The organism is Micromonospora sp. LOL_014 (assembly GCF_048060245.1).
In the GTDB taxonomy this organism is placed as follows: Bacteria; Actinomycetota; Actinomycetes; order Mycobacteriales; family Micromonosporaceae; genus Micromonospora_E.
Genome location: NZ_JBHMIP010000002.1, coordinates 112,970 through 170,640 on the forward strand (window position 1 = coordinate 112,970; position 57,671 = coordinate 170,640).

48 protein-coding genes, 1 tRNA gene and 4 pseudogenes (2 of these 53 running past the window's edge) are annotated in these 57,671 nt (G+C 69.9%); 22 read left to right on the forward strand and 31 right to left on the reverse strand.

Annotated features, from left to right (window positions below):
• Positions 1–269, forward strand: the 3' portion of a protein-coding gene (cutA, locus tag ACFHW1_RS02270) for a divalent-cation tolerance protein CutA (protein ID WP_416552265.1). 61 nt of this gene lie to the left of the window's left edge; 269 of the gene's 330 nt are visible here — the last part of the coding sequence; its start codon lies beyond the left edge, outside the window; it ends in the stop codon at positions 267–269.
• 95 nt (positions 270–364) lie between these two features.
• Here the strand turns inward: cutA and ACFHW1_RS02275 are convergent, their stop codons facing one another.
• Together ACFHW1_RS02275 and ACFHW1_RS02280 are read right to left on the reverse strand one after the other, a co-directional pair.
• Complete coding sequence (locus tag ACFHW1_RS02275; RefSeq protein ID WP_416552264.1) at positions 365–988, reverse strand: GNAT family N-acetyltransferase; 624 nt, start codon at positions 986–988, stop codon at positions 365–367.
• A complete protein-coding gene (locus ACFHW1_RS02280; protein ID WP_416552263.1) occupies positions 982–1,347 on the reverse strand; it encodes a hypothetical protein in 366 nt (121 codons plus the stop codon). Before ACFHW1_RS02280 ends, ACFHW1_RS02275 begins: the two co-directional genes overlap by 7 nt.
• Positions 1,348–1,707: 360 nt before the next feature.
• On the opposite strand from ACFHW1_RS02280, the gene ACFHW1_RS02285 reads away from it, so the two are divergent.
• The 5 genes and pseudogenes from ACFHW1_RS02285 to ACFHW1_RS02305 all read left to right on the forward strand — a co-directional run bounded on the left by ACFHW1_RS02285 (position 1,708) and on the right by ACFHW1_RS02305 (position 3,910).
• Entirely contained in the window at positions 1,708–2,493 is a 786-nt protein-coding gene (locus ACFHW1_RS02285; protein WP_416552262.1) for a helix-turn-helix domain-containing protein, read from the forward strand.
• On the forward strand, positions 2,480–2,671 hold the full coding sequence (locus tag ACFHW1_RS02290) for a DUF397 domain-containing protein (RefSeq protein WP_416552261.1): 192 nt from the start codon (positions 2,480–2,482) through the stop codon (positions 2,669–2,671). The genes ACFHW1_RS02285 and ACFHW1_RS02290 overlap by 14 nt, the downstream gene beginning before the upstream one ends.
• Before the next feature lie 98 nt (positions 2,672–2,769).
• On the forward strand, positions 2,770–3,156 hold the full coding sequence (locus ACFHW1_RS02295) for a hypothetical protein (protein WP_416552260.1): 387 nt from the start codon (positions 2,770–2,772) through the stop codon (positions 3,154–3,156).
• A gap of 114 nt (positions 3,157–3,270) precedes the next feature.
• Positions 3,271–3,420: pseudogene (locus ACFHW1_RS02300) on the forward strand (short-chain dehydrogenase); the annotation flags it as partial.
• Positions 3,421–3,511: 91 nt separating this feature from the next.
• A complete protein-coding gene (locus ACFHW1_RS02305; RefSeq protein WP_416552259.1) occupies positions 3,512–3,910 on the forward strand; it encodes an SDR family NAD(P)-dependent oxidoreductase in 399 nt (132 codons plus the stop codon).
• A 15-nt stretch (positions 3,911–3,925) separates the two neighbouring features.
• Here ACFHW1_RS02305 and ACFHW1_RS02310 read toward each other — a convergent pair whose 3' ends face one another.
• From ACFHW1_RS02310 to ACFHW1_RS02335, 6 genes and pseudogenes are all read right to left on the reverse strand, one after another.
• The gene (locus ACFHW1_RS02310) at positions 3,926–4,942 is read right to left on the reverse strand and encodes an HPP family protein (protein WP_416552258.1); all 1,017 of its coding nucleotides are present in this window, start codon (positions 4,940–4,942) and stop codon (positions 3,926–3,928) included.
• 136 nt (positions 4,943–5,078) lie between these two features.
• Entirely contained in the window at positions 5,079–5,513 is a 435-nt protein-coding gene (locus ACFHW1_RS02315; protein ID WP_416614784.1) for a hypothetical protein, read from the reverse strand.
• A 25-nt stretch (positions 5,514–5,538) separates the two neighbouring features.
• Positions 5,539–6,369: pseudogene (locus tag ACFHW1_RS02320) on the reverse strand (HsdM family class I SAM-dependent methyltransferase); the annotation flags it as partial.
• 139 nt (positions 6,370–6,508) lie between these two features.
• Positions 6,509–6,595 (reverse strand): annotated as a pseudogene (locus ACFHW1_RS02325) (hypothetical protein); the annotation flags it as partial.
• Positions 6,592–6,945 (reverse strand): DEAD/DEAH box helicase family protein, encoded by a 354-nt coding sequence (locus ACFHW1_RS02330; RefSeq protein WP_416614704.1) that lies wholly within the window; start codon positions 6,943–6,945, stop codon positions 6,592–6,594. The pseudogene ACFHW1_RS02325 and the gene ACFHW1_RS02330, both read right to left, overlap by 4 nt.
• A gap of 952 nt (positions 6,946–7,897) precedes the next feature.
• Positions 7,898–8,161 (reverse strand): annotated as a pseudogene (locus ACFHW1_RS02335) (DUF4145 domain-containing protein); the annotation flags it as partial.
• A 292-nt stretch (positions 8,162–8,453) separates the two neighbouring features.
• Here ACFHW1_RS02335 and ACFHW1_RS02340 point away from each other — a divergent pair.
• Both ACFHW1_RS02340 and ACFHW1_RS02345 read left to right on the forward strand, forming a co-directional pair.
• Positions 8,454–9,305 (forward strand): hypothetical protein, encoded by an 852-nt coding sequence (locus ACFHW1_RS02340; protein WP_416552255.1) that lies wholly within the window; start codon positions 8,454–8,456, stop codon positions 9,303–9,305.
• Positions 9,306–9,436: 131 nt separating this feature from the next.
• Positions 9,437–11,380 carry a galactose oxidase-like domain-containing protein gene (locus ACFHW1_RS02345; protein ID WP_416614706.1) on the forward strand — a complete coding sequence of 648 codons (1,944 nt, stop codon included), beginning with the start codon at positions 9,437–9,439 and terminating at the stop codon, positions 11,378–11,380.
• 13 nt (positions 11,381–11,393) lie between these two features.
• Here the strand turns inward: ACFHW1_RS02345 and ACFHW1_RS02350 are convergent, their stop codons facing one another.
• The gene (locus tag ACFHW1_RS02350; protein ID WP_416614708.1) at positions 11,394–12,365 is read right to left on the reverse strand and encodes a glycoside hydrolase family 6 protein; all 972 of its coding nucleotides are present in this window, start codon (positions 12,363–12,365) and stop codon (positions 11,394–11,396) included.
• Positions 12,366–12,605: 240 nt separating this feature from the next.
• Here ACFHW1_RS02350 and ACFHW1_RS02355 point away from each other — a divergent pair, with 240 nt between their 5' ends.
• Entirely contained in the window at positions 12,606–14,597 is a 1,992-nt protein-coding gene (locus ACFHW1_RS02355) for a glycosyltransferase family 2 protein (RefSeq protein ID WP_416552252.1), read from the forward strand.
• A 314-nt stretch (positions 14,598–14,911) separates the two neighbouring features.
• Here ACFHW1_RS02355 and ACFHW1_RS02360 read toward each other — a convergent pair whose 3' ends face one another.
• A complete protein-coding gene (locus ACFHW1_RS02360) occupies positions 14,912–16,213 on the reverse strand; it encodes an aKG-HExxH-type peptide beta-hydroxylase (protein ID WP_416552251.1) in 1,302 nt (433 codons plus the stop codon).
• Positions 16,214–16,536: 323 nt separating this feature from the next.
• On the opposite strand from ACFHW1_RS02360, the gene ACFHW1_RS02365 reads away from it, so the two are divergent.
• The 3 genes from ACFHW1_RS02365 (at position 16,537) to ACFHW1_RS02375 (ending at position 21,889) form a co-directional block, all read left to right on the forward strand.
• Positions 16,537–16,734, forward strand: a complete 198-nt coding sequence (locus ACFHW1_RS02365) for a hypothetical protein (protein ID WP_416552250.1) — start codon at positions 16,537–16,539, stop codon at positions 16,732–16,734.
• Positions 16,735–16,750: 16 nt separating this feature from the next.
• Positions 16,751–20,674 (forward strand): FxSxx-COOH system tetratricopeptide repeat protein, encoded by a 3,924-nt coding sequence (gene fxsT / locus ACFHW1_RS02370; protein ID WP_416552249.1) that lies wholly within the window; start codon positions 16,751–16,753, stop codon positions 20,672–20,674.
• Positions 20,675–20,737: 63 nt separating this feature from the next.
• The gene (locus ACFHW1_RS02375; protein WP_416552248.1) at positions 20,738–21,889 is read left to right on the forward strand and encodes a hypothetical protein; all 1,152 of its coding nucleotides are present in this window, start codon (positions 20,738–20,740) and stop codon (positions 21,887–21,889) included.
• Between the two features lie 26 nt (positions 21,890–21,915).
• Here ACFHW1_RS02375 and ACFHW1_RS02380 read toward each other — a convergent pair whose 3' ends face one another.
• The 6 genes from ACFHW1_RS02380 to ACFHW1_RS02405 form a co-directional block, all read right to left on the reverse strand.
• Positions 21,916–24,249 carry an AAA family ATPase gene (locus tag ACFHW1_RS02380; RefSeq protein WP_416552247.1) on the reverse strand — a complete coding sequence of 778 codons (2,334 nt, stop codon included), beginning with the start codon at positions 24,247–24,249 and terminating at the stop codon, positions 21,916–21,918.
• Positions 24,246–24,995 (reverse strand): hypothetical protein, encoded by a 750-nt coding sequence (locus ACFHW1_RS02385; protein WP_416552246.1) that lies wholly within the window; start codon positions 24,993–24,995, stop codon positions 24,246–24,248. The genes ACFHW1_RS02380 and ACFHW1_RS02385 overlap by 4 nt, the downstream gene beginning before the upstream one ends.
• A gap of 317 nt (positions 24,996–25,312) precedes the next feature.
• A complete protein-coding gene (locus ACFHW1_RS02390) occupies positions 25,313–26,134 on the reverse strand; it encodes a hypothetical protein (protein ID WP_416614709.1) in 822 nt (273 codons plus the stop codon).
• 177 nt (positions 26,135–26,311) lie between these two features.
• Positions 26,312–26,388 (reverse strand) — tRNA-Met (locus ACFHW1_RS02395).
• 162 nt (positions 26,389–26,550) lie between these two features.
• The gene (locus ACFHW1_RS02400) at positions 26,551–29,523 is read right to left on the reverse strand and encodes a UPF0182 family protein (protein WP_416552244.1); all 2,973 of its coding nucleotides are present in this window, start codon (positions 29,521–29,523) and stop codon (positions 26,551–26,553) included.
• Positions 29,524–29,656: 133 nt separating this feature from the next.
• Positions 29,657–30,682, reverse strand: a complete 1,026-nt coding sequence (locus ACFHW1_RS02405) for a PDZ domain-containing protein (protein WP_416567631.1) — start codon at positions 30,680–30,682, stop codon at positions 29,657–29,659.
• Positions 30,683–30,786: 104 nt separating this feature from the next.
• Here ACFHW1_RS02405 and ACFHW1_RS02410 point away from each other — a divergent pair, with 104 nt between their 5' ends.
• Complete coding sequence (locus ACFHW1_RS02410; protein ID WP_416552242.1) at positions 30,787–32,046, forward strand: zinc-dependent metalloprotease; 1,260 nt, start codon at positions 30,787–30,789, stop codon at positions 32,044–32,046.
• A gap of 15 nt (positions 32,047–32,061) precedes the next feature.
• Here ACFHW1_RS02410 and ACFHW1_RS02415 read toward each other — a convergent pair whose 3' ends face one another.
• Together ACFHW1_RS02415 and ACFHW1_RS02420 are read right to left on the reverse strand one after the other, a co-directional pair.
• A complete protein-coding gene (locus ACFHW1_RS02415) occupies positions 32,062–32,658 on the reverse strand; it encodes a hypothetical protein (protein ID WP_416552241.1) in 597 nt (198 codons plus the stop codon).
• Positions 32,659–32,803: 145 nt separating this feature from the next.
• Positions 32,804–33,334 carry a M48 family metallopeptidase gene (locus ACFHW1_RS02420; RefSeq protein ID WP_278167200.1) on the reverse strand — a complete coding sequence of 177 codons (531 nt, stop codon included), beginning with the start codon at positions 33,332–33,334 and terminating at the stop codon, positions 32,804–32,806.
• A gap of 484 nt (positions 33,335–33,818) precedes the next feature.
• On the opposite strand from ACFHW1_RS02420, the gene ACFHW1_RS02425 reads away from it, so the two are divergent.
• From ACFHW1_RS02425 to ACFHW1_RS02435, 3 genes are all read left to right on the forward strand, one after another.
• Entirely contained in the window at positions 33,819–33,986 is a 168-nt protein-coding gene (locus ACFHW1_RS02425) for a DUF5679 domain-containing protein (protein ID WP_233606684.1), read from the forward strand.
• Positions 33,987–34,255: 269 nt separating this feature from the next.
• Positions 34,256–35,362: a hypothetical protein gene (locus tag ACFHW1_RS02430; protein WP_416552240.1), complete on the forward strand. Its 1,107-nt coding sequence runs from the start codon at positions 34,256–34,258 to the stop codon at positions 35,360–35,362.
• Between the two features lie 10 nt (positions 35,363–35,372).
• A complete protein-coding gene (locus ACFHW1_RS02435) occupies positions 35,373–36,701 on the forward strand; it encodes an ABC1 kinase family protein (protein WP_416567632.1) in 1,329 nt (442 codons plus the stop codon).
• A gap of 92 nt (positions 36,702–36,793) precedes the next feature.
• Here ACFHW1_RS02435 and ACFHW1_RS02440 read toward each other — a convergent pair whose 3' ends face one another.
• The 4 genes from ACFHW1_RS02440 to ACFHW1_RS02455 all read right to left on the reverse strand — a co-directional run bounded on the left by ACFHW1_RS02440 (position 36,794) and on the right by ACFHW1_RS02455 (position 40,220).
• Positions 36,794–36,937 carry a hypothetical protein gene (locus ACFHW1_RS02440; RefSeq protein ID WP_416552238.1) on the reverse strand — a complete coding sequence of 48 codons (144 nt, stop codon included), beginning with the start codon at positions 36,935–36,937 and terminating at the stop codon, positions 36,794–36,796.
• 85 nt (positions 36,938–37,022) lie between these two features.
• Positions 37,023–37,427, reverse strand: coding sequence for a WhiB family transcriptional regulator (locus tag ACFHW1_RS02445; protein WP_278167197.1), 405 nt, complete (start codon positions 37,425–37,427; stop codon positions 37,023–37,025).
• A 138-nt stretch (positions 37,428–37,565) separates the two neighbouring features.
• Positions 37,566–37,949: a hypothetical protein gene (locus tag ACFHW1_RS02450; RefSeq protein WP_416567634.1), complete on the reverse strand. Its 384-nt coding sequence runs from the start codon at positions 37,947–37,949 to the stop codon at positions 37,566–37,568.
• Positions 37,950–38,042: 93 nt separating this feature from the next.
• Positions 38,043–40,220 (reverse strand): ATP-dependent DNA helicase UvrD2, encoded by a 2,178-nt coding sequence (locus ACFHW1_RS02455; RefSeq protein WP_416552236.1) that lies wholly within the window; start codon positions 40,218–40,220, stop codon positions 38,043–38,045.
• Between the two features lie 188 nt (positions 40,221–40,408).
• On the opposite strand from ACFHW1_RS02455, the gene ACFHW1_RS02460 reads away from it, so the two are divergent.
• From ACFHW1_RS02460 to ACFHW1_RS02475, 4 genes are all read left to right on the forward strand, one after another.
• Positions 40,409–40,654, forward strand: a complete 246-nt coding sequence (locus ACFHW1_RS02460) for a mycoredoxin (RefSeq protein WP_123605336.1) — start codon at positions 40,409–40,411, stop codon at positions 40,652–40,654.
• A gap of 161 nt (positions 40,655–40,815) precedes the next feature.
• Complete coding sequence (locus ACFHW1_RS02465; RefSeq protein WP_416552235.1) at positions 40,816–41,961, forward strand: helix-turn-helix domain-containing protein; 1,146 nt, start codon at positions 40,816–40,818, stop codon at positions 41,959–41,961.
• 45 nt (positions 41,962–42,006) lie between these two features.
• Positions 42,007–42,243, forward strand: a complete 237-nt coding sequence (locus ACFHW1_RS02470) for a DUF397 domain-containing protein (protein ID WP_416552234.1) — start codon at positions 42,007–42,009, stop codon at positions 42,241–42,243.
• 233 nt (positions 42,244–42,476) lie between these two features.
• The gene (locus ACFHW1_RS02475) at positions 42,477–42,716 is read left to right on the forward strand and encodes a hypothetical protein (protein ID WP_416552233.1); all 240 of its coding nucleotides are present in this window, start codon (positions 42,477–42,479) and stop codon (positions 42,714–42,716) included.
• A gap of 60 nt (positions 42,717–42,776) precedes the next feature.
• Here ACFHW1_RS02475 and nudC read toward each other — a convergent pair whose 3' ends face one another.
• The 5 genes from nudC to ACFHW1_RS02500 are packed head-to-tail and all read right to left on the reverse strand — an operon-like array spanning position 42,777 to position 47,718.
• Positions 42,777–43,793, reverse strand: coding sequence for an NAD(+) diphosphatase (nudC, locus tag ACFHW1_RS02480; RefSeq protein ID WP_416552232.1), 1,017 nt, complete (start codon positions 43,791–43,793; stop codon positions 42,777–42,779).
• Positions 43,780–45,162, reverse strand: coding sequence for a M16 family metallopeptidase (locus ACFHW1_RS02485; protein ID WP_416567635.1), 1,383 nt, complete (start codon positions 45,160–45,162; stop codon positions 43,780–43,782). The genes nudC and ACFHW1_RS02485 overlap by 14 nt, the downstream gene beginning before the upstream one ends.
• Complete coding sequence (locus tag ACFHW1_RS02490; protein ID WP_416552230.1) at positions 45,159–46,466, reverse strand: M16 family metallopeptidase; 1,308 nt, start codon at positions 46,464–46,466, stop codon at positions 45,159–45,161. The genes ACFHW1_RS02485 and ACFHW1_RS02490 overlap by 4 nt, the downstream gene beginning before the upstream one ends.
• Before the next feature lie 46 nt (positions 46,467–46,512).
• Positions 46,513–47,460, reverse strand: coding sequence for a hypothetical protein (locus ACFHW1_RS02495; RefSeq protein WP_416552229.1), 948 nt, complete (start codon positions 47,458–47,460; stop codon positions 46,513–46,515).
• Between the two features lie 60 nt (positions 47,461–47,520).
• Positions 47,521–47,718, reverse strand: coding sequence for a hypothetical protein (locus ACFHW1_RS02500; protein WP_416552228.1), 198 nt, complete (start codon positions 47,716–47,718; stop codon positions 47,521–47,523).
• A 365-nt stretch (positions 47,719–48,083) separates the two neighbouring features.
• On the opposite strand from ACFHW1_RS02500, the gene ACFHW1_RS02505 reads away from it, so the two are divergent.
• Together ACFHW1_RS02505 and ACFHW1_RS02510 are read left to right on the forward strand one after the other, a co-directional pair.
• The gene (locus tag ACFHW1_RS02505; RefSeq protein ID WP_416614711.1) at positions 48,084–50,006 is read left to right on the forward strand and encodes a glycoside hydrolase family 15 protein; all 1,923 of its coding nucleotides are present in this window, start codon (positions 48,084–48,086) and stop codon (positions 50,004–50,006) included.
• Positions 50,003–51,403 carry a glucose-6-phosphate dehydrogenase gene (locus ACFHW1_RS02510; protein ID WP_416552226.1) on the forward strand — a complete coding sequence of 467 codons (1,401 nt, stop codon included), beginning with the start codon at positions 50,003–50,005 and terminating at the stop codon, positions 51,401–51,403. Before ACFHW1_RS02505 ends, ACFHW1_RS02510 begins: the two co-directional genes overlap by 4 nt.
• Positions 51,404–51,485: 82 nt before the next feature.
• Here ACFHW1_RS02510 and ACFHW1_RS02515 read toward each other — a convergent pair whose 3' ends face one another.
• The 4 genes from ACFHW1_RS02515 to ACFHW1_RS02530 form a co-directional block, all read right to left on the reverse strand.
• Positions 51,486–52,823: a DEAD/DEAH box helicase gene (locus tag ACFHW1_RS02515; RefSeq protein WP_416614713.1), complete on the reverse strand. Its 1,338-nt coding sequence runs from the start codon at positions 52,821–52,823 to the stop codon at positions 51,486–51,488.
• A 162-nt stretch (positions 52,824–52,985) separates the two neighbouring features.
• The gene (locus ACFHW1_RS02520; protein ID WP_123605346.1) at positions 52,986–53,189 is read right to left on the reverse strand and encodes a cold-shock protein; all 204 of its coding nucleotides are present in this window, start codon (positions 53,187–53,189) and stop codon (positions 52,986–52,988) included.
• 242 nt (positions 53,190–53,431) lie between these two features.
• Positions 53,432–56,782 (reverse strand): UvrD-helicase domain-containing protein, encoded by a 3,351-nt coding sequence (locus ACFHW1_RS02525; protein ID WP_416614715.1) that lies wholly within the window; start codon positions 56,780–56,782, stop codon positions 53,432–53,434.
• Positions 56,779–57,671: the 3' end of an ATP-dependent helicase gene (locus ACFHW1_RS02530; RefSeq protein WP_416552223.1), read on the reverse strand. The gene runs 2,542 nt beyond the window's last position; the window shows 893 of its 3,435 coding nt (coding positions 2,543–3,435); its start codon lies off the right edge, out of view — the gene reads right to left on this strand; it ends in the stop codon at positions 56,779–56,781. The genes ACFHW1_RS02525 and ACFHW1_RS02530 overlap by 4 nt, the downstream gene beginning before the upstream one ends.

Genomic DNA, 57,671 nt, shown 5'->3' on the forward strand with positions numbered 1-57,671 from the left:
CACTGGCCGATACTGCGGTCGCAGCGCGGCTGGCTGCCTCCGCGCAGGTCGCCGGCCCGATCAGGAGCACCTACAGGTGGCAGGGCGATGTGGTGGCCGCCGAGGAGTGGCGGGTGACGCTCAGGACCACGGTCACCCGGTACGCGGAGCTGGAGGAACACATCCGTGCCCGCCACAACTACGACGTGCCCGGCATCGTGTGCATGCCGATCGTTGCCGGGTACGCGCCGTACCTCAAGTGGATGGCTGCCGAGACGCAGGAGCGTTGACCGCTCACGCCACGTATGTCAGGTGCCGGTCGTCCAGCTCGGCAGCGCCGGGGCATCGGACTTGTTCCGGGTCAGGTGATCCAAGCCGTCCCAGTTCAGCCGACGCGAAGTGCGGCGGCCATGGGTGGTTGGTCGACCGGGTCGCCGGAGCGGCGCATCGCCCACAGCGGCGGCCCGCCCGCCGGCAGGTGCGCCACCCGTACGACCCGGTAGCCGTGGCGTTCGTAGAACGCCCGCTGCCGCACGCTGCTCGCCTCCACCACCGCCGGCATCCCGATCCGATCCAGCCGGACATGATGCGCGGCGAGCAGCGCCGACCCGATGCCCTGACGTCTCAACCAGGGTGCCGCCGCCAGAAACGCCAGGTGGTGGTGCCGGCCGGTCGGTTCCAGACGGCCGGCGGTGAAGGTGTAGTGCGCGTACGGGCCGTGCCGGTCACCGCAGGCCCGCAACCGCCGCCGCTGATGCTCCGCCCCCAGCAGCCGGTCCGCGGGGTGCGGATACCAGATCGCCACCCCGTCGCAGTGCCCGACCACATCGACGATCCCGTGCCGCACACCGAACTCCAACTCGGCGGTGAAGAACCGGTGCATCGTCAGGTACCGCAGCGCGTGATCGTTGATCAGCCAGGACACCACCGGATCCAGCACACACGACTGCGCCAACAACTCCCCCAACGGCTCGACGTCGGCGGCCGTCGCGGTCCGTACGGTCAGCATGGCCGCCACGTCCACACCAGGAACCGGTCGAACAACTCGGCCGCCGTCACGTCGGGCAGGTCGAACGCCGCCTCGGTCATCCGCTCCACCGCGTACGTCGCCAACGCGACCGGCCCGAACACCCCCGCCAACTCGACCCGCGCCACCAGACACGGCCACAACTCGCCACAGCCGGCACACGACCACGACGGCCGCACCGCCACATGACCACCACCGCCGCCGCTGTCGGCCGCCGGCTCCGCACCGGTCACATCGCGGTACGCAGCACACCCGACCGGATCCACCCGAGGTTGCCCGTCATGGCGGACGACCAGCACCCCACCACCAGCGGCGGCCAGCTCCCGCAACCGCTCCCTCACCGCGACCACCGCCCCCGGTTCACCCGAGCCGCGTCCACCGCAGCCCGACCCACAGCACCGGTCCGACCAGCACCGGGCGCGCCGGCCGGCCCGGTCGGGCTGAACCGCATCGAACGCCGAGGCGCACAATCCGGACACCGCAACGTCGCCCCACACCTCGGACACCACCGCTGCTTCAACCGGAACGTGAAGAAGCCGACGCACAACCCACCCAGCGCCGCCAACACGACTCCTACCAAGGTCAACATTCGTCCCTCCCCAATTCGAATCGAGAATCTGATTCCACCCTGGACGGGAGAGGCAAACCGGCGGAAGATGTCGGGTGGGCACTCACCAACCACTAACTCTGGGAGCGTCAAGTTGCCTGACACGAACGAGTTTCGACACGCGCTTCGCCGACAACGCATGGCTCAAGGCATGTCACAAGACGCTCTCGGAGCCAAGATCCCTATTAGCGGATCACAGATCGGAAACTACGAGTCCGGCAAGTCGATCCCGCCGCTCGACATCGCCGATGGTCTTGACAAGGTTCTGGGCACCGGACGGGAGATGCGGGAGCTCGCCGAGGAGGCGCGCGGGGAGGCTGTCGCCCCTGGGCTGCGTCCTTGGACGGAGAACGAGGAGCGGGCGACCCTCCTGCGGATGCACCAGCCGCTGGTCATCCCCGGATTGCTCCAAACCGAGGAGTACGCCCGAGCGATCATCACCGCAGGTGCGCACACCGAATTGCAGATCGAGGAGATGACCCGCGAACGGATGGAACGAAAAGCTGCCACGCTCGACCGAGCCGACCCGGTGACGTTGACCGCGATCATCGGCGAGCCCGCCCTACGTTACGGCGACCCATCGATCATGAAAGACCAGCTTGCGCACCTGGTCGACATCGGCCACCGACCGAACGTCCTCGTGCGGATAATCCCCTTCTCCGTCGGCCTACACGCTGGTCAGGCCGGCGCGTTCATCGTCGCGACCCTGGTCAATGACGACCGCGTCGGCTATCTCGACGACCAACTCGCCGGGCGGATCATCTCCACCGCTCGCGAGGTGGGGAGGCTGGAGAAGTTGTGGGAGAATGTTAGCGATGTAGCCCTGTCCGGCCGGCAGTCACGAGACCTGATCCAAAGGATGATCGATGAACACAGTTGACCCGATCTGGCGTACGTCCTCCCGTAGCAGCAGCAACGGCGGCGAGTGTGTGGAAGTCGCCGACAACGTCCCTGGTCGCGTGCTCGTTCGCGACAGCAAGGACCGCGACAGCGGCACCCTGACCTTCGAGCCGGCCGCCTGGCAGTCGTTCATCGCTGAGGTCAGCTCTAAGCACTGACCTGGCATCCAGTGCGGATAGCCATCACCGGACATCGAGGGCTCAGCGACGAGGTCAGCGGCCTTGTCGTGCGAGCCCTCGATGCGCAACTCGCGCACTTGACCGGCAACATCGTTGGCGTAACCTGCCTCGCCGACGGGGCAGATCAGCTCTTCGCCGAGGCGGTGCTCCGGCACGGCGGTCAGGTTGAAGTCGTCGTCCCCGCCCAGGAGTACCGCGACGGCCTGCCCGAACACGCCCACGCCGCGTACGACAAGTTGATCAGCCAGGCCGCCGCTGTCCACCGCTGCGACTACCGCATCTCCAACTCGGATGCCCACATGGCCGCAAGCGAGTTGATGGTCGACCAGTCGGATCGGCTCTTCGCCATTTGGGACGGCATGCCCGCCCGAGCTTACGGTGGCACCGCCGACGTCGTCGCCTACGCCAAGTCTCATGGCGTCCCCGTGCCCGTCATCTGGCCTCCTGGCGCCCACCGTGACTGACCAACCCACCGGTAGCAGTCCTCAGGCCACGCAGGCAGCAGCAGATGTCGGCGCAGCCTCGGCACTCCAGCGCGTTGCGGTGGTCACCGGAGCAACCGAGGGCTCGGTCGAGCAATCGCCCAGCAGCTCGCACAGGCCGGCCACCACGTCGTGGTCACGGCGAGAAGCGAGGAAGCCGCAGATCGGACAGCCGCCGAGCTGTCGGTCTCGGGCCACCAGCTCGACATCACCGACCCGGCCAGCGTCGCCCGCGCCATGGCCGACGTCGGCTACCAGTACGGCCGGCTCGATGTCCTGGTCAACAACGCCGCCACCGCCATCGACCGAGGCCAGCCAGGCCGCCAGCGCGGCAGACATGGAGAAGGTCGCCGCAACCCTCAACGCCAACCTCGTAGGCACCTGGCGCTGCTGCACCGCCGTCACCCCCGAGATGAAGCGAAACGGATACGGCCCTATCGTCAACGTCACCAGCCACATGGGCACCTCAGTCGAGATGGGCACTGGCAGCGTCTCCTACCGAGTCTCCAAAGCCGGTGACAACGCGCTCACCCAAATCCTCGCGGCAGAGCTAAACGAGCACAACATCCTCGTCAACACCGCATCGCCGGGGAAAGTCGACACCCGCCTCGCCTATGGCGAGGCCAACCACACCCCCGACGAGGCAGCCGACACGTTCACCTGGCTCTCCACGCTTCCCGACGACGGGCCCACCTGCCAGCTCTTCTACAACCGCAACCCACTCCCCTGGCAGTAAGGGAAATCGTCAGCCTCAGCGAGGCGCGATCTTGCGCAACCACTGTGCGAAATTTCGCAATGTCGCGACGGCATCCTCGTCAAGCGGATCCGGACTAAAGTGCATCACCTCATTTCGGAGGATGCGGACCTCATGCAACGCCTCTACGAAGGTCCGCCTATCGAGGTTCCACTTTAGCTTATCCCAGTTTCCTGGATTTTCAAGAATGCGCACGTATTCACCAAAGGTAAGATGATCGGCCTTCCTGACGACCCTCTTGGAATCCGCAGAGTCACGGACGCTCGCTAGCTCATCAGCCGAGAAGGTTGCATCCAGAATCCTACGCAGTCTTTTCTCAATCTCACCTATGACAAAGAATGGATTGGCAGTCTGGGCAAATTCCTTACTAATGTCTGCCGTCGTAACGATGCCAATGATCCGCTTATCATGCGCCTGAACGAAAACGAAATTTGCCGATATGATCCTTGGAATCTGCACAAGAAGGTCATCTTCCTCGCGAACAATCTCGGGCTGCTGAGTAACAGCAGACAGAGTAAGGTCCGAGTTGCGAATTGCCGCCTGCGCGATGGATTCCCAGCTGACGGCACCGCGTAGATCTCTCTCGCCAGACAGGACGGCCAGCTGCGAGTAGTCATGCCGAAGCATCAACGACTGCGCCCGCTTCACGGTATCGTGGGGCGAAACAGACACGACGCCAGAATTGGCCGAGATTAGGCTTCCGACCCTAAGGTAGACGTCATCCTCACCAGGTTCTTCCGATACAGGAGAAGCTTCAGCAACTGACAAGTTGATACCCGGACTTTCGACCTCAATAGGTACAATCTCCACTAATGAATCGATCCAGACATCATCGAATGGCGGATTTGTAGTCAGGCCGACCCCGTTGAGGTCTTCCTGAATCTGCTCAACGATCCAATAACCGCGACGCTTTGCATTCCAGTAGCTCAGCAACTGCCGAACAGATATCTGGAGTGGTTGCGTGCGTGAATTCTGCTTTGCCCCATCTAGAAATGACTGCACCTGCGCGTTCAATCCTCTGCACACCTCTCGGTAATACGAACACTTGGCGACCATAAAATGGGTTCCGACGTCAATCAATAGAAGCCGACTGCACCGACGATTGATACACCGTCAGCTACAACGATGGGAGGCATACGACGTACGCTCACTACCCCCGGATCCTCTGTTCACCGGCTTTGGAGTCCGACCGAATGGACAGCGTGTCGGCGATGGCGGCGAACTCGCGTAGGGCGGCTTGTAGGTCTTCGACGATCTCCTGGGCGATGGCCTCGGGTGGCAGCAGCGCGTCGGCGTCCTCCAGCGAGGCGTCCTTCAGCCAGGTGATGTCCAGGTTGACCTTGTCGCGGCTCAGCAGCTCGTCGTAGTCGTACGCCCGGAACCGCTCGCTCTCCACCCGCTCGGCCCGGTCCTTGCCCGGCAGGTAGCAGTCGACGAACTCCTGCAGGTGCTCCCGGCGCAGCGGGTTCTGCTTGAGCGTGAAGTGCTGGTTGGTGCGGAAGTCGTACACCCAGAGCTTGCTGGTCCACGGCTCCTCGCGGGCGCGCTCGCGCTCGAAAGAACAGCACGTTGGCCTTGACCCCACCGGCGTAGAAGATGCCGGTTGGCAGCCGCAGCATGGTGTGCAGGTCGTACTGCTTGAGCAGCCGCCGCCGGATCGTCTCCCCTGCCCCGCCTTCGAAGAGCACGTTGTCGGGCAGCACCACCGCGGCCCGCCCATCGATCTCCAGCATCGAGGCGATGTGCTGCACGAAGTTGAGCTGCTTGTTAGACGTCGTCGCCCAGAAGTCGGCGCGCTCGATCTCCCGCTCCTCGCGGCTGGCCCGCCCGTCTTCGCCGATCATGCGGATCGACGAGCTACGCCCGAACGGCGGGTTGGCCAGCACCAGGCTGACCTTGCTCGACGGCTCCCGCCCGAGCGAGTCACGGACGTCGATCAGCGACGGGCCGCTCGGCGTACCGATGCCGTGCAGCAGCATGTTCATGGCCGCGAGCCGCGCGGTGCCGTCGACCAGCTCGGTGCCGAAGATCCCGCCGTTGGCGAGGTGCCGGGCCTGATCCCGGGTCAGGCTGTCACCGTGGTGCCGCTGGATGTAGTCGTACGCAGACAGCAGGAACCCGCCGGTGCCGCACGCTGGGTCGGTGATCGTGTCGTCCGGGGTGGGCTGCACGCAGTCGACGATCGCCTCGATCAGCGCGCGCGGCGTGAAGTACTGCCCGGCACCCGACTTGGCATCTTCCGCGCCCTTGGCCAGGAGCTCCTCGTAGGCGTCGCCCTTGACGTCGACGCCGGCCTGCGACCACTGCTCCTTGTCGATCAGGTCGACAATCAGCTTCTTGACCTTCGCCGGGTCCTGGATCTTGTTCTGCGCCTTGCGGAAGATCGTGCCGAGCGTGCCGGACTCCTGCCCGAGCCCGCTCAGGATGTTGCGGTACTGCACCTCCAGCCGGACACCGTCGCTGTCGAGCAGCGTCTGCCAGCTCAGGTCCCGCCGGCACGATCTGCTCCGGCTTGAGCGGCCGGCGCGCCCGCTCGTCGGCCATCTTCAGAAACAGCAGGTACGTCAGCTGCTCCACGTAGTCGATCGTGGAGACCCCGTCGTCGCGCAGCACGTCGCAGTAGTTCCACAGCTTCTGCACCAGCCGGCGCGAATCCACGTTGCTCACAGCAACTCTCCCTGCTGAAAATCGGCCCCAATCGCCCTGGTCGGCTGGATCGTGGAGATCACCACCGCCGACGAGTCGAGCATGCCCGACCCGGTCAGCCGGTCCACGTTGACCAGCTCGGTGAACTTGCGCCCGTCGCCCGGCGTGGCGTAGCCGGCGTACTCGCGCAGCGTCTGCCGGCCCAGGTTGTTGCGGTCGACCAGGAACAGCACGCGGGTCGCCTTGGCGTGGTGCAGCAGCCGGTAGCTGCTGGTCACCGCCATGAACGTCTTCCCGGCACCGGTCGCCATCTGGATCAGCGACCGGGGGGCGGTCGGCGGCCAGGGCCCCTTCGAGGCCGCGTACCGCATCGATCTGCGCCTGCCGCAGCCCCTGCTCCGGCAGTGGCGGCAGCTGCCGCAGCCGGGCGCGCAGCGTCGGCGCCGCCGGATCGTCGTCGGCCTCGCGCATCCACCGCGCGAGGGTCTGCGGCCGGTGAAAGGCGAACACCTCCCGGGTACGCGGCTGCGGGTCGAGCAGGTTGACGAACGCCGTCTCGGTGCCGGTGGCGACGTAGCCGAACGGCAGCGGCGCGTCCCGCCGCCACGCCGACATCCGCTGCGCGGCGGTCAACCCGTGCAGGTAGCGGTCCAGCTGCGCCTCCACCCCACGCGGCGCGGTGCCCTCCCGCTTGGCTTCGACCACCCCGACCAACCTCTGCTGTACGTAGAGCAGGTAGTCGGCCCGGCCGGTGGCCAGGGTGACCTCCCGGACGGCGACCCCGGCGACGCCGCTGTCCCCCGCGTACAGGTTGATCTGCTCCTGGTCCTGGTCCTGGACCTGCCAGCCGGCGGCGGTGAGCTGCCGGTCGATCTCGGCCCGGGTCTGCACCTCGTTGAGCGGCTCGGCCGAGGCGCGCCGGGCGCGGCTGATGAAGTCCTCGCGCTTGGCCGCCGACACCTTCGCGGGTTTGCGGGCGGCGAACTCCTGACTGGCCGCGGTCATCTGCGGCTCCAGGTCGGCCACCAGCTCGGCCGCGACCGTACGCCGGGCCGCCGACTCGGTGACCGCCCGGTCGGCCGCAGCCTCGGCTGCGGCCTGCGCCGCCGCCACCGACGGCTGCCCCGCCAACTGCAGTTTCGCCTCGGCCAGCTCGTGGCGGTAGCGGTCCAGCTCGGCCTGCAGGCCGACGACGATGTGCTGTGGCACCTGCTGCGGCGGCGGGCTGGGCGGCACGAAACCGATCGGGCGGCGGTCGTCGGTCAACGCCCGGTGGAACCATACCCCCAGCTCGAAGCAGTCGCGCAGCAGCTCCAGCGCGGTCCGTACCTGGTCGAGGTGATCGTGCACGGCCTGGTTGCCGACCTTGCGCAGCCGGGTGAACGCCTCGTTGATCTTTGGAGTGAGCACACCGGCCGCGTTGAGCGCCCGTACCTGGTCGACGAACCTGTCGCTGCCGGCCCTGGTGCCGGTGCGATTCACCAGCTCATGGGCGAGGGTCTCGCCGAACGCCCGCGCCTTGAACATTGACGACTGCGCATCAACAAAGATCAACGACTCCGCGCCGACGCCGTACCAGACCAGCATTTCATGATCCACAAGGAACCCGAAGTTGGCGGACTGGTTGGCAAGGCGACGAATTCGCTGATGATCCACAACTCTCCACAGAGTACATGATTGATGTAGAACGCCAGAGCTTATCCGTGCTCGGGCCAAGACGGCATCGGCCGGAAAGTATCTGTTCGATACCGATCGGGCAGACCCCGCCGACCCGTCACGGTGGGATTCGCCTGCAGTCGGCCCTTGACCGGCCGACCGGCATCGTCGTGGCACCTCACCCCGGGCAGGGGCCGGCAGCGGCCGGGTGAATGATGGCCAGGTGAGCGAGTACCAGTACTACGACTTCCGTGCCATCGACCGGCCACTTGACGAGCAGCAGATGGCTGAGCTCCGTACGCTGTCCACCCGGGCGGAGATCACCCGTACCAGCTTCACCAACGTGTACCACTTCGGCAACTTCGGCGGCGACCCGCTGGCCATGGTCGAGGAGTACTTCGACGCGCACCTCTACATCACCAACTGGGGCACCCGGCAACTGGTGCTGCGGCTGCCGCTGCGGCTGCTCGATCTAGAGGTAGCGCAGCAGTACTGCTGGGCCGAGCCGGCCGAGGCGTACCAGTCGGGTGACAACCTGATCCTGAATTTCTTCCGCGAGGACCCCGACGGCGTCGAGGACTTCGACCGCGACGGTGAGGGCTGGCTCGCCAGCATCGTCGGCGTCCGCGACCAGCTCGCGGCCGGCGATCACCGTGCCCTCTACCTGGCCTGGCTGTTCCTCATCCAGGACGGCGAGTTCGGCGACGAGGCGACCGAACCGCCGGTGCCGGCCGGGCTCGGTGACCTGACCGGCGCGCTGTGCGAGTTCGCCGAGTTCCTGCGGATCGACCCCAATCTGATCGCCGCAGCGGCGCAGGGCAGTGCACCGGAGGCCGCGGGCGCCGCCGCTGACCCGGCCCGGCTGGCCGACTGGATCGCTCAGCTGCCCGCCGCCGACAAGGACACCGCGCTGCTCGGCCTGCTACAGGGCGACGGGCTGGCTGTCACCGCCGAACTGCGGCAGCGGTTCCGGGCCGACACCGGTACGGCGGCGGCCGACCCTGCCGGCAGCAAGCCGCGCACCATCGGCGAGTTGCTCGACGCGGCGGAGACGATTCGGGAGCAGAGCGAGTAGTTCGACCGGGTGTAGTCCCAACGGCCGACCACGACTGGGCCGATGACCCACCTCCGCCGTGGCGGACGGTCGGGCTCACCGGCCCGGTCGGCTGCTCCACAGTGGCGGTTGCGGCAGCTAGCGTGCAGCGGGTGAAGTGGCCTAGCCCCGCAACCCTGCGCCACCGCGTCCTGCTACCCACACTCGGCGTAGCGATACTACTCAGCGCGAACGTGCCACCACTCTACGGTTTTACCAGTGACTGGCTGCACGAGCGCACGCTCAACAGCGTCGAGTACCAGCGGGAGCACGGCTACTGGCAGGTCCTCGAACTCCCCGAGGACCAGCGGGTCAACGCCATCCACGCCGCGCTGCTGCCCACCGGCAAGGTGCTGCTGATCGCCGGCTCAGGCAACGACCGGGAGCAGTTCGACGCCGGCACGTTCAAGACCCTGCTGTTCGACCCGGCGACCGAACAGACCGAACTCGTGCCGACCCCGGAGGACCTGTTCTGCTCCGGGCACTCGTTCCTGGCCGACGGCAACCTGCTCGTCGCCGGCGGCACCCAGCGGTACGAGGTCCTCGAATCCGACATCGAACGGGCCGGCGGCACCATGCTGGTCAAGAACGAATCCCCGGACGGCGGTCCGCGCAGCTTCGTCAAGGGCACCGAGTTCGTCGCCCCGGACGGGCGGCGCTACTCCGCCGGGCACGACTTCGTCGTACCGCCGGCCACCAAGACCGACGGACCGGGCGACCGGGTCGTCGTCACCGCCAGCGAAACGGAGGCCTGGGTCGATGCAGCTGGCTTCGGCGACGAGTACGTCGTCGAACGGCAGACCCAGTACCGGGTCAACGGCCTGGTCGGCGCCGAGGTGCAGGACATCTACGGCCTCGCCGAGGCGATCACCATGGACAAGCAGGACTACCAGGGACTCGACGCCGCGTTCGAGTTCAACCCGTGGACCGAACGGTACGAGCGGGTCGACGACATGCACGTCAAACGCTGGTACCCGACGCTGACCACGCTGCCCGACGGGCAGGTGCTCACCGTGGCCGGGCTCGACGGCAGCGGCCAGGTCCTCGACGGCACGCAGCACGAGATCTACGACCCGCAGACCAGGAGCTGGACGCTGCGCCCCGACCTGGAACGGTACTTCCCGACGTACCCCAGTCTGTTCCAGACCGCAACGCCCGACCTGCTGTTCTACACCGGATCGAACGCCGGCTACGGACCCGACGACCAGGGCCGCGACCCCGGCCTGTGGGATCTGAGCGACAACACGTTCACCGAGGTCGACGGGCTACGCGACACCGACCAGCTGGAAACCAGCATGAGCGCCTGGGCCGGCCCGGTGCAGGAGCAGCGGATCATGGTCGTCGGCGGCGGCGGGGTCGGCGAGTCGGCGCTGTCCAGCGACCGGATCGACCTCATCGACCTGACCACGGCCAACCCCCGGTTCACCCCCGGCCCGGACCTGCCGGACGGGACCCGCTACCCCAACCTGGTGCAGCTACCCGACGACACCGTGCTGATCACCAACGGCTCCAGCGACTACCGGGGCCGCGGCCTCAGCGACAACCACACCGCCCGGATCTTCCACCCGGACAGCAACACCCTGACGGTCGCCGCCGACCCCCATGTCGGCCGTAACTACCACTCGGCGGCGTTGCTGCTGCCCGACGGCCGGGTGCTCACCGTCGGATCCGACCCGCTTTTCCGCGACGCCAAGAACAGCATCAGCGGCGAGTTCGAGCAGCGGCTGGAGCTGTACTCCCCGCCGTACCTGTTCGGCGGTGTTCGTCCGGTCCTCGGCAGCGTGCCGGAGCGGATCGAACGTGGCGGCAGCGTCACCGTGATCAGCCCGCACGCCGACCGGATCGACCGGGTCCGGCTGATCCGGCCCGGCGCCGCCACCCACATGCTCAACAACGAGCAACGGTCCGTGGCGGTCGACTTCACCGCCACCGCCCACGGGCGGCTGGAGCTGAGCCTGCCCGAGGAGGCCACGATCCTGCCGTCCGGGCCCTACCTGCTGTTCGCCGTCGACGCCGCCGGGGTGCCGTCGGTCGGCGTACCGGTGATGGTGCGCTGAGCCCTGCGCACGCTCACTCCGCCTGGTCGACCAGTTGGAGCGCGTACTCGGGCCACCATTGCCCGGCCGGCGGCTCGCCCGGCCGGCAGTCGCCGTCGGACTCGCCCGGACGCTTGATCCAGAGCAGGGCGTCGACCCGGTCCAGCCCGGTCGTCGTGGTCGGTGATTCCCCCAGCGACCGGCCGGGCGGGTTGCACCAGGACGGACCACCGTCGACGGTGGCACCGTCGACCGGCCCGGCGCCGTTGCGGCTGGTGTCGACGACAAACCTGGTACGCCCGTCGAGTTCGTCGGACAGCCGCCGGCCGTAGCCGACGTTCTCCTGCGTACCGATGAAGTTGGAGACGTTCAGTACGAAGCCGTCGGCTTGCCCGATCCCGGCCCGGCGCAGCGCGTCGGCCAGCTTCGGCAGGTCGGCCACCCAACGGGCATGGCCGGCGTCGAGATACACCTGGGCGCTGCCGGTCTGCTTGAGCACGGCGACCGCGTCGGTTAGCAACGCCAGCCGCTCGTCGGCGGAGTCCGCGCCGCAACTGTCCAGGCTGTGCGCCACCGCGTCCGGTTCGACGATCACCGTGACCGGGCGGCCGGCGATCCCGGCCGCGAACTCGCGGACCCAGGCCCGGTAGTCGTCGCCGTCGCTCGCACCACCACCGCTGAAGCTGCCACAGTCCCGGTCCGGAATGTGGTACGCCACCAGCACCGGCATGCCGCCGGCAGCGTCGGCCCGGGTGAGCACGGCGTCGACGTCGGCGCGTACCGCGGTGGTGCTGCTGGTGACCCAGACCGCTGTCGGCTGCTCACTGATCCGTCGAAGCCGGTCGGCGTCACCGGTACGGCCGGCCGCCACCCAGCTGGTGACCTGGTCGACGGCGGCTCCGGTCGGGTCGACGAACAGCTCCGCTCCGGCGAGCGGCACCTCGACCGGCTGCCCGGGGGTGCCGGCGGTCCGGGCATCCGTAATCTGGTCGCCGAGACCGCCCACCCGCTCTGACGGTGCGGTGCCACAACCAGCCAGCAAGCCCAGGAACAAGCCGACGGGCAGGGCAAACATCGACTGGCGGGCTATCGACAGCAGCACCGTTCGTCCTCCGTCACTGGCGTAAAGCACGGCCGAGACTAGCTCAACCGGCTGATCCGGGCAGGCCTTCCCGGTGCCTAGGATCGTCGAAACCAGCGGCCGGGCGTGGGCCGGTGGGCGCGACTGCTGGGCGGCTTACTGCTTGTGGCGGAACAATTCGACATCCCGGTGTACGGCCGGTCCTGGGCACGACTCGAATCCTATAGCCGGCTCGCCGGTTCGCTGACCGATCCGCCGGAGGGCGTGCCGTACCGGGTCCGCTACCGCAGCATGCATGGAGCGCACGGTAGCCGGCAGATCGTCACCGCAGTACTGATCGCGCTGGCGAACATCTGCTTCGAGGTGTTCTTCTTCGTCTGGCTGCTGCAGCCGGGGCACTTCGCCGACACCAATCCCGGTCCGGTGGCCGAGGCTGCCCGGATCGCCAATGTCTTCGTCATCTGCTCCATCGCCGTCGTCGAGGCGTTACGGCTGGCCAACGTACTGTCGCTGTCGCTGGCCTCGGTGATCGCGCGGGATCCGGTGCCGGTGGTCCCGCCTCGAGGGCTGCGGGTCGCCTTTCTCACCACGATCGTGCCGAGCAAGGAGCCGGTCGCGGTGGTACGCGACACGTTGCGAGCGGCGAAGCGGATCCGGCACCGGGGCGTCTTCGACATCTGGCTGCTCGACGAAGGCGACGACGCCGAGGTGAAGGCGATGTGCGAGCAGCTCGGCGTACGACATTTCACCCGCAACGGCATTGAGCGGTACAACCAGCGGCGCGGACCGTTCCGGGCGAAGACCAAGCACGGCAACTACAACGCCTGGGTAGACGCGCACGGCGGCGGCTACGACGTCTTCCTTTCCGTCGACCCCGACCACGTGCCGCTGGCCAACTTCGCCGAACGGATCCTCGGCTACTTCCGCGACCCGGATGTGGCGTACGTCGTCGGCCCGCAGTGCTACAAGAACGGCGAGGCGTTCGTCACCCGGGCCGCCGAGTCGCAGCAGTTCCCGTTCCACAGCGTGATTCAGCGAGCCGCCAACGCGTACGGCACGTCGATGCTGGTCGGTACCAACAACGCGGTACGGATCAGCGCGTTGCGCAGCATCGGCGGGTTGGCCGACTCGATCACCGAGGACATGGCGACCGGGCTGGCCATGCACACCACCCGCAACCCGGCGACCGGCCGACGGTGGAAGTCGGTGTACACCCCGGACGTGCTTTCCGCCGGGGACGGCCCGGCCAGCTGGAGCGACTACTTCTCCCAGCAGCGGCGCTGGTCGCGGGGCACCTTCCAACTGCTGGTCGGCCGCTACTGGCGGCGCTTCCCCCGGCTGTCCGCCGGTGGGATGCTGCACTACACCCTGATCACCACCTTCTACCCGTCGATGGCCGTCGCCTGGCTGCTCGGCATCGTCAACGCGGTGCTGTTCCTGGCTCTCGGCGTCAGCGGTATGACGATCTCGCCGCAGATCTGGTTCGCCCTCTACACCGACGCCACCGCCTTCTCCCTGTGGCTCTACCTGCACAACCGGCGGTACAACGTCAGCCCGTACGAGGCACCCGGTTCCCGCGGGCTCAAGGGCATGCTGATGTCGATCATCTCGGCACCGATCTACGCCGGGCAGTTCGTCAGTACGCTGCTGCGTCGGCCGGCCCGGTTCGTGGTCACCCCGAAGGGGGCGCACAGCAGCAGTGACGGCCTGTACACGTTCCGGGCGCACCTGGGCTGGTTGGCGGTGCTCGCCGCAGCGATCGTGGTCGCCGTTGCCCGCGACTACGCCAGCTTGCCGTCGCTCCTGTGGCCCGGCGTCGCGCTGCTGATCTGTCTGCTACCGGTCGCGCTGTGGCTCCGTGACCTCCGCCGGCGTTCCCACCCGGTGCCCACGGGTGGCGGCGGTAGTGACGGCGGACCGCCGACGATCGCGGAGGTGCGCGGTCCGGATCGGGCCGGGGACATCACCATGGAGATCCCACGAGCGCTGCTGACGGCGCATCTGGCCAGCCGGTCGGTCGAGGACCAGCCCGACGACGTCTCCGCCACGATGATCCTGCCCCGGATCGAGGTGCCCCGGCAGGCCGGTCCGCCCGCCGTGGAACAGACCGGTCAGCCCGGCGAACCGGTTCAGGAGGGCGACAGGGGCACGCAGTGAGCCGACGGACCGGACCAGAGCAAACAGGCGGTTTTGGAGCGAGGACTGGTCGCGGGTGGGCTAACAGGGTGGACACCGGCTGCCCGGCGAGCACCTGATCACCGCCGACGCGGCCTGCCGCCTCGGTCCGAGTCGATTGGCCGGCGAGGCTGTCACTGATCAACCTGCCAGCCGGCCCGAGCAGCCAGCCTGGACAGGCCTGAGCAGCCAGACGCGAAACGGTCCCCCTGGCGGGCCGTCCACCGTGGCAGCAGGGGCCTCCGGGCCACCGCGGGTCCGCCGGGCGCGGCAGAGTCGACCGACGGTCATCCTCCTCAGCCGACGTCAACCTGACTGCGGTGGGAGGCGGCGATCTCCGCGGCTTCGCGGCGGGCAGCGGCAGGCAGCCGCTCGCGCGTGAGCCGGTCCGCCGCCGTCCACATCCCGTCGACCAGAAGCTGACCGGTCCCGGTCAGCTGGCCGCTCCGACTGATCACCCGCAACGTGTCCCGCACGGCAGCGCGCCACCGGGCGAACCGCACCTGGGCAAGGTGGATGTCGGTCGGATCGGTTTCGACCCGTTGCTGCCGTTGCCAGAACGTGGCGACCGCGAGATGGGCGTACGCGCCGTGCAGCAGCGCGGCTAGGGGCCGCAGATCCCGGCGCCACGGCGCGTAGTAGCGCTTGTCGTCATCCGTCGGAACGATCAGCGGGAGGGCGTCGCTCAGTGCGAGCAGCTTGGCGTGCTGCAGTTCGTGCGCGAGGGTGACCGCGACCGTCCGCGTGTCGTCCGGGGAGGACATCGCGACGGCACCGAAAGCGCCCGCGAAGGTAGCACTGCCGACCGAGCTGCCCAGCAGTTGCATCGGTACGACGGCGGTGACGCATTCGGCGACCTCCGCCGCGACCTCGGGATGATGTTCGGCGAGCAGCAGCCAGCCGGCGCGGACGCCGCCGGTCCAGCGGCTCAGGTCGAGGTGGCGCTCGTCGACGGTACGGGGCCACCCTGGTTCGTCGTTGCCGAGCCCTTGCCACCCCGAACCGTCGATGGTGACCTGCCGGCGGATCAGCACCTGCGGTAGACCGTCCCAGTCCCGCGAGGTCGGCCTGTCCCCAGCCGCAGATCGGTGAGCCGTCGGGGTGGGAACGATTACCTGCCGCCCGGCCCGTTCCAGCAGCACCAGGTCATCGTCCGCGCGCCGCACGCGTAGCGGGTCGCAGTTGCCTCCAGGCAGGGTCGCGATGCCCAGGGACGGCAGCACGATGCCATGGTTGGAACGACTTGCGCCGAGCGGCACCTCGGCGGTGGCCCCGCAACGTGCCGCCACTGCGGCCGCGACCAGGGCGAGTCGGCCCGGTTGAGCGGGTCGGTGGCTGGACAGCGCCGCCACGGTGCGGCCCAGCCATGCCCCAACCGCCGGATAGCAGAGTACGTCGTGCACCGCAGTGGGCGAGTCGCGCTCGAGATCAACCAGCAGCCGGTACGCGTACATGGTCTGTCTTGCTTCCGGATGGCTGGTCCGTCGCGCGAGGTCGGGCAGCATCCAGCAGAACAGTCTGCTACGGCTGTTCTGCAGTCCGGCGAGGACCCGGATGCCGGCGGGGGCACCACCACCTTGCGCGAACTCAGTCAGCATGTTCCTCGAGAATCGGTGCGGTTGGATCATGCCTGCTCCCGAAGCGCCTGGTTACCGACTTGCTACCGCAGTCTTCGCCCCACCTATTCATCGATGATCGCACATCATTGCCGCCGCGTGGAGCGCATGGTCGATCACCCGAGGAAGTGACATTGACTCGCCTGACTGTCCGACAGTCGTGGATCCGACTTTCCACAGCGTCCACAAAGACTGCGCGACCTCGGTGAGGATTTCGGCGATCTGCACTACGATTGGCGTTCCACGCCGCAGCGAGCGACGATGCTCCCGCGCATCAGGGCACCCCCGGCAGACAGGACCGGCGAATGACCCAAGATCGGCACGAGCAAGAGACACTTCTCGTCGACCTCACCGACGTCGACCTGCACACCCTGTCCGAGTTGCCACCAGATGCCCTGCAGATCTCCCTCGATCACCTACTCGACGAACGATTGAATCCGATCGCCTTCTTCCTTGGTCAACACGATGGCGATCCGGCGAGCAGCGCCGCACAACCCTCATGATCGAAAGAGATTCAAGATGACCGACACACCGACGACGACCGCGGCAAGCAAGACCGGCACGGGGCGGCAGACGGCTGAAGTGTTGGTCTTCGTCTCCCCCGGCGGCGGCGCCGGGCAGACGAGCATCGTCGCCAACATCGCCTGGATACTCGCCAGCACCGGGCACCGGGTCCTCATCCTCGACTGGGGAGGTAACGCACCCCGGGTCCAGGACTACCTGCACCCCTTCCTTGACGTGACCACGTCCGTCGACGAACCGCTCGGCGCAGCTCTGCGGATGATCGCCGACCGCACCGGGACGACGCCGGAGACCAGTGTCCAACGCTTCCAGGCAGCTGGTTGGGTTGACGCCGTGGACGTCGTCACCGCGTCTTCCGACAGCTTCTACCCGGCAGCACTGCCCGACGGTGCCGGCGACGGTAGTCAACTCCGACGCCTGCTGCAGCAGACCAGCTACCACTACGTGCTGCTCGACGCACCGCCGCAGAACCCGCAGAGCGCGTTGCACCAGCTCGCCTGCCTCTGCGACGCCGCCGCGGTCTGCTTCCGGTCGCACCAGCGGGTGCAGCAGGACGCGTTGCGCCTGGCAGGCGCGTTGGTCAACGCGGCTCCTGTCGGCCTACGCCTGGTGGCCACCCCGACCCAGGTACGGCTCGGCGAACCCCACGCGGCCGAGCGGCTGCACGCCGCCCGGCAACAGTTCGCCCAACTCGCCGGGCCGGCAAGCGCTGGTGTCACCGTGTCGTTCGTCGAGGTGCCGCGCCACTCGTACGACATCGAGCGGGAAGCTCTCGCCATCATTCTCGATCGCGGCAGCCTCCGGACGGGTCTGACTAGCGTCGTCCACGCGATGACCGACGGTGCCGTTCTTTCCGCTCCAGATGTCGGTCGACGACTACGGATGCGCTACGAACGGGCGCTCGGGTTCGATCCGCAGGCCGAGCCGGAGAAGGTCTACCTTGCGTACCGACCGGCCGACCGACGCTGGGCGGACTGGATCACCGACCGGTTGCGGCAACAGGGCCTGCCCGCCAGCCGGCTACCCGCCGATGATTCGTGGATCGAGCAGTCGACGCCGCCGAGCCTCGTCGTGATCGGCGGGCTCGCCACGGCCGACGGGCGAGTACGCCGCATCGCCGAACGGCTCCGCGACGCGGTGCTGTCGCCGACTGAAGTATCCGGTCAGGTCACCGACGTATCCGACCCGGTCGTACAGGTGGCCGTCACCGCTCAGACCCCGGCCGACTTCGATGCCACAGTGCCGTGTCTCGATCTGATCGGCCTGTCCGCCGGTGACGCCGAGGCACGGCTACGTCGGCACTTCCTGCTCATCGAGACGCCCTACGATGACCGTGCCGGGTTCCGCCCGCGCTATCCGGGCGGCCCGCCGGAACATCGCCAGCTGCCGCCGGCCGTCGATTTTCCCGTCCGCAATCCGCAGTTCACCGGCCGAGCCGACGATCTCGAAACGCTCCGCGACAAGTTGCTCGCCGACGGCCCCGGGCCTGTTCTGGTGGTTGGTGCCACCGGAGTCGGCAAGAGCGAGCTGGCCAACGAGTACGCCCACCGGTTCCAGAAGGACTACGACATCGTCTGGTGGATCCCGGCGGACAGCTGGGAATCGATCGCCCATGCGCTACGCAGACTCAACGAGCAGTTCCAGCTGCTGGCTCCGAATCCATCCGAGGTGGACACCGAGGGCGTTGAGGAGCAGCCGCGACAAGCATTCGACCACCTGTTGCAGCTCGCCGCCAGGAGACCGTGTCTCTTCATCTTCGACGGGCTCGACGATCGGGAGCTTCTCGAGTGGGTCGGGTCCGCCGCCGGACACGTGGTGGTGACCTCAAGGATCACCGATACGCCCACCCCACGGTTGCTCGTCGTGACCCACCTCGGGACGGACGACGCAACCGAGCTGCTGCGCACCTACGTGCCGGAGCTGAGCGAGGAGCACTGCGCCGCGGTGGTCGCCGAGGTGGGACAGCTCCCGCTCTCGCTGCGGCTGACCGGGGCGTGGCTGCGGGAGAGCCGACACCACCTGATGGCGTACGCGCCCGCAGATCTCGAAGCCGCTACCGAAGCGATGGTCGCCAGCCTCCGGCCCGAATCCCCGGCCGATCTGCCCGCCGATGCGGATGCATCGCCGGCGGTGTCGGTGCCCGACGACGATCCCACCTACCACGCGCTACGGCGATCCTGGCGCGCGTTGGAGGCGACGCTGCGACAGACGGAGATTGGTCGGATAGCCATCCACCTCGCTGAGATGTGCTCCTTTCTGTCGTCCGACGACATCAGTCTCACGCTGCTCCGTTCGAGTTCGATGATCGATCAGCTGGCCACGCTGTCAGACGGTGGCGAAGAGCGCGTCCGCAACGACCCCGCGATCTTCGACGAGGTCGTCTGGACCGGGGCCCGGTTCGGCATCTTCGACGTACGTTGGGGGCAGCGTCCCTCAATCCGTATCCACCGAGCAGTACAGGACGCGGTACGTGGCGCCCTGCCGCCGACGCGGGCCGCCGAGGTTCGCCGTCACCTGCGGCTCGGCCTGGCAAGTTACGCCCCAACCGGAGCTGAGGTCGACGGCGGCTGGCAACGGCACCGCCTCGCCGAGCTGCAACCCCATCTGCTGCCCAGCGGTGCCGTGGCCGAGACCGACCCGAAGGTGCGCAGGTGGGTCGTCCGACAAGTTCGGTACATGCGCCGGCAGGAGACCTGGGACAGCGCGAATGTCGCCCTGAAGGTCATCGACGAGGCTCTCGGCTACTGGTCGTCGGCGGTGCCGCCCACCGATCGCAGCAATATGCAGCTACGGGGCGAGCAGGCGAGTCTGCTGCGCTGGATGGGCCGGTACCGCGAGTCGCTCGAGATCGCGCAGCAACTGCGGCTACTGCAGTTGCGCACCATCGGGCAGGAGCATCCGAACACCGCGACCACGCTGCAGGGGATCGCCGGGGACGTACGGGCGCTCGGAGAGTTCGAGCTCGCCAAGAGTCACGAGGGCGTCGCCTACGATGTTCTTCGCAAGGCCTACGGCGAGGAGCACCAGCAGACCTTGATGGTCGCGCACAATTTGGCGCTGTCGTCGTACTTCGACGGCGACCTCTACACCGCGATGGTGGTGGAACGAGAAGTGGTCAACCGCCGATTGCGGGTGTTCGGCACGAGGGACCCCTTCCTCTGGTGGGCCGCTGCCAACCTGGCGACATATCAACGTGAGCTGGGCGACTACCACGCTGCGACCCGGACCATCGACGATGCTCGCGGTTGGCTGGGCCATCCGACCGGCAAGATCCCGACGGACAGCGCGAGTACGCTGCGGATCATCCGGGTACTCGCGGTCACCCAACGCCGCAAGAACATGGTGCCTCAGGCCAAGGAGAATCACGCCGACGCGCTGCGCGGGTACCAGCAGCTTCGCGGGACAAATCATCTCGACACCTTGGCCTGCAAGCTCGCGCTGGCCACCGACATGCATCTGCTGCGGGAGACACCAGCACGAGTGGTGGAGTTCGGGCAGTCCTGCTACCGCGGCTACCAGCGTCAACTTGGCCCGGAGCATCCGCTCACCGGTGTCTGCCTGGTCAATCTCGCGCTGTTCCTACGCGGTGTCGGCGATCTCGACGAGAGCCGGCGCCTCGGTGACCACGGTTTGCGGATCATCCGGACCGCTGTGCCGGCCGAGACCCACCCGTGGGTGCTCGCGGCAACGATCAACCAGGCCGGCAACCTGGGGCACGGTGGTGCGGTAGACGCCGCGATGCGACTCGCTGGTGAGGCCGTCGAGTTGTGTGAGGAGGACCTGCCACCAGGACATCCGTACCCCGACATCGCGCGTGCCAATCTTCGAGTATGGGAGCAGGCAGCGCGTCGATCCGACGGAACGGTTCCCACCAACCCGATATCCACCCGCGACCTCGATATCGACATCCCGCGGCGCTGAGAAGCATCTGGCGAACCCGACCCGCATCCCGGCGAACCACGACCACAGCAGAGGAAGTCTCAAGTGCCGACAGAGCAGGGACGACATGCGGACTCGGTGATCGGCTCGCCGCACCGAGAGTACTCCGACGCGATCACCGTGACGCAGGAGCCGACCGGTCGCCAGTTCAGCGACATCGACGATCGAATCGCCTACTGTCGTGGCCTCTTCCGGTCCGACGGACCGCTGCACTACCTGGCGCATTGCAGTCCCGGATCCCGCGACTTCGACTTGTACGCACCTGCTGGGCCCGGCCGGGACGACGATCGACTTGTCGAGAACTGCCGCCGTGTGGCGAGGCGGCTGAGTTTTCAGTCAGGACAGGTGATGCACGAGTGGCTACGGCCCCTCGGTCAGGGCGTGCCGCTGCGCACGGTGCTCCAGTCGGCCGGCGGAGCCTTCTACTGTGCCCGGGTAGTTCCCGGTGTGCTGCTCGTCGCCGGAACTCTGGGTCTGACCACCGACGAGGTTGCGTCGCTGGCCCGGCAGCCTGCCGTACAAGAGGCTGACAGCGCGCTCTCGCAGCTGGTCGATCAGATCAGAGCTGGCATTCGGCTGCCCCGACAGAACCTGGGGGCCTGGGACACAAAACACTTTAGGGAGTCCGCGTTCGACCGCGAGGCGGCCGACATCCCGCGCCAACAGCCGGCGAGCGCGCCCCGGCCGTTGCCGTCCATCGATTCCACGACGCGGCGGAACCTCGAAACGTCCGCCGACCCACGGCACCCCCTGGCGATCACCGGCGACCGCCGTCACTGGGCCTTCGACGCCTGCGCAGCCGCCGTCGATGGAACCGGCCTGCACCTTGTCGCGTGCTTCAACGACAAGGTACAGCTGTTCTCGGTCGACGCGCTCGGTACGCCCGAGCTACGTGGGGCTGCCTACCGCCACTCGCCCAGCTACCGACGCCAGCAGGTCAACGCGATGGGTCCCGCGACTGCCGCCTACCTCAGGGAGCTTGGCCGGACCGCCCGGCCTGCGATCGGTGGACCGGCCGTCCGCGCGGTGCTCGATACGGACATCGGCGCGATCTACTACTATCGTCTGTCCGCACGGGAGTACGTCATCGGCCTGTGCCTCGATCAGGACCAGGTGGACATAGCCGACAATAGCTTGACCGAGGTCGTCCTTGCGGTGTGCGGCCCGGCCGCAGCCGCCGTCCAGCCGCTTCATTGAGATGCCGCAGGCGTGACGCCAACCGATCACACGTCGCCGATCGTGCGTCGCGCCGCTGCCCGTACCCGTGCGCCAAGCCCTCCGAACACCTCCCGGATGTCGTCGAGATGCATTGGGTGCGGACCAGTCGCGGCGGCCGCTTCCGGCGGCAACGCCATGGATTCGGCAAGACGTTTGAGATGTTGCAACGACGCGTAGTCGAAGATCGCCTCGTAGGTGAGGCAGAGAACGTCCAGCCGTTCCAGGTCGGTGCTCGACGACGCGGCGTCGGCGCGGTCCACCGACACCCGCCGCATTCGCCATTCGACGACCGCCTGTCGAAAAGATTCGATCAGGGATTGCAGGAACACGGCCGTACCCAGCAGGCTGAAGCTGTCGGGATCGGCGGTCCACCCGTGGATGCGCTCCTGTGCGGATCTGATCGCCGTTGAGAGGCCCGGAGCTGCTCTGAATGCTTGGGTGAAGGCGTCTGGCAGTCCGTCACCGAGCCGTACGGCAGCGTCGATCGCCGACTCGAACAGTTCGTCGATCTCGCCCATCTCGTCCATCGGGCCGGGCTGGGTCGGCACAGGGACGGCTCGGTCCACTGACACTGTCCCGGTGAGCAGGCCAGCCACATCGGCGGAGATCTCGCTGAGGCGTTGGTTGGTCGACCGCCGCATGTCACGGACCTGCTGCTCAAGCCGGTCGATCATGGTGTATGCGCCGGCTTGCTGACGAACGAGCCGATCGACCCGGGTAACCATCAGCCGAACCGGGTCAGTCTCGCTCAACCGGGCACGCTGTAACACATGATCGATCCTGGCAACCACGGCGCTCGCCAAGGTTCGACGTTCGTACTCGATCGGTTCGGCCAGGACGACGTTGCGGACGTTCGATGCCACGTCGGGTGCCAGGTAACCGACGACCACCAGGATGATCTCGACGTCGACGCCTTCTGATCGAGCGGCCGCAGCCCGGCGAGCGACCCGTTCGACGTCCGATTCCCGCATGATGCCTTCGGAGAGCAGGATGACGCAACTCGGCTCACCGCCCTCGTTCAGCACGACGAGGTCGAGCAACGACCGGCCGTCGACGTCAAGCTGACGACGCCGCTCAAATCCGATGGCCTCGCGCTCGAGGGTCAGCATCACCTCACGTCGCACATCGTCAATGGTGGCGAAGTCGAAATGATCCCGAGCCACCAATTGGACAAGCTCGATTCCTATCACCGTACGTTCGAGCTCGGCTCGGCGGTACAGATGATGGCAGAGCTTGATGAGCTGCCGTGGAACGCCGTGGGTCATGTCAACGAGGTACTGCACGGCATCGTCGAGGAACGGGGCGATGTCGCTGTCACCTCGGGCCGCAAGATGGCTTTGCTCAATCAGCTCACGTGCCTCCTGCGCCGTAAGCGGAGTCATCCGGACGGCATGCCCCATCCGCTGCAGCACGTCTCCCTGCAGTTGCGGGGTGATCTCCACCAGACCGGTGATGATCAAGAATGCTCCGGACTCCTCCACCGCAGTCAGTAGATTTCGAAACTGCCCGACCACACCCGCATCTCGCTGATCCGCCGGATCAAGGACCCGGTCGAGCTCGTCCAGTACGACGACGAATCGCCGGCCACTGCGGCCGTGCAAGTTCAGGAGCGCGATGATCGCCGACATGGCAGCAGCTGAACTATCGATGTACTTCGACAGCCCGTGCTCCGTGACGAAGCCGTCCGACCGGTTGCCGATCAACCAGTCCCACGCTTGCACCGTGGTCCGCTCGTCGAGCAGCAACGTCATCGCCGTACCAAGGTCGTCATCGCCGGTTGCCTCGATCAGCCGGTCCTGCAACTGGGGCAGCAGGACGCTCTCCGGCAACCCGAGGTCGTCGACCACCGCCTGCGGCTCGATGACATGTCGCCGCAGGTCGTCAGCGATCTGCTGCGCATGTGGCACGTGGCTGAGCCCATCGGCGACCACCTCGGAGTAGTAGTCGCGCAGGAGGTCGACGATGTCCTCCCGGTCGAGACGACCGACGAAGCGCTTGTACAGGTCGACCAACGAGCCGAACTGGGGCGCCTCAACGTACAGGGTGCGCACCGCCGAGTCACCCGATCGACGAGCCCGATGCAGCAGGGCCGCCGCAAGATGAGACTTGCCGGTGCCGTATTCACCCACCACAGTCAGCAGGCGACCGGACAGCCCGACCCGCTCCGGAGGGACGGCCTGCGCCAGGAAGGCGTCAAGATAGCGGAACGCCTCCTCGACCGCACGGGTCGACACCGTCGGCAGGCCCTGGCCGACCTCCGAGACACGCGCAACAGCGGTTGGCGAGTACGGGTTGACCCCGACCGCCCGCGGCTCTCCCGATGAGGCATTCATGGTCATCCATTCTTGATGCCCCGGCCACGAGGCCGGTAGCCGTCGCGCCGATCTACATAGTATCGATCGAAGTCGTGCTTACTGACTTCCTTGGTACCTGGGCGACGCCGAGCCTCGTCCCATAAATGAAAACACATCTTCTGGAGTTGCTTCAAGGACATCGAACGATGATCCTCCATCACCGCGTGCATAGTTTCTACGGTAACTGTCGGAACCCGAGGATGATCACACATCTGCAGCCGCCCGTTAGCGAATGTCCACCCGTCCGTACCGGTCAGCATACCTACCTCGATCACAAGAACACCCTCCCTAGCTTCACCCCGGACTCGATCGCTCCAGTCCTTGATCTGCTGGGGATTATCGCTTTCCGCAAAAAGGATCATGCGCTCGCCGACAAGGTCGAGATAGTGATTGATCGGGTGCATAGCCTGCAGCGAAAGCACCGATCTCTTCCACGTCGCGTCGTTGAACTGCGGTAGCACGATGATCGCGACTGCGTCCGCATCCTCGAGATCCCGCCCGAGTCGCGTGAAAGCCACCTTCCCCTGCATCGGTTGATCCCCTGGGTCCGACAGCCCTTCCAGCTGCCGGGACAGCCTGCTCCTGATCTTGTACGCCAGCAGGGCCAGATACTGGTCGAAATCGCCTCTGCGACCGACCATCTCGAGATCGAACGCCCGCTCTCTACTGAGGTCGGCCACCGGCGCGGCCATGATCCGGCCACCGGAGGCGCCATCGAACTCCTGCTTCAAGTGGTGTACGCACCTGTGAATCAACGAGGTACGCCCGCAGCCCGTGGGCCCGGCCACCACCACCAACTGACCGAATCTGGTGAGGTGCGTCGACGGGTCCGGTAAATGGTTGACGAAGCTGCGGTATCCCTCCTCGGCTCTGTCCACTGGGAGGTAGTACGCCTCGTGTTCCCTGTCGTGCCACGGTCGCAGCGCACGGAGGGACTGACCCAGTACGGGGGGCAGTTCGAAGGGGTTCGGAATCTCCTCAGGCCTACCCGCATGAGCACTGCTGGTCTGTGTCATCACGATGCCCTCCCATCACGCCGCTGCTGTTGTCACCGTCGCAAGCCGATGACACCAGCAGCCCGCTCCGCCTCTCGAGCTGCCTGTTCGACCGCCGTTCGCAGGTGCATCAAGCCGGTCCGCGCCTCCCGTACCCGAGGACTGTCCGCCGATCGGTCCGGCCCGGACCACGAATCGCGCATCGACTCACAGAACGTCTCGACAGAATCACGGATCACCTCCATCGATGGGCCCAGGACCGCCGGCAGGGCATCGAGATGCAGCATCAGCCGGAGGCGGGGCTCGTCGAGGCTGGTCCCCTTCGGTTGTCTGGCGGAGGCATCCGCGTACCGGGTGAGAGACTCGTCGGCTGCCCGAATGAACTCGGCCACGGCCACCCGAAGCTGGGCGGCCTGCTGGCGCGCCTCAGTCCGCCGGTGGACGCCGGTCGTCAGCACACTGGTGAACAACGCGCTGATCAGAGCGGACACCAAGGTGAGTGCGCCACCGATCAGCAAGCCACGCATCTCGGAGGTCGGCCCGGCGCGTGCTGCGCCTGGATCGATGCTGAACGCCGCGACCATGGTGGCGCAGGCGGTGTCGAAGTCGGCCCGATGCGTGTCCCGCCATCGCGCGATCGCCACCCGTTGCCCGTCCACCACCACCCGGTCCCCGCTTACCGACTCGACCAGGCCGAGCAACTCAGCAGCCCGGCCGACCTGCTGATGATGCTGGGGTGACAGGCAAACCAGCGTGGACGCTTCCTGATCCAGCGGCTCGTCGGCCAGGCTCCGTGCCGGATCGGCGATCACGATCGTCATCAGTACGAGGCAGGCGAGCAGCGACTGTATCCGACCAGTGTGGATCGCTCGCATACTGTGTCACTGTAGCGCTCTGATTCCCGTGTGGCTGTCCCCCGACGGCACGAACACGGCTTCAGTCCGATAGCCGTCTCGGCGGGCACCTGAGGGCGACGAGGGCTCAACGGGGCTGGGCGGGAGTCCGGTACGCGAAACGGCCCGCCAGGGATATCCCTGGCGGGCCGTTCACCATGGTAGCGGGGACAGGATTTGAACCTGCGACCTCTGGGTTATGAGCCCAGCGAGCTACCGAACTGCTCCACCCCGCGGCGATGAGTTAACCCTAGCGCATACCGTCAGCCCGCCGCAAAACGACCCCCGTACTGACCGACTGGCCTCGGTGATCCCACCCTGGTCCACCCACAAAAGCGGACAAGTCCGGATCACCGAGGCCAGTTCGGCGTCAGTCAGTTGGCGTCAGTCAGTTGGCGTCAGCCGGTCGGTGACGGGTCGGCACTCGGTGACGGGTCGGTGGACGGCGGCTGGGCACCGCCCACCCCGGCCGCCTGCTGCGCCGCCTGGAACGCCGTCATCGCGGCGTCCAGCCGGGCCAGTGCCTCACCGTACCGCTGGAAGTCACCGGCCGCCTGCGCGGCGCGGGCCTCGTCGATCGCGGCGCTGACCTCGGCGGCGGCCGCCTGCAGCTCCGGGGTCACCAGACCCGGGTCGACCGGGGTCGACGGCGTCGGGCTCGGGGTGCCGCCGGGCTCCTCGCCCTCACCCTCGCCTTCGCCCTCTGGCGGGGTCGTCGGCGCACCACCCGCCTCCGCCTGCTCGATCAGCTGCCGGATGCCGTCCTGCACGCTGTTGGCCAGCACCACGTACGAGCCGCCGTCACCGTAGGAGAGCAGCACCCGCTGCAGCAGCGGGTACGCGTTGGTCTGGTTGCTCTTCACGTAGACCGGCTCGACGTAGAGCATGCCGTTGCCGAACGGCAGCGACAGCAGGTTGCCGTACTGCACCTGCGCCTGGTTCGACGACAGCAAGTTCAGCTGCTGCCGGATGGCCGCGTTGTTGGTCATCCGCTGGTGCACCTGCACCGGGCCGGAGATCGCCGTCTGGTCGGGCAGCTCCAGCACCTGCAGCTGTGGCTGTCCGTCGACGTACGACCCGGAGATCAGCGCGGCCAGGTTCTGCCGGCCGGCCGGGGTCACCGCCGAGGTCAGCTGGAACCGTGGCTCGTCCTGCTCCGGCAGCTGGGTCATCAGGTAGTACGGCGGCTGCTTGACCTCGCTGTCCGGCGAGTCCGGGACGTTCGGCACCTCCCAGAAGTCCTGCCCGGAGAAGAACTCGGCCGGGTTGGTGACGTGGTAGCGGGCCAGCAGGTTGCGCTGCACCTTGAACAGGTCCGCCGGGTAGCGGAAGTGGTCGACCAGCTCCTGCGGCGTTTCCGCCTTCGGGATGACCAGGTCGCCGCCGAACGCCGCGTTCCAGGCCTTGAGCACCGGGTCGTTCTCGTCGAACTCGTAGAGCCGGACGGTGCCGTCGTACGCGTCGACGGTGGCCTTGACCGAGTTGCGGATGTAGTTGACGTTCTCCCGGGCCAGCACGAAGGTGCCCTGGCCGGTGAGCTCGTCGGCGGTCTCCACCTGCAGGTTCACCCGCTCCGAGTACGGGTACGTCGCCGAGGTGGTGTAGCCGTCGACGATCCACTGGATCCGGCCGTCGACCACCGCGGGGTACGGGTCGCCGTCCATGGTCAGGAACGGGGCGACCTTCTCCACCCGGTCCCGTGGGTTGCGGATGTACAGCAGCTTGGAGTTCTCGTTGACCGCCTCGGAGAGCAGAAAGTTGGTCTCCTGCTCCTTGATCGCGTACAGCAGTTTGCGGCCGAACGAACCGACCTCGACCCCGCCGGTGCCGGTGTAGGTGTAGTACTGCTCGCCGCCGCTCGAGGTCGGCCGGTCGAACTCGACGTTGCTGTCGCCGGGCGAGCCGACGATGGCATAGTCGGTGCCGTCCATCTGCTCGCCGTAGTAGATCCGCGGCTGCTCGACCGGGATCCGCTCGGTCGCCGAGGAGCACTGCTCCTGGGCCTGGTCGCCGAGGAAGCCGGAGACGAAGTACGGCTGCCCGCCGCAGACCACCCGGTTGGCCGGCGCGCCGACCATGCCGTACCCGTGGGTGAAGACGGTGTGCCGGTTGAGCCAGTTGCTCTGCTGCTCGGTCAGCTCGCTGTAGTTGATCTCCCGCATGCCGACGACGTAGTCCTGCCTCTCGTCGTCGATGGTGTAGCGGTCGATGTCCAGCTTGGTGCCGAAGTCGTAGAAGCCACGCACCTGCTGCAGCTGGGTGTAGGTCTCGGAGACCAGCTGCGGGTCGAGCAGCCGGATGTTGGGCACCACCGCGGTGTCGGTGGCCAGGCTCTCCGGCGGCGTCAGGTTCGTCGCCGGGTACGGCGTCTGCTGGCTGATGTCCAGCCCGAACGCTTCCCGGGTGGCGACGATGCCCCGTTCGATGAACGCCGCCTCCTTGTCCCGCAGGCTCGGGTTGACCTCGAAGGTCTGCACCGCCCACGGGTAGATGCCACCGATCGCCACGGCGGAGATGCCGAGCAGCGCCAGCGAGATGCCCGGCCAGACCAGGTTGCGCATCACCGCGTTGGAGAACACGATGATCGCAATCGCCACCACGATCGAGATGTACGCCAGGATCTCCTTCGCCGGCAGCAGTGCGTTGATGTCGGCGTAGCCGGCGCCGTAGATGCGCGCCTGCTCGTTGTACTCCAGCAGCATGCCTCGCCGGTCGAGCACGTAGGCGACCGCCTTGAGCAGTACGAAGACGGCGACCAGCGTGGTCAGGTGGGCCCGCGCGGCGGTGGTCATCCGGTCGCCGATGCCCTGCAGCCGTACACCGCCGTAGAGGTAGTGCACGGCGAGCGCGCCGATCACCGACAGCACCACGGCGGTGAACGCCAGGCCGAGCAGGTAGCGCAGGAACGGGTACTCGAAGACGTAGAAGCCGATGTCGATGCCGAACTCCGGGTCGGTGACGCCGAACTCCTGGGAGTTGCGGAACAGCAGCCACTGGCTCCACCGGTTCTGCGCGGACAGCCCGGCGAAGACGCCGACCAGGGCTGCGGCCGCGGTGATCCAGATGCCGATCCGGGGGCTGAGCAGCATCCGGTAGCGCTCCAGGCTGACCTGTTCCGGCGAGTGCGGTCGCAGCGCCGGCCGCAGCCGGTACGCCAGCCACAGGTTGGCCGCGACCACCAGTGCCATGGCCAGGCCGACCGCCGCGAACAGCAGCAGTCGGGTGAACAGCACGCCGGTGAAGACCTGGGTGTAGTCGACCTCCTCGAACCACAACCAGTCGGTCCATGCGTTCACCCCCCAGCCGAGCAGGGTGAAGAGAAGGAAGATCCCGATGAGTACGCCGACGGTGACCCGGCCACGTCGGCTCATTCCGGGCATTGGGCTGCTACGCATGACCACGACTAGGTACTCCGCACGTTGGTGTGATCCGCTGGGCGATCAGGCACCAAGACTACGGGGTGTGTCCACCTCAAGGCCGGTTGAGGTGGACCTGACCGGGGTGTCAGTCGCTGCCGCAGAGCGTCGGCTTCTCGCCGGTACGCAGCCGGTCCAGCGCGTCGAGCGCCTCGTCGAGGGTGGCCACCCGCAGCAGCGGCAGGTCGGGTACGGCGTTCGCGACCGCTTCGGCGCAGTTGGCCCGCGGGACGAGGAAGGCGACCGCACCCGCTTCCTTGGCTCCTACCAGCTTCTGCGGGATACCACCGATCGCGCCGACGTTGCCCTCGTTGTCGATGGTCCCGGTCCCCGCGATGATCTTGCCTCCGGTGAGGTCCTCGGGTTCGAGCTTGTCGATGATGCCCAGGGCGAACATCAGCCCGGCGCTCGGCCCGCCGATCTCGTCGAGGTCGATGGTCAGCTGGAACGGCCTGGGCTGCTCCTCGGTGATCTCGATGCCGATCCGGGGTGGGCCGCCGTCACTGGCCCGAGTGGTGATCTCGGCGGTGGCCGACTGGCCGTCGCGGGTGTAGCCGATGGTCAGCGTGCTGCCTTCCGGCTCGGCCCGGATCAGCTCGGTCAGCTGGGTCGCCGAGCTGACCGGCGTGCCGTCGACCGAGGTGATCACGTCGTCGACGTCGAGCAGCCCGACCGACGCCCCGTCCGGGGCGACCGCCCTCACCAGCACCTGCACCGGGTAGCCGAGCTGGCGCAGCGCCGCGGTCTCGGCGCTGGTCTGCGACGCCGCGAAGTCCTCGGCGTTGCGCTCCTCGACCTCTTCCTGGGTCTGCCCCGGCGGGTAGATCACCTCGTACGGCACCACCGCCTCGGCGTCGCTCAGCCAGCCGGCGACCGCCTCCCGCAGCCCCACGTTGGGGCGTACGCCGACGGTGGTGAGCCGCAGCTGCCCGGCCGAGGTCGAGGTGTCGGTCCCGGTGATCTGGATGACGTCCGCGCCGTCGTCGGTGCCGAGTGTGTCGACCGTCGGCCCGGGGCCCAGCACCACGTACGGGACCGGTGCGGCGAGCACGGCGTAGGCGAGCAGTGCGGTGAGCAGCGCGCCGAGGATGACCGTGACACCGCGACGTCTCATGCGCCTGAGCGTACCGACTGCGGTCGGGCCTGTGACGCGGAGCTTCGCGCTGAGCGGAACGCACCGGCGGCGTTGCGGCCGGTGGCCCGCGTACCGTGGAGGGCGTGCCTGATATTCCGTTCGGCTTCCAGCTCCCCGGCGGCCAGCCTCCGGACCCCAACGACCCACGGCAGATGCAGCAGTTCATGGCGCAGCTGCAGCAGCTGCTCGCCGCTCCGGGCAGCGGTCCGGTGAACTGGGACCTGGCCCGGCAGGTGGCGGCCAGCCAACTCGCCGCCGAGGGTGACCCGTCGGTCAACCCGCACGAGTGGCACACCGTCGAGGAGTCGCTACGCGTCGCCGACCTGTGGCTCGAGTCGTCGTCGACGTTCCCGTCCGGGACCCGCACGTCGGCGGCGTGGAACCGCAACGAGTGGATTTACCGGACGCTCGACGTGTGGCGCAAGCTCTGCGACCCGGTGGCCGGTCGGATGGTCGGCGCGATGGGCGACCTCGTTCCGCCGGAGGCCCGCAGCCAGCTCGGCCCGATGCACGCCATGATGACCACTCTCGGCGGGGCCCTGTTCGGCGGTCAGCTAGGCCAGGCGCTCGGCTCGCTCGCCACCGAGGTGCTGTCGGCCAGCGACATCGGGCTGCCGCTGGGCCCGGCCGGCACCGCCGCGCTGCTGCCGGCCAACATTCGGGCGTACGGGTCCGGCCTGGAGCTGCCCGAGGAGGAGGTCCGGCTGTACGTGGCGCTGCGCGAGGCGGCCCACCAGCGCCTCTTCGAGCATGTGTCGTGGTTGCGGGGGCACGTGCTGGCCGCGGTGGAGACCTACGCGTCCGGGATCACCGTCAACCGGGAGGCGATCGAGGACGCCCTCGGCCGGGTCGACCCGATGAATCCGGAGTCGATGCAGGAGATCGCCATGGAGGGGATCTTCACTCCCGAGGACACCCCCGCCCAGCAGGCGTCGTTGGCCCGGATCGAGACGGTCCTCGCGCTGATCGAGGGCTGGGTGTGTCACGTCGTCGACAGCGCTGCCGGGGACCGGCTACCGAACGTCGTGAAGCTGGCCGAGGCGTTCCGGCGTCGGCGGGCGGCCGGCGGGCCGGCGGAGCAGACCTTCGCCGCCCTGGTCGGGCTGGAATTGCGGCCCCGCCGGCTGCGCGAGGCGGCCGCGCTGTGGGCCGCGCTGGACACCCATCGTGGGGTTGACGGCCGGGACGCGTTGTGGAGCCACCCCGATCTGCTGCCGTCGGACGACGACTTCGCCGACCCGGAGGCGTTCGCCCAGGCGAAGACCGACTTCGACCTCGGTGACATCGACTTTGGCAGCGAGCCGCCGGGGCAGCCGGAGCCGCCGGCCGACGGGCCCCGCTGACCGATAGGCCCGGGTTCAGCCGGTGGTCAGCAGCGCGCGGGTGGTCTCCCAGCCTTCGACGGCCGGGTTCAGGGCCGCCAGGTCCGCCGGGCCCCGCAACCGACGCCAGGGCGGCGTCACCGCCACCTGTCCCGGGTGCGGCGCCGCTGCCCGGACGGCCTGCGGATCGGCGGCGAGGGTCAGCGGCGGCAGCCAGTCCGGAGCCGGCAGTTGGGCCGCCACGCCGAGCAGTCCCCCGCCGTCGCCACCGGTCGGAGCCACCGCCACCGGCCGGGTGGTGATCGGTCGCAGCAGCTTGCCGATCAGCAGGCCGGGCAGGTCCGGTGCGTCGGCGGCGAGCACCGCCGCCTGGTCGTAGCCGTGTGCCGCGACGGCGGCCAGCGCCGCGTTGACCGAGATCTCCGGCAGCGGATGGATCGGCATGTCGGGCCAGGCGATCGACCTGGCCAACGGCAGGTCCGCGTTGCTCGCGGCGATCGCCGGTTCCACCTGGCTCAGGGTGGCGAGCAGGTCGACCATGTCCTCGGCCAGGGCGGCCCGCCAGGCGGCGGGATCGGTGCCGGGTGGGGACCAGTCGACCAGGTCGAGAAGAATGACCACGGCACGGCGCATCTGACCCACTCTAGCGGCGGCGGCGTACCCGGCAGGTCCGGGGCGTACCCGGCAGGTCCGGGGCGTACCCGGCAGGTCCGGGGCGTACCCGGCGTGGTTGGCGTAGTCGGTGCGGCTGGCGTAGTCGGTGCGGCCGGCAGGTCGGTCAGTCGGCCAGGACGAAACCGCTGGCCGCCGCCACCCCTTCCAGGTAGCCACGGGCCCGTTCCGCCTTTGGGTAGCGGCCGACGAGCTCCCAGAACCGGGCGTTGTGGCTCGGTACGACCAGGTGCGCCAACTCGTGCAGCAGGACGTAGTCGATGACCCAGTCCGGCATCTCCTGGATCCGGTGGGATATCCGAATGGTCCGGTCCGCCGGGGTGCACGACCCCCAGCGGCTGTTCTGGTTGGTCACCCACCGGACGCTCGCCGGGACCACGACCCGGGCGTGTTCCGGCAGGTAGCGGTCGACCAGCCGGCGGGCCCGGCCGATCAACTCACTGTCTGACCGGCGAAGGCGTTCCTCCCGGGCCGCCAGCCGGGCGAGCATCCGGTCCACCCACTCGGTCTCCTCGGCCCGGGAGAACTGGTCCGGGATGAGGATGACGACGCGTTCGCCCTCCCGGTACGCGGACACCGTCCGGCGTCGGCGCTGGCTGCGCCGCACCTCGACGACCGGCTTACGCGCCCCTGCCATCAGCGGCCCGCGCAGCCCCGGGTTTCGCTCACGATGGCACGCTAATCCGTACTGACCAGGGGAACGCAAGAGGCAACACGGCGTATCGAGGGTGAATCACCCCTTTTGGGGCCGATTGTCGCGAAAAAAGTTACCCACTCGACCGCCGTACGTCGCGCCCGAGCCGCTCAAGGTCACCGTAGGCGATCACGAAGAGGTTTTCACCTCCACCCCCCGGCCCACGATCGCCTGCGGATCTTCTCCCGGCGTGTCACTGCGAATCTGACTTATCCGATCTATTGCGGCATGCACACTCTCGACGTCGACTTACTCACAGTGTCGGTGAATTGTTGACATGGAACCGCCCAGTCCTGGGTAGGGTCCGCGGACCGGCGGTCAACAGTGGCCGCGGAGAAAATCCCAGCGCGCGGCGCCGCCGACGGTCGCCGCGAGCGGGTGCACGCCGGGTCTGCAACCACCCGGCGAGGAGACGAGGAGGGGCACCGTGGCCGACCAGGCCCAGACCTACAACGGTTACTGCGTGAAGTGCAAGGAGAAGCGCGATTTCGAGGGCACTGTCGAGGTGTCGAAGACCGGCATGAACATGGCCAAGGGCAAGTGCCCGGTCTGCGGCACAACAGTCAACCGGATCTTGGGCAAAGCCAAGGTCTGACTTGCGGCGCTGCGTCGAAGGGGCGGCTCCGGCCGCCCCTTCGACGCGTGGCCGGACCCGCCCGACGCAGCGTAGAGCGGCCCGCCACAAAACACCCGACCAACATCGAGTGGCGCACCGCTCTACGCTGCGTCATGTCCGAGCCGCGACACCACCCCGACAGGGCTGTGGAAAACTCGCCGGAATCTGTGGATAACCGAGGACGCGCGGGGCACAGGCTGTGGATAACGAGCCAACGGGCGTTTCGTTACGGTGACAGCCTGTTGTTCATGCCCACCAATCCCCTGCTCAGGCCGACTCTGTTGCCCGGCCTGGCCCGCCTCTGGCGGGACCGCGCCACCCTGCAGCTCGGCTCGGATCCGACGCACGCCGTACTGCTCGACCTCACCGACCCGGCACAGTCCCAGCTGCTCGACCTCCTCGACGGCAGCCGGTCGACCCGCGCCGTACTGGACCACGCCGCCCGGCTCGGCGTCCCGGCCGACCAGGCCCGGCATCTGCTGGACATGCTGATCGCCCGGGGCCTGATCGTCGGCGCGCACACTCTGCTGCCAGCGAACCTGCCAGAGCACGCCCGGCACCGGTTGACCGCAGAGGCGACCGCCCTGGCGCTGCGCCGCGACGAGCTTCCCGGCACCCCGGCGCAGATCCTGCGGCGACGGGCCGCCGCCCGGATCGTGCTGACCGGCCGGGGCCGGCTGGCCCGGCCGCTGGCCGTCGCGGTGGCCGAGGCGGGGATCGGCCACGTCGCCATCGACCTGGCCGGTACTCGCGATGCCCGGGAAGCCGTCGCCACCGCCGTCAGCCGGGCCGTCCCGGGAGTCGAGACCCGCCCGGTACGGCGCGGCCAGGCCACCCTGACGGTGCTGCTCGGCGCCGACCGGCCGGCCAACCTGCTCGCCGCGAGCTACGCCCGGCACCGGCAGGCCCACCTGCTGGTCGACATCCGGGACCGGACGCCGGCAGTCGGCCCGCTCGTGCCGCCGACCGGTACCCCGTGCCTGAACTGCCTGGACCTGCACCGTCGGGACCGGGATCCGGGCTGGCCGCAGCTGGCGTCCCAGTTGTGCGCGATCGGCCCGGCGACGATCTGCGACTCGGCGACCCTGCTGGCCGCGGTGAGTGTCGGGACGGCCGAGATCCTGGCGTTCGTCGACGGTGGTAGCCCGGAGACGATCGGGGCGGCGATCGAGGTGCACGCCCCAGCCCGGCTGCGGCGCCGGGCCTGGCCGGCCCACCAGGATTGCCACTGCCACCGGCGCCGGCCGCGCCGCTGCACCCCGGGGCGGAGCCCTGCCGATGGCGTGGGTCACGCGCAGGGGGTTGGTGGCATGAGCCACGCTCAGGGAGGGGTCGCGGTACGCGATCGTCGGTAACAATGGCCAGGTGACCGATATCCCGCGCTGGGCCGTGTCCAGGACCGCCAAACTCGCCGCGCTGCCGATCGGCTTCGCCGGCCGCACCGTCCTGGGGCTGGGCAAGCGGGTCACCGGGCTCGCCTCCGACGTGATCTCCACCGAGATCCAGGAACGCACCGCCGAGCAGCTGTTCAGCGTACTCGGGCAGCTCAAGGGTGGTGCGATGAAGGCGGGACAGGCGCTGTCGGTGTTCGAGGCGGCGCTGCCGGACGAGCTCGCCGCCCCGTACCGCCAGGCCTTGACCAAACTGCAGGAGGCCGCTCCGCCGTTGCCCGCCGGATCGGTGCACAAGGTGCTGGCCGAGCAGCTCGGCGCCGACTGGCGGGAACGGTTTGTCGAGTTCGACGACCGTCCGGCCGCCGCGGCCAGCATCGGCCAGGTGCACCGGGCGGTGTGGCACGACGGCTCCGCAGCGGGCCGGCCGGTGGCGGTCAAGGTGCAGTACCCGGGGGCCGGCGACGCCCTGCTCGCCGACTTCAAGCAGTTGTCCCGGCTGAGCACCATGTTCCGGGCGATCCAGCCCGGGCTGGACATCAAGCCGCTGCTGAACGAGCTACGGGACCGGCTGGCCGAGGAGCTGGACTACGAGCTGGAGGCGGAGTCGCAGCGGGCGTTCGCCGTCGCGTACGCCGACGACGACCAGATCATGGTGCCGGCGGTACTCGCCGCCGCGCCCCGGGTGCTGGTCACCGAGTGGATCGACGGCGTCCCGCTTTCGAAAATCATCTCTTCCGGTACGGCTGACCAACGCGACCGGGCCGGGCTGCTGATGGCGGTGCTGCACTTCTCCGCGCCGGCTCGGGCCGGGCTGCTGCACGCCGACCCGCATCCGGGCAACTTCCGACTGCTCGACGACGGCCGGCTCGGCGTGGTCGACTTCGGCGCCGTGGCCCGGCTGCCCGGCGGGCACCCCGAGCCGATCGGCCGGCTGGTCCGGCTGGCGCTCGACGGGGACTCCGACGCGGTGGTGACCGGGCTGCGCGACGAGGGTTTCATCAAACCGGACGACCCGATCGACGCCCCGGCGGTGCTCGACTTCCTGCTGCCGATGCTGGCGCCGCTGGCGGCCGAGGAGTTCCAATTCACCCGGCAGTGGCTGCGCGACGAGGCGGCCCGGCTGGCCAACCCGAAGTCGCCGGCGTACCAGCTGAGCCGGCATCTCAACCTCCCGCCGGCCTATCTGTTGATCCACCGGGTGACGCTCGGCTCGATCGGGGTGCTCAGCCAGCTGGAGGCCCGGGCCCGGTACCGGGACGTGGTGCGGCGCTGGCTGCCGGGTTTCGCCCCGACCGGCTGACCCGCACGGACGGCCGGGGCCGTGGTCAGACTCATGGCCTGGTAGACGGATAGTGCCCGGTCCCCGCTGTGTTCAGCGGGGACCGGGTTCGGTCAGCGCCCGCTCAGGCTGCGGGCCCAGAGGTGCCGGGCCTGCATGGCGACGGTGCGGGCGGATCGGGGTGCCTCAGTACGCGCGGTGCCGGCCTGAGGCGGTTGCATTCGCGCCCGGGAGAGCGCTTCGTTGAGCAAGTGCATGACGGCTTCTCCTGTGCTGGTCGGTGCTGCGGTGTGGGTTGTCTGTGCCGGCGCCCGGCCGGTGGTCAACGTGCTCCGATGCATGTCAGGCCGCCAGCCGGACGGTGCCGCGGGAGCCGGCGACCCCGTTGGCCGCCATGCGTGCCTCGACCTCGCCCCGCAGGGCGGCGTCGCGGGCCAGGTCCTCCTTGCGTGGCCGGCCCCGGGGCCGCTTGCGCGGCACGACCGCACCCCGCTCGAAGATCTCGCCGCCCCAGACGCCCCACGGCTCGGCCCGCTCGATCGCCCCGGCGAGGCACTCCACCCGCAGCGGGCAGTCCACGCAGAGCGACTTGGCCAGCTCCAGCTCGGTCGGGGAGTCGGAGAACCACAGGTCAGGGTCGAACTTCCGGCACGGCAGCTCCGCCACGACGTCCGGCTGGCCCGTTGCGGCCGGCCGGCACCCCGGCTGGTAGTCGCTGCGGTCGAGAGTGGCAAACGCCAGACTCATCGCCCGGTCACCTCTTTCTTTCGCTTCGATCTCGTAGATCGCTTCCGACTTGCTCGTACCTGTGCGGCGACAAAAACTAAGGCCGCGGATCCCGGTTGCGGGTTCCGCGGCCTCGAGGTGAGCCGGTGTGGTCTGGTGTCAGACCGGCCTTCCTCGAGGTGGAACACCGCGGGCAGCATCCATGAACGGCTTTTCGGCCGCCGGGATGGTGGTGCGAACGCTGCCTTCGGAGCTGCTGGTGCCAGTGGTCGCCGCGACTACGGACGCACCCCGGAACCGGACCCAGCCCTGATCGACGCCAGCCCACCCGGTGACCGTGCGGTGCTGCCCGGTCGGACCGGCGGGCACCGTCGTCGGCACGGCGAGCCGGAGCCGGTGGGTCTGCTCGACCTGAATCTGAATCTGGATCTGGTGCGCCCCTGCCGAGTGACCGATGGGCGCGACGGCGGCCAGATAGCCACCGACCGTCGGAGCGCAGGCAGCGGTCAGCGTCGACAGCGCGGAATTCTCGTAGCTCAGCACCGTCGTCACCTCCTGCCTGGACTCGTCACGGAAAAACCCTCCACCCCGACGGAGCAGCGAGAACACCCACTGCTCGCGAGGTGTGACCTGAGGCTAAGCCTCTTGCGACGCCGGGGGCAAACCATTTTCCGGGTCGGATTCCGAACTTTTCTGCCAGTCAAGATCATCTACGGCCGCGCCGCCCACCAGAGCGTGCACCGACGGACCGTAGAGCCCCAGCTTGCGGGGGCCGATCCCGGCGATAGCCAGCAACTCAGCGTCGCTGCCGGGCCGCCGCTCGGCGATCGCCAACAGGGTCGCGTCGGTGAACACCACGTACGCCGGCACCCGCTGCTCGCCGGAGACCCGCGACCGCCATGCCCGCAGCCGGTCCAGCAGCTCCTCGTCCAGATCCGACGGACAGGTGGCGCACCGGCCCAGCTTGCGGTCGACGCCGGCCAGCAACGTGGTCCCACAGACCCGGCAGGAGACCGGCTGCCCGCGGCGGCGCTCGCCGGGGCGGCCCGCCCCCGGACCGCCGCGCTGAGCACCGCCGGCACCACCGCCCGAGCGGTCCAGCTGCGGCAGGAACCGGCAGGGCCGGCGGGCCCGCCCGCCCGGCGACCGAGCGGCACCGTAGGACAGCCACAGCCACTGCCGGGCCCGGGTCACCCCGACGTAGAGCAGCCGGCGCTCCTCCTCCAGTTGCTCGGCGGTGCGGGCGTACGTGGTGGGCAGCGTCCCGTCGGCGAGCCCGACCAGGAAGACCGCGTCCCACTCCAGGCCCTTGGCCGAGTGCAGCGACGCGAGGGTGACTCCGGCGACGGTCGGCACGTGCTGCGCCGCCGCCCGCCGCTGCAGCTCGGCGCAGAAGTCGGCGAGCGGAACCGGACGTTCGCTGACCGCCGCCTCCCCCACCGGTACCAGCACCGGTTGGGCGCCGAACTCCTCGGCCAGCTGGACCAGCGCGGCGAGCGCCTCCCAGCGTTCCCGCGCCGCCCCGCCCGGCGGCGGCTGGTCCGGGGTCCAACCCACCGCGGCGAGCCCGGCGGTGACCGCCTCGGTCAACGGGGTCTCCCCGGGCGTCGACCGGACCGCCGAGCGCAGCGCGACCATCGCCTGCCGGATCTCGGCGCGTTCGAAGAACCGCTCCGCGCCCTGCACCACGTACGGCACCGCCGCCTCGGCGAGGGCCTTCTCGTACGCCTCGGACTGGGCGTTGGTCCGGAACAGCACGGCGATCTCGGCGGCCGGCGTACCCGCCGCGATCAGCTCGGCGCAGCGCGCCGCGACCGCCGCCGCCTCGGCCGGCTCGTCGGTGAAGATCCGCACGTCCGGCTCTGGGCCGGGATCACGCTGGCCGACCAGCTCCAGCCGCAGCCGGGCCTCGGCGCCCCGGGCCTGTTTGATCACCGTGTTGGCCAGCCCCACCACCTGCGGTGTCGACCGGTAGTCGCGGACCAGTCGGACCACCACCGCGTCCCGACAGCGCCGGGCGAAGTCGACCAGGTACGCCGACGTGGCACCGGTGAACGAGTAGATCGTCTGGCTCGCATCGCCGACCACTGTCAGGTCGTCCCGCTCCCCCAGCCAGGCGTCGAGCAGCCGCTGCTGCAACGGGTTGACGTCCTGGTACTCATCCACCACGAAGTGCCGGTACTGGGCCCGGACCTGCTCGGCGACGTCCGGGTGCTCCTCGATGCCCCAGATCGCCGCCCGCAGCACGTCCTCGAAGTCGATCACGCCGTTGCCGCGCTTGATCTGCTCGTACCCGGCGTACACCTCGGCCACCTTGGCCGGCTCGTGCGGAGTCTCCCGCAGCGCCTTCGCCGCCGCGACGGCGTACTCGGACGGCTCCACCATCGACGACTTCGCCCACTCGATCTCACCGGCCAGGTCCCGGGCGGCGGCCCGGTCGGTGCGCACCCCGACCCGGCCGGCGGCGAGGGTGACCAGCCGGACCTTGCTGTCCAGCAGCTCGGGCATCTCTCGGCCGCCGAGCAGCCGGGGCGCGAAGTACCGGACCTGGCGCAGCGCCGCGGCGTGGAACGTCCGCGCCTGCACCCCGCCCACGTTCAGCGCGCCGAGGCGGGCCCGCATCTCGGCGGCGGCCCGCGCGGTGAAGGTGACCGCCAGTACGTGCCGGGCGGCGATCTCGCCGGAGAGCACCCGGTAGGCGATGCGACTGGTGATCGCCCGGGTCTTCCCGGTGCCGGCGCCGGCCAGGATGCAGACCGGCACCGCCGGAGCGGTCACCGCCGTACGCTGCTCCGGGTCCAGCCCGCTCAGCACTCGGCCTGGTCCTGGGTCTGAGTTGGTATCGGCCGCCACGGGTAGGAATCATCGCAGCCTCGCGCGACGTTGCACCGGCTAGCCCGGGTGCCGCCCGGGCCGGAACTACTGCGCCCCGGCACCGCCCGGGGCCGGCGACCCGGCGGGCGAGCGCCCGCCGTGGCCCGACGACCGCGGAGGACCTGCTGATGTTGACCATGTATTCGACCAGTTGGTGCGGCTACTGCCACCGGCTCAAGTCGCAGTTCGACCGGGAGCGGATTCCGTACGAGGTGGTCGACATCGAGCAGGACACCGAGGCTGCCGCTTACGTGATGGGGGTCAACGGCGGCAATCAGACGGTTCCGACGGTCCGTTTCCCAGACGGTTCGGCATTGACGAACCCGAGTATCGTTCAGGTTCGGCAGCGGCTCAGCGACCTCGCGGCGAGCTGAGTCGCACTCACGGTCCGTCCGCCGCTGTGCACAACGTCGCATTTGGCTAACACGCCCACCAGAGGACCCCACCGAGGCAGCAATCGGGCCATACTGTTTCGGGCCGTGACCCACATCGCCGCGACATTGGCGGTCACCAAACGGATCGGGGGTGGTTTCCGGTGCAGCCCGAGGAGCCCGAGCAGCCCATACCGAGCCCGAACCTGCGTCGTCGCCGCCTCGGCAGCGAGCTGAGGCGGCTACGGGAGAACGCCGGACTGACCGGTGAGCAGGTGATCGAACGGGTGAAGTGGGCGTCCGCGTCCAAGCTCTCCCGGCTCGAGAACGGGCGCAGCCGGCCGGGGGTCGGCGACGTGATGGACCTGCTCGACCTGTACGGCGTGACCGGGACCGAGCGCGACGATCTGGTCGGCATCGCCCGCGACGCCGGCAACACCCGAGCCTTTCTCAGCTCGTACGCGGTGATGACCAGCCTCCAACGGGCGTACGCCGAGTTGGAGGCTGGTTGCACCGGAATCCAGGAGTACGGCGCGGTGATCATCCCGGGCCTGCTGCAGACCTCCGCCTACGCGAAGGTACGCATCCTCTCGGCGCGCCCGCTGGTGGAGGTGGTTGACGAGCGCACCGCCGGACGCCGGACGATCCTGCAGAAGGCGACCAACCACCGGACCGCCAATCAGAAGCGCAACGCCGACGACCCGGACACCGAGGTCGCGGCCCGGCAGTCCCGGCAGTCGATGCTGCTGCGCGAGAACGGAGCACCGAAGTACACCGCGGTACTGGAGGAGGCGGCGGTCAGCTTGCGCTGCGGCCCACCCGACGTGATGGTGGCGCAGCTGAAGCATCTGCTCGCCATGGCGCAGCTGCCCAACGTCACCTTGCGGGTGCTGCCACCGAACGCCACGGTGGCCTCCTGGTACCTGTCGGAGACCGCGTTCTCGATCTACCACTTCGCCGACCCGGAGGACCTGAGCGCGGTGGCGATCGAGACGCTCGCCGCCGACATGATCGTCAACGACGTGCCGGTGCTCGAACGGTACGGCCAGGTCTTCGACTGGCTCTGCGGGGCGGCCCGCAGCCCGCAGGAGTCGATCGACTGGCTCAGCGACGCCGTGGCCCGGCACGTCGCCGCCGGCGCCACCGAGCTTGACTCCGTACCCGACGGTGCCGCCCCCTCCTCCACCCCTGCCCCGCTGTCCCCGCCCGCTGCGGGCGGGGCAGGCCCCGGCCGACCGGCCGGGCCGCCGATCCAGCGTGGACCGCACGAGCGGGCCACGCGCCGGACCGGCCAGGCGATCCCGGACTGACCGACGGTCCGCCCGCCCGGTCCGCTTGACCAGCAAGGAGCAGGAATGAACCCAGCAGATCAGTCCAGCGTGCGCGTCCCCGGTCCGACCCCGCCCGCCTGGCGCAAGAGCAGCCGCAGCCAGAGCACCAACTGCGTCGAGGTCGGGGCGACGGCGGGTCACCGCGCACCGGTGCTGATGCGCGACAGCAAGGACCGCCGCGGGCCGGTGCTGTCGTTCGACCGCACCACCTGGCGTGACTTCATCGACAGCGCCAAGGACGGCGAGTTCGACCTGGTCTGACCGCCGGCGCCGGACGGCGGGTCGAGCCGGGTGGCCAGCGCCACCCCGACCCGGCTCGACCCCGACACCACCTCCACCGAACGGACATCAGGATCGATCCGTTCGTCAGGTTTGACCGACCATCGCAACGGGTTCTCCTTCTGCGGCGACGACCGATGGAACTTCCAGCAGGAGCCTGTCCGACCTGAGCCATCGGCCGTCCTACCCAGGTCACCGGTTGCTCGGAGTCGTTCATGCGATACCTGATCGTCCGCACGGAGATCCGCGCGGTGGCACACGACGAACTCATCGCCGCGGTCCGCACCGGCCAACGCATTCGCGACGAGCGGACCGCACCCGAGCCGCGCCGGCAGACGGTCTGCGCGGAGAACCTCGAAGCGGCCTTGCACCTGGCCCGCGCACTGTCCACCGTCGGGCCGGTCCGCTCCGGCCGGCAACGGGTGAAGGTGGTGCCGGTCCCGCCCATCGGCTGACCGGCACACGCCCCGGCGCAGGCCCGACCGGCACCCGCCCGGTGGGGTCCGGCGCGGCGGTCACCGACCGGGGTCCGGTGCGGCCTCCGCCACCCAGCTGCGGATCAGGAACGCGGCGATCGACGCCGGCGGCGCGAACCGGACCGGGTACCCGTCGCCGGAATCGAGCCGCTCACCCGCCAGCCCGGCGGCCACCTCGGCCCGGGTGAACCAGCGCGCCCGGATGATCTCCTCCGGTTCCGGCCGCAGCGGCTGCTCCGGGTCGACCCGGCCGAGGTAGCCCAGCATCAGGGTGCCCGGGAACGGCCAGGACTGGCTGCCGACGTACCGCGTCGCGGTCAGCGTCAGACCAACTTCCTCGGCCACCTCGCGGGCGACCGCCGACTCGGCCGACTCGCCGGGTTCCACGAATCCGGCCAGGCAGGAGTAGAGCCGGCTGGACCCGTCCCCACGCCGAGCGTGGTGGTTGGCCAGCAGGCACCGCCCGTCCGGGCCGGAACCGCCGTCGGTCAACAGCACGATCACCGCCGGATCGGTCCGTGGCCAGCTCCGCGTACCGGTGTCGTCCACCCGGGACCAGCCACCGTCGGTCGCCCGGGTCGGCAGACCGGACGCCGCCGAGTAGCGGTGCCGGGCGTGCCAGCCAACCATCGCCGCGGCGGTGGTGAACAGCCCGGCGTCCCGGTCCGACAGCAGATGGCCGACCTCCCGGACGGTCACCGACCGCAGCTCCGGCTCAGCCACGGACGACGGTGGTACGGCGTCGACCGCGAAGACCGGGGTGCCGTCATCGACCGTACCGATGAAAATGCGATCGGTGACTTCGACGGCGGGTGCCTGGTCCGGGCACACCAGCACCAGGGCGGTCCCGTCGGCACCGTCGCGCACCAGCGCCCGGCCACCCGCCGCGCCGTCCACCACCAGCACCAGCGAACGTGGCCAGGCCCGCGTCAACCACTGCGGATCCCGGCGGTACGGCGCCGCCCGGTCCATCGCGGCGCGGGCCAGCGGCGGTTCTGTACCGGCGGTCGGCTGCGTACCGGCGGTCGGTCCGACGGAGGTGTCACCCGGCGGCATCGGGCACTGCCGCACCCGGCCCGACTACGCCGGTGACCGACGCGTCGGACGTTTCGACCTCGGTCAACGCGGCGACCGGACCGGCGATCCGCGCGACGTCGCCGAGCACCACCCCCGTCGTCAGCGCCGGTGCCAGGTAGCGGGTCGCGGCGGCCGCCACCTCGTCGCGGGTCGCCGAGACAAGCCGCGCGGTGTGCTCGGCGAGAAACTCCAATGGCAGGCCGAACCCGGCGTAGGTGCTGGCCAGCCCGGCCAACCCGGCCTGTGTCGACATGCCCAGTTGCACGCTGCCGACCGCGTACTGCCGGGCCTGTTCGAGCTCGTCGACGTGGGGCGGCAGCACCGCGAGTCGGCCCAGCTCGTGCAGGGTCTCCAGCAACGCGGGCGCGGTCACCTCGGTCGCCACGTCGGCGGCGAGCAGCAGCACCGATCCGGCCACCGAGTGTTCGACCATCGAGTACGGGCCGTAGCTGTAGCCCTTGTCCTCGCGGATGTTCTCCACCCAGCGGGACGAGAAGTAGCCGCCGAACACCATATTGGCCAGCTGCAGGGCGGCGTGGTCCGGGTGCCGCCGGTCCACCGCCGGCAACGCGATCCGCATCGACGACTGCACCGCCCCGGGCCGGTCGACCAGCAGCAACGGGGCCGGACGCGGCGCGGGTGCCGCCGGCAGCGTCAACTGCCGGCCACCGGCCGGCCAGCCACCGAGCACCTGCTCGGCGGTGTCCAACACCCGGGCCGGTGACACATCGCCGACCAGCACCAGGTGCGCCCCGGTCGGCCGGACCCGGTCGGCGTGCAGAGCGCGCAGCCCGGCCGGCCGGACGGAGCGGACCTGGTCCACCCCGGGCACCGATTCGGCGTACGGGTGTCGGCCGTACATCCGCCGGGACAGCGCGGCGCGGGCCAGGTGCGCCGGCTGGCTCAGCGCCACCTGGATCCGGTCGGCCAGCCGGGCGCGCTCGATTGCCACCTCGCCGGCCGGGTACGTCGCCCCGGTCAGCACCTCGCCGAGCAGTTCTAGCATCCGCCGCAGCCCGGTGACCAGCCCGGCACCGGCGACCAGCAGCCGGTCGGCGTCCACCCCGGCGGACAGACCGCCACCGACCGCCTGCAGCTCGGCGGCCAACTCCACGCCGGACCGGTCGACGGTGCCGGAGAACAGGGTCTGCGACAGCACCGTCGCCCTGGCCAGCGGGGCCCGCGCGAACGGCACCCAGAGCCGGACCTCCACCAGCGGCACCGACGGCCGGCGGACGGCGATCACCCGCAGCCCGTTGTCCAACGTCCGCTCAGCCACCTTGGGCAACGGCGGTCGACGGGTCGGTCCGAGCGGCGGCAACGGCCTCCGGGTGGGGGCGGCGGTCACTGGGCTCCTCCGGGGACGACCTCGATCGTGGCGCGGCGGTACGGACGTAGGGTGGCGGCGGCGGCACGGACCTGTGTCTCGGTGACCGTGCCGAGCATCCGCGGTAACTCGTTGAGCAGCTCGGGGGTGCCCCGCTGCTGCTCCAGCACCGCCATCCGCAGCCCTCGGCCGAGCACCGCGTCGGTGTCGCGCAGCAGGTGGGTGGCCATCCGGGCCTGCACCCGGGCCAATTCGCCCCGGGCGAAGCCGTCGACGGCGAGCCGGTCGAGCTCCTCGTCGACCGCGCCGAGCACCTTGTCGACGTCGCCGCCGGGCGGCAGGTGCGCCTGCAGGACCAACGCCGACGGGTCCCGTACGTCGAACGGCTCCCCCTCGAACGACAGGTAGCCGCCGAGGCTGGTGACCGTACGGTCGCCACGCACCAGCCGCTCCACCAGCCGGGCCGCGTCACCGTCGGTGAGCACCTCGGCGAGCACCACGTACGGCAGGTAGCCGGCCAGGTCGTCGACCGGGTCCGGCACCCGCCAGGCGGCGGCCACCGCCGGCAGCGGAGCCAGCGGATCGGGGTACGTGGTGCGCCGCTCGGTGGTCAGGTCCGGCTCGGCGAAGCTGGGACGGGCCGGCGCCGGCCGGGCCGGGACGTCCCCGAAGTGCCGCTCGACCAGGCCGGTCGCGGCGGTGACGTCGAAGTCACCGGCGACGGCGAGCACCGCGTTGCCACTGGCGTAGTAGCGGGTGAAGAACTCGGCCGCCTCCCCGACGGTGGCGCTGTCCAGATCGGCGAAGGAACCGTAGCCGTCGTGCGCGTTGGGGAAGGTGTCGAACAGCACCGGCGGCAGCCGAAGCCAGGGAAATCCGCCGTACGGCCGGTTGAGCACGTTGACCCGGATCTCCTCCTTGACCACATCGACCTGGTTGCGCAGGTTCTCCTCGGTCAACTGCGGGCCGCGCATCCGGTCGGCCTCCAGAAACAGCGCCCGCTCCAACGCGTTGCTCGGCAGCACCTCGTAGTAGTCGGTGTAGTCCAGGTGGGTGCTGCCGTTGAAGGTGCCGCCGGAGCCCTGCACGTGGCGGAAGTGCGCCAGCTTCTCCAGGTTCGCCGAACCTTGGAACATCAGATGCTCGAACAGGTGCGCGAACCCGGTACGCCCCGGTGGTTCGGACCGGATCCCGACGTCGTAGACGACCGCGACGCCGACCACCGGCGCGCTGCGGTCGGGCGCCAGGACCACCCGCAGGCCGTTGGGGAGGGTGAACCGCTCCACCGGGTACGCGGTCGCCGGGATCCGCACTGTACGCGCCACGCACCGACCCTAACCTGTCGTCGACAGTCCTCGGCGTACCGCCGGATCATTCGACGCGCACGGATGCGTACAGGTCGTCGACCACCCAGTCGAGCTGGCGGTGGGTGCCGGGAATGGAGACGAACAGCACCGCGGCGGTCGGCCGTCCGACGTCGATACAGGCGACCGCCACCAGTTCGTCGGTGGCCTGCAGGCCGGGCTGGGTGAAGTGCAGCCGGAACACCGTTAGCCAGGCGGGTCGCCCACCGATCGAGGTCCGCTCGTCGCGGATCAGGTCCATCCGGTTGGGCTGCGGGTAGTACTCGGCACGGACGTCGGCGGCCACCTGCCGGCCGACGCACTCCAGGTCGAGGGAGAGCGCGTCGTTGTCGGCGGCCGGCACGGCGGCGGACAGGATCGAGGCGTGGTAGTCGCTGAACCCGTTGTAGTCCGCCTCGGTCACAAAGTGCTGCCCCACTTTGTACGGCACCTGCAGCGCCCCGGCGTTCCACACCGTCGACCACTGCCGCCACGGTTCGCCGTACTCGGTGTACGAAATGCCGGCGTCCGGGTCGACGGTGCGCGGCCCGGACGGTTCGGGCAGCGCGGGAGCCGGCGTCGGGTCGGCCGGCGAGGGTTGCCCGCCCGGTCCTGCACTGGGGCCGGGGCAGAGCTGGGCCAGCGGCGGCCGGACATCCGGCGGCGGGTCCGGGCTGCCGAACGGGTCCGGGTTGCCGCTGAGCACCAGCACCAGCACGGCGACCAGACCACCGGCGAGCACCACGGCGGCGGCACCGCCGAACCACCACAGTCGTACCCCGTCCCGGCCGCCGCGCCGCGGGTCGGTCGGCGGTGGCCCCGACCCCCCGGCGCCCGGGCCGGTCGGCGGCCCGGTGGGCGGACCCGCACCGGCACCGGCGGCCGGGTACGGGCGGCCGGACCGGGTGACCGGCCCGGCGGACCAGCCCACGGCGGTCCCGGACGTTGACCGGTCAGACGGCAGCGAAGCAGACATCTGTCCTAGTGAAGCACTCGACGGCGGGAAAACCGGCAGCGCCCCGACCGGTCCGGTGGATCAGCGCGGGGCCGCTTCGATGTCGGTGGACCGTACCGGCGGGTCGGGTGCGTGCAGTTCGACGACGACCGGCCCGGCGCCAGCGGTCGGACCGGTGTACCAAGGAGTGACGACAGAAGTCAGGGCCAGCAGCACGCCGAGCATCGCGACGCCGACGACGAGCAGGATCTCCCTCGTCGCGCTGGTCTCGGCTGTCATCTCCACCCGACCTCTCTGCCCGGGGGTCCCGGCGGCGGTGCCTCGTCCGCCACGCAAAGGATCCCGGCGGCGGGCGCGACGTGCAGTCAGCCATCGGACGAAAAGCGTGGATGTCTCGCGGATGCCGCCGCCCGTACGGACGACCCTGCTCATCCGTACGGGCGTCACTGTCCGTCGACACCGGCGGCTCCGCTAGAACGTACGGCCGGCCGCGACGACGAACGGACGGCGGACGGCACGGCCACCGGCTCCGTCGCAGGCGTCAACCGGTCCGGCACCGGGTAGAGGAACCCGCGTACCTGTCTACATCACGGCTCACCGGGGAGAGTGGTGCCGGACGGACCCACCATGTGGAGGAGACACCTGTGACGGACCATCTGGCGGAGATCAAGGCGCTGCCAGTGCCCGAACTCACCGACGGCTACCCGGCCATCGCCGACCACGGCCTGATCGGCGACGGCCAGACCGCCGCGCTGGTCGGCGTGGACGGCACCGTACGGTGGCTCTGCCTGCCGAGATTCGACGGGCCGGCGCTGTTCGCGGCACTGCTCGACGCCGAACGGGGCGGCGCTTGGACGCTGCGGCCGGCCGGCCTGCGCGCCGTCCGGCAGGAGTACCTGCCGGACACCGCTGTACTGCGTACCGAACTACACACCGCCACCGGACGCATGGAGATCCGCGACGCACTGCTGACCACTGCCGCGTCCGGCGAGCCGGCGGACGAGCCGGCCGACGGGGGCGGCGGTCGGCCTGACGGGGCCGGACCGGTCAGCGACCGGCCGCTCGGCACCGAACTCGGGGCGGCCTGCGGCGAGCTGGGCCGCCTGGTCACCGTCATCGACGGCACGGTCGACCTGGACATCGGGCTGACCGGCCGGGGTGGGCTGCGGACCACTCCCACCGCCGAGGAGATCGGCATCGAGTTCCTGGCCGGGGACGGCGGCCGGCTGCGGCTGACCGCCAGCCGGCCGGTACCCGGCCTGGACCGGCTGGCCGGCCGGATCCGGTTGACCGCCGGCGACCGGCTCGGCCTGGTGCTGCGCTGGGCGCAGGGTCCGACCAGGCACCGCGACGCCGATCAGCTCGCCGCCGCGCTGGACCGCACCGCTGCGGCCTGGCGGACCTGGAGCCGCCAGATCAACTACACCGGACGGCACGCCGACCTGGTCCGCCGCAGCGCCATCACGCTCAAGCTCTGCGACGACCACGACAGCGGGGCGGTGGTCGCCGCCCCCACGTCGTCGCTGCCGGAGGCGATCGGCGGCCGCCGCAACTGGGACTACCGGTTCGCCTGGGTACGCGACGCCGCGTACACCGTCTACGCGCTGCGCCGGGTCGGGATGGCCGCCGAAGCTGAGTCGTTCCTGTCCTGGGTGTTGCAGGCCTGCACCCGCGACGGCCGACCGCACGTGCTCTACACCCTGGACGGCACCCGGCCGGCCCCCGAACGGATCGACCCGGACCTGTCCGGATACCGCGGTTCCCGGCCGGTGCGCTGGGGCAACGCGGCGGCCGATCAGATTCAGCACGACGTGTACGGCGAAATCCTCGACTGCGCCTGGCAGTGGGCCCGGGCCGGCGGTGCGGTCGACGACCGGCGGTGGTCCCGGCTGACCCGGCTGGGCCGCTCGGCGTTGCAGCACTGGCGTACTCCGGACCACGGCATCTGGGAGATTCGCCACGAGGGCCGCCCGTTCACCTACTCGGTGGCGATGTGCCAGGTGGCGGCGGACCGGATGGCCCGGCTGGCAACCGCCACCGGCCGACGCGACGAGGTCGAGCGGTGGCGGCGGGCAGCCGAGGAGATCCGCTCGGCGCTGCTGACCGAGGCATGGGACGACGACAACGGGCATTTCACCGAACACCTCGGCCAGCCCGGCACCGTCGACGCCAGCCTGCTCGCCCTGCCGCTGCGCCGGGTGGTCGACCCCGCCGATCCCCGGATGGTCGCCACCGTCGACGCCGTCCAGCAACGCCTCGGTGCCGGCGGCGACCTGCTCTACCGCTACCTGCCCGAGGAGTCGCCGGACGGGGTCGGCGGCGGCGAGGGAGCCTTCCTGCTCTGCTCCTTCTGGTGGGTGGACAACCTGGCCGGCAGCGGCCAACTGGACCGGGCCCACGAACTGTTCGAACAGCTCTGCGGCCGGGTAAACCACGTCGGGTTGCTCCCCGAGCAGATCGACCCCGCGACCGGCGCCTTCCTGGGAAACTTCCCGCAGGCGTTCAGTCACATCGGGCTGATCAGCAGCGCGGTCAACCTGGCCCGGTACGGAAGGATGCGGACGTGACAGCGAACGTGATCGTGCTCGGCGCCACCGGCGACCTCACCACCCGTTATCTGTTGCCCGGCCTGGCCCAGCTACGTGAGCTCGGCCGGCCGGCCGGCGGGATGCGGCTGATCGGGGTGGCCCGCGACGAGCTCGACGACCGTGGCTTCCGGCACCGGGTGAGCGCCGCGCTGCGCGAACACGCCCCCGAGGTGGCCGCCCGGGCCCGCAGCGAACTCGCCGAGACGGCCAGCTACGTCCACGGTGACGTGACCGACCCGGAGGTGCTGGCGACGGCGCTGGGAATCGCCCGGAACGGCGAGCGGGCCAGTCACGGTGACGACGCCGTGGTGGTCTACCTGGCCCTGCCGCACCGGTTGTTCGAGCCGGTCGTGATCGCGCTGGGTCGCTGCGACCTGCCGGCCGGCATCCGGCTGGTGGTGGAGAAGCCGTTCGGCGAGGACCTGTCCAGCGCCCGGCGGCTGAACACGGTGCTGCACCAGGTGCTGCCGGACGACCGGGTGTTCCGGGTGGACCACTTCCTGGCCAAGCAGACCGTGCTGAACCTGCTCGGGCTGCGGTTCGCCAACCGGGTGCTGGAGCCGCTGTGGAGCAACACGCACATCACCGGGGTCGACATCGTCTTCGACGAGACGGTCGACGCGGAAGGTCGGTCCAGCTACTACGACCACGCCGGCGCGCTGCGCGACATGGTGCAGAACCATTTGCTGCAGCTGCTGACCCTGGTTGCGATGGAGCCTCCGCTGACCGTCGACCCGGCCGACCTGGCGGTGCGCAAACTGGACGTGCTGCGGGCGGTCCGCCCGATCCGGGCCGCCGACGTGGCCGCCTGCACGGTACGCGGTCGGTACACCGCCGGGGTGGTCCAGGGCCGGCGCGGCGAGCAGAGGGTGGCCAGCTACGTCGACGGCGCCGGGGTCGACCCGGCCCGAAACACCGAGACGTACGCCGAACTGACCGTCCACATCGACAACTGGCGGTGGTCGGGAGTGCCGTTCAAGCTGCGTACCGGCAAGGCGTTGGCCGCCGACCGGCGCGAGATCGTGATCCGGTTCGCCGACGTGCCACACGCGATCTTCACCGGCCGGAACAGCCCGTGCAACGAGCTGCGGCTGCAGCTCGACCCGGACCGGATGTCGCTGCGGCTCAACGTCAACGGCATCGGCGACCCGTTCGACCTGGAGCCGGTCGAGATGGTGACCGAACTGGCCCGGCAGGCACCGAGCCCGTACGGGCAGTTGCTGCTGGCCATCATCGAAGGTGACACCCGGCTCAGCGCCCAGGCGCAGGAGGCCGAGGAGAGCTGGCGGATCATCGAACCGGTGCTCGCCGGCTGGGCGCAGGGCCGGACACCGCTACGCGACTATCCGGCCGGGAGCACCGGACCACGACCCTGACCGGGCGGGCCGCGTACGGCTCCCGGTCGGGCCGGACCGCGTCGCGGTCCGGCCCGGTCCGGTCCGGTCCCGATCTGGCCGGTCAGCGGGCCGCCGGACGGCGGGCCGGGCGACGCCGGCCGCCCGGTCGGCGCCCGGGGCGCCGACCGGTACCGGTGCCGCCGGCGGTGCCGGTCGGAGTGTTCTTCGCCGCCGCGGCCCGGGTCGGCGTGGGCAGCGTGACCGGCACCCCGGACGGGGTGCGGGCGCCGGTGACCCGGGCCAGCTCCGTGTCCGCCGGGCCGACCGAGCTGCGCTGTGGACGGATCTTCGCGGCGGCCATCAGGCGGTCCATGTCCCGCCGCTGCTCGGGCAGGACCAGGGTGGCCACCACGCCGGTGGCACCCGCCCGGGCGGTACGCCCGCCCCGGTGCAGGTAGTCCTTGTGGTCCGCCGGCGGGTCAACGTTGAGCACCAGGTCGAGGTCGTCGATGTGGATGCCGCGGGCCGCGACGTCAGTGGCGACCAGCGCGGTGACCTGACCGGTCTTGAACTGCTCCAGGATGCGGTTGCGCTGCCCCTGGGACTTGCCGCCGTGCAGGGCTGCCGCCCGTACCCCGCTGGCGAGCAGCTGGCGGGCCAGCCGGTCGGCGCGGTGCTTGGTGCCGATGAACATGATCACCCGGCCGTCCCGGGCGGCGATGGCCGCCGTGGTCGCCGGCTTGTCGGCGGCGCTGACGTGCAACAGGTGGTGGCTCATCGCGCCGACGGTGGCGGTGGACGGGTCGACCTGGTGTGACACCGGGTCGGTGAGGAACTCGCGGACCAGCCGGTCCACCCCACGGTCCAGGGTGGCCGAGAAGAGCATCCGCTGTCCGCCCGGCGCGACCTTGCGCAAGATCATGGTGACCTGCGGCAGGAAGCCCATGTCGGCCATCTGGTCGGCCTCGTCGAGCACCGCCACGGTGACGTCGTCGAGCTGGCACGCGCCCCGGTTGACCAGATCGTTGAGCCGGCCCGGGGTGGCGACGACGATTTCCGCGCCGGAGCGCAGCGCGTCAGCCTGGCGTTGGATCGACAGGCCGCCCACGACGGTGACGCAGCGCAGCCGCACCGCCCGGGCGTACGGTTCCACCGCGGCTGTCACCTGCTGGGCCAGCTCACGGGTGGGGACCAGGACCAGGGCCAGTGGCCGGCCGGGGCGGGCGCGCCGCCCGGCGGTACGGGCCACCAGCGGCAGCCCGAAGGCGAGGGTCTTGCCGGAGCCGGTGCGGCCGCGGCCGAGGACGTCGCGGCCGGCCAATGAGTCGGGCAGCGTCGCCGCCTGGATGGGGAACGGCTCGTTGATGCCGTTGGCGGTCAACGCGGCGAGCAGGCTCGCCGGCACATTGAGGTCGGCGAACGAGGGCGTCTGGACGTGAGGAATCGTGGTGGTGCTCATCTGACCGGATCGGCCTTCCGCTAGCTAGGTGGCACGTAGCGAGGAAGGCGCCGGGCGGTGGGGTCGCCAGCAGCGGGTCACAAGCACGAACCAGGGTAGGACTTGCTGCGGTCCGGCTCCCGCCGCCTGAGCGGCGGGAGCCGGACCGTCGTACCGAACAGCTCAGAGCGGGCGGATGTTGGCCGCCTGCGGGCCCTTCTGGCCCTGGGTGATCTCGAACTCGACCCGCTGGTTCTCGTCCAGGCTCCGGTAGCCGGAGGACTGGATCGCGGAGAAGTGGGCGAACACGTCGGCACCGCCCTCATCCGGGGTGATGAAACCAAAACCCTTGTCCGCGTTGAACCACTTGACGGTGCCTACTGCCATGTAACTCTTCTCCTTGATGGAACGATCGGACCCGAGACTGCCTGCGGGCCGATGTGAGATCCGCGCTTACTACGCGGACCGGCGTCGCGGTGCTGATCGCCCCATCCGGAACAGAGCCCGGACACAACAAAGAGCGCCTGGGCCGAGACCCCACAGGCGCTCGCACTGTCTCTGTGACCGGCCGGCCGGCGGGTAGCACCGGGGGCGGCACGGGGAACCAAAACTGCAACAGCACCAGGCTATCACGAATCCGGCGCGTCACCCAGCAACGGCAGATCACTGATCAGCTTCGCCAGCCCGGCCCGGTCCAGCAGGTCCGCCGGGCGCACGGTGACGCCGTCGCGCACGTAGTGGAACGCCGCCCGGACCTGCTCCACCGGCACCCCGGCCAGGTCCGCCCAGGCCAGCCGGTACGCGGCGAGCTGCACCGCCGCCGCGGCCTCGGCCACCCCGGTCGGTTGCCGGCCGGTTTTCCAGTCGACCACGTCGTAGCGGCCACCCGGGCCGGCGAACACCGCGTCCATCCGGCCACGGACCACCACCCCGGAGATCACCGTGGCGAACGGCACCTCCACCTCGACCGGCACCCGGCCGGCCCACTCACTGGCCAGGAACCGCTCCTGCAGCTCCAGCAGGGCGTCATCGGGTGCGGCGTCGGCGTCGGCGGCACCGGGCAACTCGTCGACGTCCAACAGCCGGTCCGCGCCGAAGCGCTGCTCCAGCCAGATGTGGAACGCCGTCCCCCGTCGGGCGTACGGGTCCGGTCGACCGGGCAGCGGCCGGCGCAGCGTGCGGGCCAGCCCGAACCGGTCCCGACGCAGGGCCACCAACTGCGACACCGACAACTGGTCCGGCAACGGCACGTCCACCGGCCCGACCCCGTGGGCCAGCCGATCCCGCTCGGCGAGCAGGATCCGGGCCTCCACCCACCACCCCGCCGAGGGCTGATCGTCCGGCGGGTCGACCGGCCGGTCCATCGCCTGACGGACCAGGTTCGCCGCCTCCGCCATCCGGGGCCGCTGCGCGCCCAGCGGATCGGCCGGCCACTCGGCCCGTACCGTCACCTCGTCGATCGGGTTTGCCGCACCCGGCAGCGGCTCCGGCGCCCAGTGGTCCACCACCCCCGCGCCGGCCAGGCAGTCGTCGTGGATCTCCTTGAGGAACACCGACGGCCCGCGGTGCCGTTTCACCCCGGCACCCCACCAGTAGCCGGAGCAGAGCAGCAGCCGGCGCGGCCGGGTGACCGCCACGTACGCCAGCCGCCGCTCCTCCCGCTCGTCGTGCTCGCGCCACCGCTTTCCGAACTCGGTCAGCTCCCGCTCCACCGCCTTTTGGTCCTCGGCGTCGTCGAGAGCCAACGCCGGCAGGCCGTCCGCGTCGCCGCGCAACGGGAACGGCAGCACCCCGAGGCCGTACAGATAGTGGTCCGAGCCACGCACCGCCCCCGGCCAGACGTCGCGGGTCAGCCCGGCCACCGCCACCACGTCCCACTCCAGGCCCTTGGCGGCGTGCGCGGTGAGGATCTGCACCGCGCCGGACACCACGTCGATCTCGCCGGGGCTCAGCCCGCGTTCCTCGTCCTCGGCGGCGTCCAGGAACGCGAGGAACGCCGACAGGGTCGCGGTGTCCGACTCACCGGCGAACCGGGCGGCGACGTCGCCGAGCGCGTCCAGGTGCCCGCGGGCCAGCCCGGCGTCACCGCCGCCGGCCCCGCCGGCCCGGACCGCCACCTCCACGTCCAGGCCAGTGTTCCGCTCGACGTCGGCGATCAGGTCCGGCAACGACTGGTCCAGGCGTTGCCGCAGCAGGGCCAGCTCCCGGCCGTACCCACGCAGCCGGGCGTAGCCCTCCGCCGAGTACAGCTGGGCCGGCCCCGGATCGGCCAACGCCTCCACCAGGCTGGCCTCGTCGAGCCGGTCGACGACGATCTCCGGCTCGGCCGCCCCGGCCCGGGGCAGCTCCCGCCGGACGTCGGCGATCGCCCGGGCCCGCCGGTGCAGCGCCACCAGGTCCCGGGGACCGATCCGCCACCGGGCCCCGGTCAGCAGCCGCAGCAGCGCCGCACCGTCGGTCGGATCGGCTAGCACGCGCAGCGTACTGACGACGTCGCGGACCTCCGGGGTGTCCAGCAGGCCGCCGAGACCGACCACCTCGACCGGCAGGCCGCGGGCCCGCAGCGCCGCCTCGACCGCCGGGATCTGGCTGCGCACCCGGACCAGCACCGCGCTGGTCGGCCGGGCGTCGACCGGGATCTCGTCACCGCGACCCGGCTCGACGCCGGCCGCCCCCCGCCAGGCCGCCAACATGCCGTCGGCGATCCACTCGGCCTCGTCGAGCACCGTGTCCAGCAGCGCGCAGTGCACCGTCGCGGCCGGCGCGCCCCGGGCCGTGCGGCCCGGAATCGGCGGGGCGACCTTCGCGGCGGCAGCCAGCGCCGCCACCCGGGCCCCGGCGGTCCGCAGCGGGCCGGACAGCTGGTTGGCGACGCTGAGGATCTCCGGCCGGTTACGCCAACTGGTGGTCAGCGTCAGCGACCGGGCCGGGGTGCCGTCGGCGCGGGCGAACTCGCCGGGGAACCGGTCCAGGGTGCCGGCGCTCGCCCCGCGCCAGCCGTAGATCGACTGGCACGGGTCACCGACCGCGACCACCGGATGCCCGCCGCCGAACAGCGACCGCAGCATCACCACCTGGGCGTGGCTGGTGTCCTGGTACTCATCGAGCAGCACCACCCGGTAGCGGTCCCGCTCCAACTCGCCCACCGCCGGATGGTCCCGGGCCACCTGCGCCGCCCGGGACATCTGGTCGGCGAAGTCCATCGCCTCGAAATCGGCCTTGCGCTGCTGGTACGCCCGGACCAGAGGCAGCAGGCGCAGCCGGATCTGCTGGATGGTCAGCGCCCGCCGCACGTCGGCGTACACCCGGCCGGGCCGGGACTGCACCTCGGCGAAGAACCGGCCGGTCCAGCCGGCCAGCTGGTCCGGGGTGACCAGGTGCTCGGCCAACTCCCCGGCGAGTGCCAGCACCGCGTCGGTGACCGTGCCCGGTGCCCGGTCCACCTCGGACATGTCACCGTCGTAGTTGCGGACCAGGAAGTCGACGATCTGCCAGCGGGACGCCTCGGTGAGCAGCCGGGCCGACGGCTCGTAGCCGGCCCGGAGCCCGTGTTCAGTGACCACCCGGGCGGCGTACGAGTGGTAGGTGGCCACCATCGGCTCGCCGGCCAGCGGATCCTCCTCCGCCCGGCGGCCCTGCCGGCCGAGCTGGCGGACCAGCTGTCCCAGCCGGGTCCGGATCCGGTGGGCCAGCTCACCGGCGGCCTTACGGGTGAAGGTGAGGCCGAGCACCTGCTCCGGGCGTACCTGGTCGTTGGCGACCAGCCAGACCACCCGGGCGGCCATCGTCTCGGTCTTGCCGGACCCGGCCCCGGCGACCACCAGCAGCGGCTCCACCGGGGCGGCGATGATCGCCGCCTGCTCCGGGGTCGGTGGCGGCAGTTTCAGCAGCCGGGACAGCTCCTGCGGGGTGTAGCGCGGCCCGGCGGCGGAGCGGCGACGCGGCGGCGGAGCGGCGGCGAACAACGACTGCTGGGTCATCCGTGCTCCGCCGGTGGTTCGACGACCTGCCGGCCCTTGCCGGAGACCGGGCAGCTGGTCTTCACCGGGCAGACCCGGCAGCTGGAGTTGGCCACCGCGGAGAACGTCGACGCGGCCATCGTCTGGGCGGTACGGCGGACCATCGCGCTCGCCCAACCGGCGTCGTCGGTGTCGGCCAGCGGCTCCTGCTGCTGCTCCTTCGCCTCCTTCACCGGGGTACCGAGCTGGACCAGCGCCGCGCCACCGGCGTCGTCGCCGTACTCGGCGAACGCCCCCGCCTCGACCGCCGCCTGGTAGGCGCCGAGCTGCGGATGCTCGGCCAGCTCGGCGGCGGTCACCGAGGTCGACTTACCGGTCTTGAGGTCGATCACCACCAGCCGGCCGTCGGCGTCGATCTCCAACCGGTCCACCCGGCCGGTCAACTCCACCGGCTGCCGCGGGTCGTCCAGCCGTACGGTGAACTCGTGCTCGATGGCGAGCAGCCGACGCGGGTTGCTGGCCAGCCAGCGCAGCAGCTTGTCGACCATGCCCTCGGCGCGGGCCAGCTCCGGACCGGCCATCCAGCGGGCGGCCAGGTCGATCGCGTCGAACCGGGCGGCGACGTACTCCAGCAGTTTCGCCCGGTCGACGCTGGCGTCCTCGGCGAGCATCGCCGCCGCGTGCACCAGGTTGCCGACGCCGGCAGCCGCGCTCGGCTCGCCCCGACCGCCGTGCCGCTCCAGCAGCCAGCGCAGGCTGCACCGCAGCGCGCTCTCCATGGTCGACGGGGTGACCCGGACCGATTCCCCCTCGTCGACCAGCGGCCGGTCGTCGGACAGCGGCCGCAGCCCCCACCAGTCATCCGGGTGGGCACCGGGCACCCCGGCGACCGCCAGCCGGGCGAGCACCG

Excerpts from the sequence above, each read along its gene's own strand:
- ACFHW1_RS02500 (WP_416552228.1), bottom strand. The coding sequence starts at position 47,718 with ATGACAGCCGAGACCAGCGCGACGAGGGAGATCCTGCTCGTCGTCGGC.
- ACFHW1_RS02515 (WP_416614713.1), bottom strand. The coding sequence starts at position 52,823 with ATGAGCACCACCACGATTCCTCACGTCCAGACGCCCTCGTTCGCCGAC.
- ACFHW1_RS02525 (WP_416614715.1), bottom strand. The coding sequence starts at position 56,782 with ATGACCCAGCAGTCGTTGTTCGCCGCCGCTCCGCCGCCGCGTCGCCGC.
- ACFHW1_RS02520 (WP_123605346.1), bottom strand. The coding sequence starts at position 53,189 with ATGGCAGTAGGCACCGTCAAGTGGTTCAACGCGGACAAGGGTTTTGGT.
- ACFHW1_RS02440 (WP_416552238.1), bottom strand. The coding sequence starts at position 36,937 with ATGCACTTGCTCAACGAAGCGCTCTCCCGGGCGCGAATGCAACCGCCT.
- ACFHW1_RS02330 (WP_416614704.1), bottom strand. The coding sequence starts at position 6,945 with ATGCGGTACGCGGCCTCGAAGGGGCCCTGGCCGCCGACCGCCCCCCGG.
- ACFHW1_RS02405 (WP_416567631.1), bottom strand. The coding sequence starts at position 30,682 with ATGAGACGTCGCGGTGTCACGGTCATCCTCGGCGCGCTGCTCACCGCA.
- nudC (WP_416552232.1), bottom strand. The coding sequence starts at position 43,793 with ATGCCGCCGGGTGACACCTCCGTCGGACCGACCGCCGGTACGCAGCCG.
- ACFHW1_RS02430 (WP_416552240.1), top strand. The coding sequence starts at position 34,256 with ATGCCCACCAATCCCCTGCTCAGGCCGACTCTGTTGCCCGGCCTGGCC.
- ACFHW1_RS02470 (WP_416552234.1), top strand. The coding sequence starts at position 42,007 with ATGAACCCAGCAGATCAGTCCAGCGTGCGCGTCCCCGGTCCGACCCCG.
- ACFHW1_RS02475 (WP_416552233.1), top strand. The coding sequence starts at position 42,477 with ATGCGATACCTGATCGTCCGCACGGAGATCCGCGCGGTGGCACACGAC.
- ACFHW1_RS02415 (WP_416552241.1), bottom strand. The coding sequence starts at position 32,658 with ATGCGCCGTGCCGTGGTCATTCTTCTCGACCTGGTCGACTGGTCCCCA.
- ACFHW1_RS02275 (WP_416552264.1), bottom strand. The coding sequence starts at position 988 with ATGCTGACCGTACGGACCGCGACGGCCGCCGACGTCGAGCCGTTGGGG.
- ACFHW1_RS02400 (WP_416552244.1), bottom strand. The coding sequence starts at position 29,523 with ATGAGCCGACGTGGCCGGGTCACCGTCGGCGTACTCATCGGGATCTTC.
- ACFHW1_RS02460 (WP_123605336.1), top strand. The coding sequence starts at position 40,409 with ATGTTGACCATGTATTCGACCAGTTGGTGCGGCTACTGCCACCGGCTC.
- ACFHW1_RS02290 (WP_416552261.1), top strand. The coding sequence starts at position 2,480 with ATGAACACAGTTGACCCGATCTGGCGTACGTCCTCCCGTAGCAGCAGC.
- ACFHW1_RS02365 (WP_416552250.1), top strand. The coding sequence starts at position 16,537 with ATGACCCAAGATCGGCACGAGCAAGAGACACTTCTCGTCGACCTCACC.
- ACFHW1_RS02390 (WP_416614709.1), bottom strand. The coding sequence starts at position 26,134 with ATGCGAGCGATCCACACTGGTCGGATACAGTCGCTGCTCGCCTGCCTC.
- fxsT (WP_416552249.1), top strand. The coding sequence starts at position 16,751 with ATGACCGACACACCGACGACGACCGCGGCAAGCAAGACCGGCACGGGG.
- ACFHW1_RS02445 (WP_278167197.1), bottom strand. The coding sequence starts at position 37,427 with ATGAGTCTGGCGTTTGCCACTCTCGACCGCAGCGACTACCAGCCGGGG.
- ACFHW1_RS02420 (WP_278167200.1), bottom strand. The coding sequence starts at position 33,334 with ATGGCAGGGGCGCGTAAGCCGGTCGTCGAGGTGCGGCGCAGCCAGCGC.
- ACFHW1_RS02380 (WP_416552247.1), bottom strand. The coding sequence starts at position 24,249 with ATGACCATGAATGCCTCATCGGGAGAGCCGCGGGCGGTCGGGGTCAAC.
- ACFHW1_RS02360 (WP_416552251.1), bottom strand. The coding sequence starts at position 16,213 with ATGCTGACTGAGTTCGCGCAAGGTGGTGGTGCCCCCGCCGGCATCCGG.
- ACFHW1_RS02495 (WP_416552229.1), bottom strand. The coding sequence starts at position 47,460 with ATGTCTGCTTCGCTGCCGTCTGACCGGTCAACGTCCGGGACCGCCGTG.
- ACFHW1_RS02305 (WP_416552259.1), top strand. The coding sequence starts at position 3,512 with ATGGAGAAGGTCGCCGCAACCCTCAACGCCAACCTCGTAGGCACCTGG.